At 68.9% G+C, this 56390-nt stretch carries 50 protein-coding genes and 4 pseudogenes (2 of these 54 cut by a window edge); 27 read left to right on the forward strand and 27 right to left on the reverse strand.

Annotated features, from left to right (window positions below; genetic code table 11):
- The 7 genes from ACIBBB_RS17200 to ACIBBB_RS17230 form a co-directional block, all read left to right on the forward strand.
- A protein-coding gene (locus ACIBBB_RS17200) for a sugar ABC transporter substrate-binding protein (RefSeq protein WP_398982644.1) crosses the window boundary here: on the forward strand, positions 1–544 show its 3' portion. Its footprint begins 701 nt before the window's first position; the window shows 544 of its 1245 coding nt (coding positions 702–1245); its start codon lies beyond the left edge, outside the window; the stop codon is at positions 542–544.
- Between the two features lie 5 nt (positions 545–549).
- A complete protein-coding gene (locus ACIBBB_RS17205; RefSeq protein WP_398982646.1) occupies positions 550–1530 on the forward strand; it encodes a carbohydrate ABC transporter permease in 981 nt (326 codons plus the stop codon).
- Positions 1527–2468 (forward strand): carbohydrate ABC transporter permease, encoded by a 942-nt coding sequence (locus tag ACIBBB_RS17210; RefSeq protein ID WP_398982648.1) that lies wholly within the window; start codon positions 1527–1529, stop codon positions 2466–2468. The genes ACIBBB_RS17205 and ACIBBB_RS17210 overlap by 4 nt, the downstream gene beginning before the upstream one ends.
- Positions 2469–2558: 90 nt before the next feature.
- Positions 2559–4406: a glycoside hydrolase gene (locus ACIBBB_RS17215; protein ID WP_398982650.1), complete on the forward strand. Its 1848-nt coding sequence runs from the start codon at positions 2559–2561 to the stop codon at positions 4404–4406.
- 174 nt (positions 4407–4580) lie between these two features.
- Entirely contained in the window at positions 4581–6074 is a 1494-nt protein-coding gene (locus tag ACIBBB_RS17220) for a glucoamylase family protein (protein ID WP_398982652.1), read from the forward strand.
- A gap of 202 nt (positions 6075–6276) precedes the next feature.
- Positions 6277–8343, forward strand: coding sequence for a TPM domain-containing protein (locus tag ACIBBB_RS17225; protein WP_398982654.1), 2067 nt, complete (start codon positions 6277–6279; stop codon positions 8341–8343).
- A gap of 11 nt (positions 8344–8354) precedes the next feature.
- On the forward strand, positions 8355–8585 hold the full coding sequence (locus tag ACIBBB_RS17230; RefSeq protein ID WP_398982656.1) for a hypothetical protein: 231 nt from the start codon (positions 8355–8357) through the stop codon (positions 8583–8585).
- Between the two features lie 95 nt (positions 8586–8680).
- On the opposite strand, the gene ACIBBB_RS17235 is transcribed toward ACIBBB_RS17230, so the two are convergent.
- The 5 genes from ACIBBB_RS17235 to ACIBBB_RS17255 all read right to left on the reverse strand — a co-directional run bounded on the left by ACIBBB_RS17235 (position 8681) and on the right by ACIBBB_RS17255 (position 13585).
- Positions 8681–11239, reverse strand: a complete 2559-nt coding sequence (locus ACIBBB_RS17235) for a SpoIIE family protein phosphatase (protein WP_398982658.1) — start codon at positions 11237–11239, stop codon at positions 8681–8683.
- 146 nt (positions 11240–11385) lie between these two features.
- Positions 11386–11811 carry an ATP-binding protein gene (locus tag ACIBBB_RS17240; RefSeq protein ID WP_398982660.1) on the reverse strand — a complete coding sequence of 142 codons (426 nt, stop codon included), beginning with the start codon at positions 11809–11811 and terminating at the stop codon, positions 11386–11388.
- A gap of 89 nt (positions 11812–11900) precedes the next feature.
- A complete protein-coding gene (locus ACIBBB_RS17245) occupies positions 11901–12320 on the reverse strand; it encodes an NUDIX domain-containing protein (protein WP_398982662.1) in 420 nt (139 codons plus the stop codon).
- Positions 12321–12386: 66 nt separating this feature from the next.
- Complete coding sequence (locus tag ACIBBB_RS17250) at positions 12387–12566, reverse strand: SPOR domain-containing protein (RefSeq protein ID WP_398982664.1); 180 nt, start codon at positions 12564–12566, stop codon at positions 12387–12389.
- A gap of 266 nt (positions 12567–12832) precedes the next feature.
- Entirely contained in the window at positions 12833–13585 is a 753-nt protein-coding gene (locus ACIBBB_RS17255; protein WP_398982666.1) for a GntR family transcriptional regulator, read from the reverse strand.
- A gap of 156 nt (positions 13586–13741) precedes the next feature.
- Here ACIBBB_RS17255 and ACIBBB_RS17260 point away from each other — a divergent pair, with 156 nt between their 5' ends.
- Complete coding sequence (locus ACIBBB_RS17260) at positions 13742–14854, forward strand: threonine synthase (RefSeq protein WP_398982668.1); 1113 nt, start codon at positions 13742–13744, stop codon at positions 14852–14854.
- A 10-nt stretch (positions 14855–14864) separates the two neighbouring features.
- Here the strand turns inward: ACIBBB_RS17260 and ACIBBB_RS17265 are convergent, their stop codons facing one another.
- Positions 14865–15347, reverse strand: coding sequence for a cupin domain-containing protein (locus ACIBBB_RS17265; RefSeq protein WP_398982670.1), 483 nt, complete (start codon positions 15345–15347; stop codon positions 14865–14867).
- A gap of 265 nt (positions 15348–15612) precedes the next feature.
- Here ACIBBB_RS17265 and ACIBBB_RS17270 point away from each other — a divergent pair.
- Positions 15613–16311, forward strand: a pseudogene (locus ACIBBB_RS17270) (LysR family transcriptional regulator); the annotation flags it as partial.
- 398 nt (positions 16312–16709) lie between these two features.
- Here ACIBBB_RS17270 and ACIBBB_RS17275 read toward each other — a convergent pair.
- Positions 16710–16805 (reverse strand): annotated as a pseudogene (locus tag ACIBBB_RS17275) (site-specific integrase); the annotation flags it as partial.
- 327 nt (positions 16806–17132) lie between these two features.
- Here ACIBBB_RS17275 and ACIBBB_RS17280 point away from each other — a divergent pair.
- A complete protein-coding gene (locus ACIBBB_RS17280; protein WP_398982672.1) occupies positions 17133–18143 on the forward strand; it encodes a sporulation protein in 1011 nt (336 codons plus the stop codon).
- A gap of 81 nt (positions 18144–18224) precedes the next feature.
- On the opposite strand, the gene ACIBBB_RS17285 is transcribed toward ACIBBB_RS17280, so the two are convergent.
- A complete protein-coding gene (locus ACIBBB_RS17285; RefSeq protein WP_398982674.1) occupies positions 18225–18383 on the reverse strand; it encodes a hypothetical protein in 159 nt (52 codons plus the stop codon).
- Between the two features lie 561 nt (positions 18384–18944).
- Between ACIBBB_RS17285 and tatA the strand changes: the two genes are divergently transcribed.
- Positions 18945–19211: a Sec-independent protein translocase subunit TatA gene (gene tatA, locus ACIBBB_RS17290; protein ID WP_398982676.1), complete on the forward strand. Its 267-nt coding sequence runs from the start codon at positions 18945–18947 to the stop codon at positions 19209–19211.
- Positions 19212–19306: 95 nt separating this feature from the next.
- On the opposite strand, the gene ACIBBB_RS17295 is transcribed toward tatA, so the two are convergent.
- The 5 genes from ACIBBB_RS17295 to ACIBBB_RS17315 all read right to left on the reverse strand — a co-directional run bounded on the left by ACIBBB_RS17295 (position 19307) and on the right by ACIBBB_RS17315 (position 24415).
- Entirely contained in the window at positions 19307–20221 is a 915-nt protein-coding gene (locus ACIBBB_RS17295; protein ID WP_398982678.1) for an ion transporter, read from the reverse strand.
- Between the two features lie 47 nt (positions 20222–20268).
- Positions 20269–21291 carry a hemolysin family protein gene (locus tag ACIBBB_RS17300; RefSeq protein WP_398982680.1) on the reverse strand — a complete coding sequence of 341 codons (1023 nt, stop codon included), beginning with the start codon at positions 21289–21291 and terminating at the stop codon, positions 20269–20271.
- On the reverse strand, positions 21288–22628 hold the full coding sequence (locus ACIBBB_RS17305; RefSeq protein WP_398982682.1) for a hemolysin family protein: 1341 nt from the start codon (positions 22626–22628) through the stop codon (positions 21288–21290). The genes ACIBBB_RS17300 and ACIBBB_RS17305 overlap by 4 nt, the downstream gene beginning before the upstream one ends.
- Positions 22629–23047: 419 nt before the next feature.
- Positions 23048–23977: a M56 family metallopeptidase gene (locus ACIBBB_RS17310; protein WP_398982684.1), complete on the reverse strand. Its 930-nt coding sequence runs from the start codon at positions 23975–23977 to the stop codon at positions 23048–23050.
- Between the two features lie 3 nt (positions 23978–23980).
- A complete protein-coding gene (locus ACIBBB_RS17315; protein WP_398982686.1) occupies positions 23981–24415 on the reverse strand; it encodes a BlaI/MecI/CopY family transcriptional regulator in 435 nt (144 codons plus the stop codon).
- Between the two features lie 196 nt (positions 24416–24611).
- Here ACIBBB_RS17315 and ACIBBB_RS17320 point away from each other — a divergent pair.
- Both ACIBBB_RS17320 and ACIBBB_RS17325 read left to right on the forward strand, forming a co-directional pair.
- Positions 24612–25163: pseudogene (locus tag ACIBBB_RS17320) on the forward strand (TerD family protein).
- A gap of 54 nt (positions 25164–25217) precedes the next feature.
- A complete protein-coding gene (locus ACIBBB_RS17325; protein WP_398982688.1) occupies positions 25218–25799 on the forward strand; it encodes a TerD family protein in 582 nt (193 codons plus the stop codon).
- A 508-nt stretch (positions 25800–26307) separates the two neighbouring features.
- Here the strand turns inward: ACIBBB_RS17325 and ACIBBB_RS17330 are convergent.
- The 4 genes from ACIBBB_RS17330 to ACIBBB_RS17345 form a co-directional block, all read right to left on the reverse strand.
- On the reverse strand, positions 26308–26892 hold the full coding sequence (locus tag ACIBBB_RS17330; RefSeq protein ID WP_398982690.1) for a TerD family protein: 585 nt from the start codon (positions 26890–26892) through the stop codon (positions 26308–26310).
- Positions 26893–27056: 164 nt separating this feature from the next.
- Positions 27057–27587 carry a hypothetical protein gene (locus ACIBBB_RS17335; protein WP_398982692.1) on the reverse strand — a complete coding sequence of 177 codons (531 nt, stop codon included), beginning with the start codon at positions 27585–27587 and terminating at the stop codon, positions 27057–27059.
- 472 nt (positions 27588–28059) lie between these two features.
- Positions 28060–28368, reverse strand: a complete 309-nt coding sequence (locus ACIBBB_RS17340) for a hypothetical protein (protein ID WP_398982694.1) — start codon at positions 28366–28368, stop codon at positions 28060–28062.
- A gap of 62 nt (positions 28369–28430) precedes the next feature.
- Positions 28431–29771, reverse strand: coding sequence for an AIPR family protein (locus ACIBBB_RS17345; protein WP_398982696.1), 1341 nt, complete (start codon positions 29769–29771; stop codon positions 28431–28433).
- A gap of 283 nt (positions 29772–30054) precedes the next feature.
- Here ACIBBB_RS17345 and ACIBBB_RS17350 point away from each other — a divergent pair.
- A pseudogene (locus ACIBBB_RS17350) lies at positions 30055–30165 on the forward strand (IS630 family transposase); the annotation flags it as partial.
- Between the two features lie 318 nt (positions 30166–30483).
- On the opposite strand, the gene ychF reads toward ACIBBB_RS17350, so the two are convergent.
- The gene (gene ychF, locus ACIBBB_RS17355; RefSeq protein ID WP_398982698.1) at positions 30484–31572 is read right to left on the reverse strand and encodes a redox-regulated ATPase YchF; all 1089 of its coding nucleotides are present in this window, start codon (positions 31570–31572) and stop codon (positions 30484–30486) included.
- 238 nt (positions 31573–31810) lie between these two features.
- On the opposite strand from ychF, the gene ACIBBB_RS17360 reads away from it, so the two are divergent.
- A complete protein-coding gene (locus ACIBBB_RS17360) occupies positions 31811–32422 on the forward strand; it encodes a DUF6542 domain-containing protein (RefSeq protein WP_398982700.1) in 612 nt (203 codons plus the stop codon).
- A 12-nt stretch (positions 32423–32434) separates the two neighbouring features.
- Here ACIBBB_RS17360 and ppgK read toward each other — a convergent pair whose 3' ends face one another.
- Positions 32435–33172 (reverse strand): polyphosphate--glucose phosphotransferase, encoded by a 738-nt coding sequence (gene ppgK, locus ACIBBB_RS17365; RefSeq protein ID WP_398982702.1) that lies wholly within the window; start codon positions 33170–33172, stop codon positions 32435–32437.
- Between the two features lie 34 nt (positions 33173–33206).
- Positions 33207–34235 carry a 4-hydroxy-3-methylbut-2-enyl diphosphate reductase gene (locus tag ACIBBB_RS17370; protein WP_398982704.1) on the reverse strand — a complete coding sequence of 343 codons (1029 nt, stop codon included), beginning with the start codon at positions 34233–34235 and terminating at the stop codon, positions 33207–33209.
- Between the two features lie 85 nt (positions 34236–34320).
- Here ACIBBB_RS17370 and ACIBBB_RS17375 point away from each other — a divergent pair, with 85 nt between their 5' ends.
- The 3 genes from ACIBBB_RS17375 (at position 34321) to ACIBBB_RS17385 (ending at position 37597) form a co-directional block, all read left to right on the forward strand.
- Complete coding sequence (locus tag ACIBBB_RS17375; RefSeq protein WP_398982706.1) at positions 34321–35898, forward strand: APC family permease; 1578 nt, start codon at positions 34321–34323, stop codon at positions 35896–35898.
- Positions 35899–36025: 127 nt separating this feature from the next.
- Positions 36026–37234: an exodeoxyribonuclease VII large subunit gene (gene xseA / locus ACIBBB_RS17380; RefSeq protein ID WP_398982708.1), complete on the forward strand. Its 1209-nt coding sequence runs from the start codon at positions 36026–36028 to the stop codon at positions 37232–37234.
- 96 nt (positions 37235–37330) lie between these two features.
- The gene (locus ACIBBB_RS17385; RefSeq protein WP_398982710.1) at positions 37331–37597 is read left to right on the forward strand and encodes an exodeoxyribonuclease VII small subunit; all 267 of its coding nucleotides are present in this window, start codon (positions 37331–37333) and stop codon (positions 37595–37597) included.
- Between the two features lie 68 nt (positions 37598–37665).
- On the opposite strand, the gene ACIBBB_RS17390 is transcribed toward ACIBBB_RS17385, so the two are convergent.
- On the reverse strand, positions 37666–38202 hold the full coding sequence (locus tag ACIBBB_RS17390; RefSeq protein ID WP_398982712.1) for a DUF4245 domain-containing protein: 537 nt from the start codon (positions 38200–38202) through the stop codon (positions 37666–37668).
- A 122-nt stretch (positions 38203–38324) separates the two neighbouring features.
- On the opposite strand from ACIBBB_RS17390, the gene glpX reads away from it, so the two are divergent.
- Positions 38325–39356, forward strand: a complete 1032-nt coding sequence (gene glpX / locus ACIBBB_RS17395) for a class II fructose-bisphosphatase (protein ID WP_398982714.1) — start codon at positions 38325–38327, stop codon at positions 39354–39356.
- A gap of 95 nt (positions 39357–39451) precedes the next feature.
- Here the strand turns inward: glpX and ACIBBB_RS17400 are convergent, their stop codons facing one another.
- Both ACIBBB_RS17400 and ACIBBB_RS17405 read right to left on the reverse strand, forming a co-directional pair.
- Positions 39452–39826, reverse strand: coding sequence for a WhiB family transcriptional regulator (locus tag ACIBBB_RS17400; protein ID WP_384314828.1), 375 nt, complete (start codon positions 39824–39826; stop codon positions 39452–39454).
- A 228-nt stretch (positions 39827–40054) separates the two neighbouring features.
- The gene (locus tag ACIBBB_RS17405; protein ID WP_398982716.1) at positions 40055–40723 is read right to left on the reverse strand and encodes a DUF1707 domain-containing protein; all 669 of its coding nucleotides are present in this window, start codon (positions 40721–40723) and stop codon (positions 40055–40057) included.
- A gap of 218 nt (positions 40724–40941) precedes the next feature.
- On the opposite strand from ACIBBB_RS17405, the gene ACIBBB_RS17410 reads away from it, so the two are divergent.
- Positions 40942–42624 carry a fumarate hydratase gene (locus ACIBBB_RS17410; RefSeq protein ID WP_398982718.1) on the forward strand — a complete coding sequence of 561 codons (1683 nt, stop codon included), beginning with the start codon at positions 40942–40944 and terminating at the stop codon, positions 42622–42624.
- Between the two features lie 94 nt (positions 42625–42718).
- Here ACIBBB_RS17410 and ACIBBB_RS17415 read toward each other — a convergent pair whose 3' ends face one another.
- Entirely contained in the window at positions 42719–44269 is a 1551-nt protein-coding gene (locus tag ACIBBB_RS17415) for a ricin-type beta-trefoil lectin domain protein (RefSeq protein ID WP_398982720.1), read from the reverse strand.
- A 106-nt stretch (positions 44270–44375) separates the two neighbouring features.
- On the opposite strand from ACIBBB_RS17415, the gene ACIBBB_RS17420 reads away from it, so the two are divergent.
- From ACIBBB_RS17420 to ACIBBB_RS17435, 4 genes are all read left to right on the forward strand, one after another.
- Positions 44376–45815 (forward strand): class II fumarate hydratase, encoded by a 1440-nt coding sequence (locus tag ACIBBB_RS17420; protein WP_398982722.1) that lies wholly within the window; start codon positions 44376–44378, stop codon positions 45813–45815.
- Positions 45816–45950: 135 nt separating this feature from the next.
- Positions 45951–46625: a DUF402 domain-containing protein gene (locus tag ACIBBB_RS17425; RefSeq protein ID WP_398982724.1), complete on the forward strand. Its 675-nt coding sequence runs from the start codon at positions 45951–45953 to the stop codon at positions 46623–46625.
- 506 nt (positions 46626–47131) lie between these two features.
- The gene (locus tag ACIBBB_RS17430; RefSeq protein ID WP_398982726.1) at positions 47132–49063 is read left to right on the forward strand and encodes a SpoIIE family protein phosphatase; all 1932 of its coding nucleotides are present in this window, start codon (positions 47132–47134) and stop codon (positions 49061–49063) included.
- Between the two features lie 191 nt (positions 49064–49254).
- Complete coding sequence (locus tag ACIBBB_RS17435; protein ID WP_398982728.1) at positions 49255–50736, forward strand: catalase; 1482 nt, start codon at positions 49255–49257, stop codon at positions 50734–50736.
- A 91-nt stretch (positions 50737–50827) separates the two neighbouring features.
- On the opposite strand, the gene ACIBBB_RS17440 is transcribed toward ACIBBB_RS17435, so the two are convergent.
- Complete coding sequence (locus ACIBBB_RS17440) at positions 50828–53098, reverse strand: transglycosylase domain-containing protein (protein ID WP_398982730.1); 2271 nt, start codon at positions 53096–53098, stop codon at positions 50828–50830.
- Between the two features lie 257 nt (positions 53099–53355).
- Between ACIBBB_RS17440 and ACIBBB_RS17445 the strand changes: the two genes are divergently transcribed.
- Genes ACIBBB_RS17445 through ACIBBB_RS17455 form a run of 3 tightly spaced genes read left to right on the forward strand, consistent with a single transcriptional unit; the run spans position 53356 to position 55112 of the window.
- Positions 53356–54291, forward strand: a complete 936-nt coding sequence (locus ACIBBB_RS17445) for an SPFH domain-containing protein (RefSeq protein WP_189110153.1) — start codon at positions 53356–53358, stop codon at positions 54289–54291.
- Positions 54288–54557, forward strand: coding sequence for a hypothetical protein (locus tag ACIBBB_RS17450; RefSeq protein WP_398982733.1), 270 nt, complete (start codon positions 54288–54290; stop codon positions 54555–54557). The genes ACIBBB_RS17445 and ACIBBB_RS17450 overlap by 4 nt, the downstream gene beginning before the upstream one ends.
- 9 nt (positions 54558–54566) lie before the next feature.
- The gene (locus ACIBBB_RS17455) at positions 54567–55112 is read left to right on the forward strand and encodes a carboxymuconolactone decarboxylase family protein (protein WP_398982735.1); all 546 of its coding nucleotides are present in this window, start codon (positions 54567–54569) and stop codon (positions 55110–55112) included.
- A 196-nt stretch (positions 55113–55308) separates the two neighbouring features.
- Here the strand turns inward: ACIBBB_RS17455 and ACIBBB_RS17460 are convergent, their stop codons facing one another.
- Both ACIBBB_RS17460 and ACIBBB_RS17465 read right to left on the reverse strand, forming a co-directional pair.
- Positions 55309–56145 carry a hypothetical protein gene (locus tag ACIBBB_RS17460; protein WP_398982737.1) on the reverse strand — a complete coding sequence of 279 codons (837 nt, stop codon included), beginning with the start codon at positions 56143–56145 and terminating at the stop codon, positions 55309–55311.
- Positions 56142–56390: the 3' end of an AI-2E family transporter gene (locus ACIBBB_RS17465; protein WP_398982739.1), read on the reverse strand. It continues 1167 nt past the right edge of the window; the window shows 249 of its 1416 coding nt (coding positions 1168–1416); the start codon falls outside the window, past its right edge; it ends in the stop codon at positions 56142–56144. The genes ACIBBB_RS17460 and ACIBBB_RS17465 overlap by 4 nt, the downstream gene beginning before the upstream one ends.

Genomic DNA, 56390 nt, shown 5'->3' on the forward strand with positions numbered 1-56390 from the left:
CACGTACTTCGAGAAGGGTCTCTCCAAGAAGAGCTTCCAGCCCGGCTACGAGGTCCTCACCGACTTCAACAGCGGCGACGTCCCGATGTTCTACTCCGGCCCCTGGACCATGGCGGGCATCAACGACAACTACCCGGACCTCAAGGGCAAGTGGGCCATCGCGAAGGTCCCGGCCGACCAGCGCTCCGTCTCCATGGCCGGCGGCTCCAGTCTCGTCGTGTCCAAGGACAGCGACCACAAGGAAGCCGCCAAGGAGTTCCTGAGCTACCTCACCGGCACCGAGGGCCAGAAGGACTGGTTCAAGCGCTCGGGTGATCTGCCGGCCAACACCAGCGCCTGGAACTCCGGCGAACTCGCCAACGACGCCAACTTCAAGATCTTCCGTGAGCAGATGGAGACCGCCAAGTCCTGGCCGGTCCTGCCCCAGTGGACAGAGGTCTCCTCGAAGGCCGACGAAGCCATCTCCCAGGTGACCCAGGGCAAGGCCTCCGCCGAGGACGCCGCTGAGAAAGCCCAGTCCGACATCGAAGGGCTTGTGGAGTAGTCGTCATGAGCACCACGACCGAACCTGTGGCGGACGCGGCCCCCGCGAAGACCGGGCCGGGGGCACACTCCCCACCCGGCGGCCGCGACCGCCGCAAGCGGCGGCCCGTCGCCGTGCAGCACTTGGCCGGCTGGCTGTTCTCCACCCCCTTCCTGGTGCTCTTCGCCGTCTTCATGGCTCTGCCGATCCTCGCGACGCTCGTCATGAGCTTCACGGACTTCGGCCTGCGCAATGTCACCGATCCCTTCTCGGCGGAGTTCATCGGCCTTGAGAACTACACGCAGTTGTTCGAGGACGAGAAGTTCCTCAAGGCCCTCTTCAACACCGCCTACTTCGTGGTCGTCGGCGTACCGCTGACCGTCGGCTTCGGGCTGGTCGTCGCGGTCCTGCTCAACAACGGCATCGACCGGGCCCGCACCTTCTTCCGGGTCGGCTTCTACGCCCCGGTCGTGACCAGCATCGTCGCGATCGCCGTCGTCTGGCGCTTCGTCCTCGACCCGTCGGACGGACTGATCGCGGGCCTCGCCTTCGAAGTCGGCCTGACCTCCCCGGACTTCCTCGGCTCCGAGGCACTCGCCATGCCCTCGCTGATCGTGATGGCCGTGTGGCGCAACCTCGGCACGGTCATGGTGCTCTTCATCGCCGGCCTCCAGGCCATCCCGCCCGACGTACGGGAGGCGGCGCGGCTGGACGGCGCGAGCACCTGGCAGGAGTTCCGCCGCATCACCGTGCCACTGCTGCGGCCCACGATGCTCTACACCACGGTCATCACCACGATCGGCTATCTCAACGTCTTCGAGGAGCCGTTCGTGATGACGCAGGGCGGCCCCTCGGACAGCACGCTCACCGTGTCGCTGTCCATGTACCGCGAGGGCTTCAACTTCTTCCACATGGGCTACGCGAGCGCCATGGCGTATGTGCTCTTCGTCGTGATCATGGCGATCACGGTGCTCCAGCTCCGTCTGCTGAAGGACAACACGAAATGAGCGCCGCACGCACCACCACTCCCCCGCCGCCGTCCTCCGTGCCCGCCGGCCCGAAGGACCCCGCGGACCCGACCTGGTCCGGCCTCAAGCCCGGTGGCGTCCCGACATCGGCCGGCGGACGGCTGAAGAAGACCGGCGTCTATGTACTGCTCTCGATCGGCCTGCTGGTCATGGCGGCGCCTTTCCTGTGGATGGGCCTGTCGGCGTTCAAGACGGACCGTGACCTGACCGCCAGCCCGCCGGTGTGGATCCCCACCGAGTGGACCTTCGAGCACTTCGGCGAACTGCTCGACCGCCTGGATGTCCCGCTCTACTTCTTCAACTCCCTCACCGTGGCCGTCCTGGTGACCCTGTCCAATCTGGTGTTCTGCTCGATGCTCGGCTACGCACTGGCCAAGCTGCGGTTCGGCGGCCGGAACAGAATCTTCGCGCTGGTGCTCGGCGCCCTGATGGTGCCCGGCAACCTGATGCTGCTGCCGCTCTTCGTCCTGATGAGCAAGCTCCAGCTGATCGACTCCTACGCGGGGCTGGTACTCCCGTTCGCCGCCCAGGCCTTCGGCGTCTTCCTGATGCGCCAGTTCATGCAGTCGATCCCCGACGAACTGCTGGAGGCGGCCCGGATCGACGGCGCCGGCGAGTGGTACATCTTCTGGCGGATCGCGATGCCGCTGGTCAAACCGGCACTGGCGACACTCTCGATCCTTATCTTCCTCGGCTCCTGGAACAACTTCGTCTGGCCACTGATCGCGACTAACGACCCAGGGAAATACACCCTCCCGGTGGCCCTCGCCACCTTCGCCACCGACCCCAACCAGTCGGACGGTTCCAACGGCATGTTGATGGTCGGCTCCCTCCTGATCATCCTGCCGGTGCTGCTGGTCTTCCTCGTCCTGCAACGGCATTTCACCCAGGGCCTCGCCACCACCGGAATGAAGTAGCCGCCGCCACCGACCTTCCCGACGCGTATCGCGGCTCCGACGCCGCCGCTCTACCGCCGCGCACTCATCGACGAAAAGGTTTGTACCGCCATGACCGAGAAGTCCACCGCTCGCGCCGACTGGGAGACCCGTATCGGGAAGCCCAGCGATCAGCGGCTCGCCGGCATCGGGGAACTCCCCGCCCCCGTCGGCCTGTCCGCCGAGGACGGCACCGGCCATGTGCTGCTGACCTGGCAGCCGGTGGAGAGCTCGCTCGGCTATCTCGTGCACCGCGCCGACTCCGTCGAGGGCCCCTACGAACCGCTCGACCACCTCGGCGGCGATGTACTCGCCGTGCCCCATCCCCCTTACGCCGACACCCTCGTCGAGCCCGGTCGCATCTATCACTACAAGGTCGCCACCTGGTCCGACAGCGGAGCCGGCGCCCTCTCCCAGGCGGCCTTCGGCCGCGCCAAGCCCGCCGACTCCGGCCCCGCCCCGGTCACCGTCACGGTGGACGCGGCGGCGCCGGCCACTCCTCTCCCCGGCGTCTGGAACCGGATGATGGGCGCCGAGCACTTCTCCCTGCTGGCCTGGGACAAGCCCGGTGCGGGCGGCTCGGACGTCGCGAAGGAGTACGCCCGGGCCCTGGAGATCGTCCGCGACGAGATCGGCGTCCGCTCCGTGCGAGCGCACGGCACCTTCCTCCCGGAGACACTCACCGTCCAGCCGGACGGCTCCTTCGACTTCTCCGGCCTGGACGAGGTCTACGACCGGTTCCTGGCGACCGGTCTCCAGCCCGTCGTCGAACTCTCCTTCATGCCGAAGGAACTGGCCGCCGACCCCCACTACAGGGTGTTCGACTACCGGGCCCTGGTGTCCAAGCCCGCCGTGTGGGAGCACTGGGGCGACCTCTGCCGCGAGTTGACCGTCCACCTCCAGGACCGGTACGGCAAAGACACCGTCGCGGGCTGGGAGTTCGAGGTCTGGAACGAGGCCAATCTGGAGGTCTTCTGGAACGGCACCCAGGACGACTACCACCGGCTCTACGAAGTCGCCGTCCGCGCCGTGAAGGGTGTCGACGAGCGGATCAAGGTCGGCGGCCCGTCGTCCGCCGCGGCCGGCTGGGTCGGCGCCCTCCTTGAGTACTGCCAGGAGCGCGACGTCCCCGTCGACTTCATCTCCACCCACACCTACGGCAATGCCCCACTCGACTTCCGTCCGATGACCCGCGCGTTCGCGGCGGCGACCGGACGGCCCGAGCCGGAGATCCTGTGGACCGAATGGGGCGTCACCCCCACCCACTTCCACCGGGTCAGCGACTCCGTCTTCGCCGCTCCGTTCGTCCTGCGCGGCATGAAGAGCGCGCTGTCGTCGACCGACGCGCTCGCCTACTGGGTCGCCTCCGACCAGTTCGAGGAACTGGGCTGGCCGCCCCGCCTCTTCCACGGCGGATTCGGTCTGCTCACGGTCGGGAATCTGCGCAAGCCGCGCTTCTGGGCGCTCTATCTCCTCTCCCAGCTGGCGGGCGGGCGGATCCCCGCCGTGGTCACGGGCGACGGCGCCGAGGCGCTGGTGGAGTCCCTGGCCACTCGCGCCGACGACAGCTCCACCGTCGACGTCCTGCTCTGGAACGGCACGCTCGACCAGTCCAAGATCGACGGCTCCGCGCCCCTGGACCGCACGGCGACCGTGCGGGTCACCGGACTTGAGCCGGGCGCGGGATACACCGCCTTCTCCCGCCGGGTCGACGAGCAGCACGCCAACATCCAGGCCGTCTGGAACGACCTCGGCGGCGGCGACTGGCCGGACGAGCCCCAGTGGGCGAAGCTGCGGTCCGCCGACGAGCTGCCGGTGGAACCCCTCGGATCCTTGGTCGCCGACGACGCGGGCACGGCGACGCTGACCGTCCCGCTGCCCAACCCCGGCATCCGCTTCCTGCGCCTCACCCGCACCTGATCGCCCCCACAGTCCCGGGGACCGGCGGCGCCTGACAGCCGTCGGTCCCCGTGCCAACACCGCCGCCATGGCCGGACCTCCGCCCATTCCTCCGGCCATGGCGGCGGCCAAAAACCTGGCCCAGGCACCGACCCTGGCCACAACTCCACATCTGCCAAGGGGAGCTGGACTCTCATGGACCGTCGTACATTTCTCGCCGCCGCGGGGACAGGGGCCACCGCCCTGTCCCTCGGTGCCGTCACCACACCCGCCATATCCGCGCCGGCCGCGGCCGCGTCGCGTGCTCGTGTTGTTCATGCCTCTGATACACCGCTGCTGCGTCGCTGGTTCCGCGACACGTATCACTCGATCGAGGTGATGACGACCGACATCGGTCTCGCCGCCGACAAGATCGACCTCGAAGCGCCGGGCGGGCCCGCCCCCTCGCAGAACACCTCACCCACCAACATCGGCTGCGGGCTGTGGTCCACCGTCGCGGCCGCCGGACTCGGCGTCATCGACCAGGACACCCTGCGCCGCCGGCTCGACCTCACCGTCACCGCCGTCGAGAAGCTCGAACGTCACCACGGCTTCTGGCTCAACTGGTACGACGCCCACGACGGCTCGGTGCTCACCAATTGGCCCGGCACCGGCGACCCGGTCCGTCCTTTCCTCTCGTCGGTCGACAACGCGTGGCTGGTGACGGGTCTCCTCATCGCCGCAGACGCGGACAGCCGGCTGCGCCCCCGCATCGCGAGGCTCCTCGCCACCGCGGACTGGTCGTACTTCTACACGCCCTACGACGCCGCGGACCCCGTGGCCAACCCCGGCCAGCTCCGGGGCGGTTTCTGGACCGACACCGGCGAGCCGACGGCCCACCATTACGGAGCGCTCAACACCGAGCCGCGCATGGCCAGTTATCTGGGGATCGCCGACGGCAGCATTCCCTCGGACCACTACTGGCACATGTTCCGCACGATGCTCCCCGAGCACGGTCAGGAGCAGTCGCCCGGCGGGGCGTACGACACCGTGGACGGCATCCGTCTCTGGCAGGGGCACTACACCTACCGGGGCCGCAAGCTGGTCCCGACCTGGGGCGGCTCGATGTTCGAAGCCCTGATGGTGCCGCTGTTCGTGCCCGAGCCGGAGTGGTCCCCCCGCTCGTGGGGCACCACCCACCGCCGCTTCGTCCGCTCGCAGATCGAGCATGGACTGGAGGAGGCGGAGTACGGCTACTGGGGATTCTCCCCCGCTGAGGTGCCCGAAGGCGGTTACCAGGAGTACGGCGTGGACGCGATCGGCATGAACATCGACGGATACGCCTCGAACACCGACCGCACCCATGTCACGCACGGTGAGCCCCTGCCGCCCGCTTCCGCCTACACCAACGGGGTCGTGACCCCGCACGCCTCGTTCCTCGCCCTCCCCTACGCACGGTCGGAGGCCCTCGCCAACCTCAAGGCGATCGCGTCGGACTTCGGCGCGTACGAGGACGGGTTCGGTTTCCGGGACTCGGTCAACGTGGGGACCGGACACGTGAGCGGCTCCGCTCTGGCCCTGGATCAAGGCATGATCGCCGCCGCTCTCGCCCAGGAACTGCGCCCCGGTCTGCTGCAGCGCCCCTTCCGCACCGGCGGTTTCACCTCACGTATCCGCCCGATGCTGGCCAAGGAGCGCTTCAGCATCTGAGTCCCGCCCCGGACTGCGAGAGGCCGACCGGCGCCACCGCACGTGTGGCGCCGGTCGAAACGGCACCGAGCCCGGCGCTTCGGGCGCCCGCACCGGGCGCACAGTCCGGTCGCGGACCACCGAGGCCGGACATAGCCTCCCAAATGTGACACGGATAGTAAGCCGTAACCGGACTCGAACAGCCGGCCGGAGCCTCCTGGCCATGCTGCTGACGGCTGGGTGGCTGCTGATGCCCGCCGTCTCGCCGAACGCGCGCGCCGAGGATCCCGTCACCCTTCCGCATCAGGGGCAGATCACCGACAAGGTCGATGCACTCGAAGGCCGGCAGCGGGCGGTGACCGCATCGCTCGACCGGCTGTACAGCGACGCCCGTATCCATCTCTTCGTCGTCTACGTGCGTGACTTCTCCGGCAGGACCGGGCAGAGCTGGGCCGCCGCGACCGCCGAGCGAAACAGTCTGGGCCGCGACGACATCCTGCTCGCCGTCGCCACTCATGACCGTCAGTACGCGTGCTCCGCCGCGGCCGGCTCCCCTCTTACGAAAGGCAGGCTCGCGGAGGTGGCGAGGACGGCCGTCGAACCCGCTCTCCGGGAGAACGACTGGGCGGGAGCGGCGATCGGGGCGGCCGACGGCTACCGCGCGGCTGCGACCGGCGCGCCCATCCCCACGCCCGCCGTCTCGCCCGGCCCGGCGGACCCGGACGAAGAGGCCGCCTCCAACCGGTCGGGCAGCGCCCTTGTCCTCCCTGTCGTCCTGGTGGGCGGCGCGGCGGCTCTCGCCGCGTACGCCTACATCAAGCGCAAGCGCCGTGCCTCGACCCGTACGACGCCGAAGGGCGGCCAGGAAGGCTGGGGAGGGGCGGGTCAGTCGCCGCGGACGCCGCTGCCGGAGCTCGACCGAAGGGCGGGACAGGCACTCGTCGAGACGGACGACGCCGTGCGCACCAGCGAGGAGGAACTCGGCTTCGCCACGGCACAGTTCGGGGAGAACGCGACGCGACCGTTCCAGGACGCCGTGACGTACGCGAAGGGGGAGCTGGCGTCCGCCTTCCGGCTGCGCCAGCAGCTGGACGACGCGTTCCCTGACGACGACGACGCCCGGCGCCGCATGCTGGACGAGATCGTCGCCCGGTGTACGGACGCCAACAGCCGACTGGACGCCGAGTCCGCGGACTTCGACCGGCTGCGTGCCATGGACCGCAACGCCCCGGAGACGCTGACCGCCGCCGAGGCCGCCTTCCGGAGCCTGAGCGGCAGGACCGTCACGGCCGCCGCCACCCTCGCCGCGATGCGGCAGCGGTACGCGGAGTCGGCGTCGGCCCCCGTCGAGGGCGCTGTCGAACAGGCGGACGACCGGCTGGTGTTCGCGACGACGAACCTGGACAACGCGCGCCGCTCGATCGAGGCGGGCGACAACGGAACCGCGGCGGTTCATGTACGTGCGGCGGAGAGCGGCGTCGGGCAGGCGGCGATCCTGGTCGAGGCGGTGGAGCGGCGCGTACGCGAACTCGCCGGGGCGGGCGGCGAACTCCCGGCCTCGCTGACCGATCTGGAGACCGATCTGGCAGACGCTCGCGACCTGCTCGAAGGCATGGCGGAAGGGACACCCACGGCAGATCTTGAGGGGCGGATCGCGCGCGCCGAGGCGGTGATCGCCGACGTGCGGCAGGAACAGGCCGCCGGGCCGCACGACCCGATCGACGCCCTGCGCAGGGTCGAGGAGGCGGACGCGGTGCTGGACGAGGCTCTCGCGGGCGCGCGCGAGCGCGAGGTGGGTGGACGCCGGGCACTGGCGCTGCTCGACCGGGCGTCGCTCGGTGCCCGCTCGGCGGCCGTCGCTGCGGCCGGCTACATCTCGACGCATCGCGGTGCGGTGGGCAGCGAGGCCCGTACCCGGCTGGCGGAGGCACAGCGGCGGCTCGACCAGGCCGGGAAGCTGACGGAGCTGGGCGACACGCAGGGCGCGCTGGCCGAGGCCCAGCACGCGGACGGTCTCGCCAGGCAGGCGCAGAACCTCGCCGAGCGGGATGTGCGGTCGTTCGGGAACCGGTCCCGCCCGGGCGGTGTAACAGGGGCAGGAAACGGGCTCGGCGGTGCCGTGCTCGGCGGAATCATCCTCGGCGGCCTGTTCGGCGGCGGAGGTGGACCTGGTGGGGGTGGCGGCTTTGGCGGGGATTTCGGCGGCGGTGGGAGCGGCCGTAATGCTGGTCCTGGCAGTTTCGGGGGCGCCGGCACTCGCGGCCGGATGGGCGGCAGCGGCCGTTTCTGAGGCGATTTCCCTTGTCCATCAGGCAAGGAAGGTGCAGCTCAACGACCAAGCAGACCATTCCCGGCCGTGTCGCCCAGCCGTCGAAGGCCAATGTCAACGACGTGCTGGACCAGGCGGAGGCCAGGGGGACGAGCAATCAGGAGTTGGCCGACCCGTCGCTGGACGCCCCGTTCGAGCAGTTGGAGAGCCTCGGGGACACGGCGGAGACCGAGGCGCGACCATCCGCGCCGAAAAGCGCCTGACCGCGCTCCCACCGGCACCGCACCTGCCGGCGGGCGTGGTGCGGCCGGTCCGGCCGACGCCTTCTCGTAGGTCGGCCGGTGTGGGTGGCGCGGGGTCAGAACATGCTGAGGAGCTGTTCGACGGTGGGCTCCGTCGTCGAGTCCCCGTCGGGCAGGGCGAGTTCGAACCAGACCGTCTTGCCCCGTGGGGTGCGGCGCGACCCCCAGGCGGCGCTGAGCAGGCCAACCAGCTGGAGCCCGCGACCACCCTCGTCGGTGTCGCGCGCCCGTCGCCTGCGCGGCTGCACGAGACCCGCGTCCCACACCTCGCAGACCAGGGTGCGGTCACGGAGCAGCCGCAGCCTGATCTCACCCTCGCCGTAGCGCATCGCGTTGGTGACCAGCTCGCTGACGAGCAGTTCGACGGTGTCCACGAGTGGTTCGAGGCCCCAGGAGTGGAGCTGGGCGCGGGCGACCTCGCGGGCGCGGCCGACGGAGCGTGGCTCGCGCGGCAGTTGCCAGTCGCCGACGGCTTCGGCGGGCAGGCCCTGTATGCGGGCCATCAGCAGCGCGATGTCGTCCTCACCGTGCCGGGTGTCGAGCGTGTTGAGTACGTGGTCGCAGACGTCTTCCAGAGGCCGTACGGGACTGGTGAGCGCCCTCCGGAAAGCCGTGAGCCCTTCATCGATCGGATGGTCGCGGGACTCGACGAGACCGTCCGTGTAGAGCGCGAGCAGCGCGTCTTCGGGAAGGTCGACCTCGACCTGCTCGAAGGGTTCTCCACCGACGCCGAGGGGCATCCCGGGCGGTACGTCGAGGAGCAGCGCCTCCTCACCGGGTTCGACCAGTACCGGAGGGGGATGGCCGGCGTTGGCGAAGGTACAGCGGCGGGTGACCGGGTCGTAGACGGCGTAGACGCAAGTCGCGAGATACACCTCGGAGAGGTCGGCGTCCCGCGACTTGTGGGCGACGCGGGAGGCCTGCTGGGCGCCGCTCGGTGTGCCGAGGCCACGGGCGATCTCGTCCAGCGCGGAGAGGACCTCGGCGGGCTCCAGGTCGAGCAGTGCCAGGGTGCGCACGGCCGTGCGGAGTTCGCCCATGGCGACGGCGGCGCGCAGCCCCCGTCCCATCACGTCGCCGACGACCAACGCCGTCCGGTGTCCCGGCAGTTCTATGACGTCGAACCAGTCTCCGCCTACCTCGGTGGCGGTGTTGCCCGGCAGATAGCGGCAGGCTATGTCCAGCCCGGCGGCCTCGGGGTCGCCGGGCGGGAGCAGACTGCGCTGCAGTATCAGCGCGCGTTCGTGCTCCCTCCGGTAGAGGCGGGCGTTGTCGATGCAGACGGCGGCGCGGGCCGCGAGTTCCACGGCGAGGGCACGGTCCCGTTCCCCGAAGGGCTCGCTGCCCTTGGTCCTGGAGAACTGGGCGAGTCCCACCACGGTGTCGTGCGCGACCATCGGCACGGCGAAGGTGGACTGGATGAGGCTGCCGGGCCCGCCGGGCACCGTCTGGACCCGCCCGGTGCGCAGGGCATTCGCGCAGGGCGAGTTGAAGGGGTATCGGTGGACGGCCCCGGCCGACGGAGGCTCGACAGCGCCGTCGCCCGTCAGGTCGGCTCCGAGCAGGGGCGCGTCGGCTACGGCGCTGGCGACGGCGACTCGCCGCAGGGCCGCGCTGCCACCGCCGGAATCGGAGCCGGAGGAGCCACCGCGTCCGGGCGGGGCCTCCTCACCGGTGAGCAGCCCCTGGTAGAGGTCGACGGAAGCAAGGTCGCAGAAGCCGGGAACGGAGACGTCGAGGAGTTCCTTGGCGGTGGTCTCCAAATCGAGGGAGTTGCCTATCCGGGCGCTCGCCTCGTTGAGGATCGCGAGATTGCGGCGGGCGCTCGCGGCCTCGCGCGCGGCGATCTGACGACGTGTGACGTCGCTGCCGAGACCGGCGACGCCGATCGTGCGGCCGGCCCCACTGAGCACGCGGTAGAGGTTGACCGACCAGTGCCGGCGTTCCTTGCCGCCCGGGGTGACACCGACGATCTGGATGTCGGTGGCGGATTCGCCGGTCTCCAGGACCCGCTTGAGAGAGGCGGTCAACCGTTCGGCCTCGGGACGGGAGAGATAGTCGTGGACCGTGCGGCCGCGGTGCTCGTCCGCGGAGCCGCCGAAGACAGCGGCGAAGCGCTGGTTGGCCCGCTGGACGGTGAGGTCCGTGCCGAACAGCACGAAGCCGAAGGGAGATTGACCGAAAATAGCCTGCGAAGAGGCGAGATCCGTCTCGATCCGGCGCAGTGCTCGGACGTCCACCACGATGCAGAGCGCGGCCCGTTCGCCGTTCTCCGTCTCACTGGGCATCACATAGACCTCGGCGAGGCCGTGCATGCCCCGTTCGCCGGGGACCCGGAACGGGACGAGCCCGGTCCACTCCTTGCCGTCAAGGATCTCAGCGATCTTGCTGTGCCCTCGCGTACGCAGGTCGGAGGGTACGAACACCTCAACCGGGTCCTTGCCCCTGACCTCGTCCGGAGTGATTCCGAACAGCTCAGCGGCTCGCAGACTCCACTGGTCGACCAGCCCGTCGGGCCCGATCGAGAAGGAAGCGACCCTGATGTAGTCATAGATCGAGCCGGGCGGACTGCTCTGCCACACGACGTCGTCCGCCGTTCCAGATATCTCGCTCACGCGACCGTCCCCTCCAGCTCACGCACCGGACCGGCCATCCCCGCAGTATTCAGCACTACGGCCCTGACAGGCACGGCGTTCACGATCACAGCACAGTCTCGTTCTTTTTGAGCCGAGACCCTCGTGATCGTTGTCCCTCAACACTCCTAACCAGGGAGGGGCAGCTCGAACCACACCGTCTTACCCGTCTTCCCCCGGCGTGTACCCCAGCGCCGCGCCGAGCAAGCGACGAGCTGAAGCCCCCGGCCCCCTTCGTCGTCGGGGCCGGCAGAGCGTGCGGTCGGCGGATCGGGGAGCGGATCGGACACCTCCACCAGCAGCGCGGCACCGGTGACGTCCGCGGGGCCCAAGGGGACAACAGCCAGCCTGACACCGATCGGCCCCGCTGTGTACTGAAGGGAATTGGTGGCCAGCTCACTGACCAGCAGGACGGCCGTATCACGAACGGAGTGGTCCAGCAGCCAGGCGCCGAGGGCACCGCGTACCGCGTGGCGTGCGGTACGTACGGCATCCGGCTCGGCTGGGAAGGTCCACTCGGCGTAGGTGCTCTCCGCCTCGATCAAGCCGACCACTTCCCCAGACTGACAGCAGACCCATGCCCCTTATGGGAGGGTTTATCAGCACATACCCGGAAACAGAGACGATCTATCTTGACGGAGGGTCATGTCAGCTCGCCCGACGCCCTGAGGTCGTCGAAGAGAAGCTGGTCCACGGGAGCCACCCGACCCCGGTCGCCGTAGGAGAGCCAGCGGATCTCCTCGATCTCGTTCGCCGCGGCCGGCGTGCCCCGGTAGTCGCCGGAGTAGCAGCTCATCCGGACGAGGACACCGTCGGGCTGACCGTGGGCCTGGGCCTCATAGGTACCCAGATGGGTCGCCGTGGCCGGAAGAACGGCCACGGCCAGTTCCTCCTCGACCTCGCGCACCAGGGTCTCCAGATCGGTCTCCGCGCCTTCGCGCTTCCCCCCGGGGATATAGAAGACATCCTTCCCGCGGGAACGCGCACAGAGGATCCTGCCCTGCTCCACCCGGACCCACGCGACCGTGTCGATCAAGACCGTTGCAGCTCCGCCGTCACTCATGCGCCGGATCGTAACGCGCTCATCGGTGCGTACTCGACGAGGGGGCGGGGTCCGGAGCCCGCGAGGTCAGCGGCTGGTCTGCTGCAGGCGCTCGACCCAGTAGAGCTGCTTGTGACCCTTGATGCCGAGGCTGTCGGCGGTCTTCTGCGCCTCGTCCTTCGTAGCGTACCTGCCCACGCGGTACCGGTTTCCGTTGTCGTCCTGACGTATGACCAGCCAGGGCAGCACAGCACCGCCGTCGCTCATCGCCCCCCTCCCGCCAACGGTCCGTACCACTCGGACGATCTGCTGGAAACCCCAATCCGCATATGCCCGAGCCTACGCCTGACCTTCACTCAGCGGATGCGCGTTTACACAAAGAGGTACACATCTGGCCAAGAAGATTCGTCGCCCCAAGGGGGCAGCCGCATAGGCGCCCGTCATCTCCCCGCGTACGACTCCCTGTTGAGGCGGCACTTCACCGTCCCGGACCGAGGGGGCGGCGCTTCGCTCTGCCGGTTGTCACCGGAGCTTCATCTGACCGGAAGGTGATAGGCGACGCGGTAACGGTCCGCCGGGACGACCACGTCCGCCGTTTCGACCGCGCGACCGGACGCGTAGTACGTCCGCTCCAGGACCATCACCACATGGCCGGGTACACCGCCGAGCAACAGGAACTCCTCCGCCAGCCCCGGGCGCGCGCCGATCTCCTCCACCACGTTGTCCACCACGACCCCGATGGCCGCCATCCGCTCCACGACCCCGCACCCCCCGAGCGGCCCCTCCTCGGGAAGCATCACCGGCGTGCGTCCCGTGACCTCCAGGGGCTCCCACGAGGTGGAGAGCATCATCGGCTCCCCCGCGTCCCTGAAGACGTAGCGCGTACGCATCGCGGGGTCGCCCGGTTGTATGCCGAGTCGCGTCGCGATCTCCGGGGCAACCTCGTCGCGTTCGCTGCTCGACTCCCACGTACCGCGCATCCCGTCCACGGCCTGCTCCTGCCGGAAGGGGTTGGCGCCGGACGGCGGCCGGTAGCCGGAGCGGGCGATACGACGCGGGACGGGCCTCTCGCGGACGTAGGTGCCCGACCCGGAACGGCCCTCGACCAGCCCTTCCGCCATCAGCACCTTGCGTGCTTCGAGGGCGACCGTGTCCGAGACCCCGTACTCCTCGCGGATCCGGGCCTGGGACGGCAGTCGGGTGTGCGGCGGCAGAGCACCATCGACGATCTTCCGCCGAAGATCACTGGCGACGCGCAGATAGGCCGGCTGCTCACCGAAAGCCACAGGGCCACTCCCAACAAGTTGACAGACAGCAACACCCTGGCAACCGTTGGTTGTTGACCGCAAGCATAGGCCACGCTTTCACATGCAGTGACAAGGAGCGGTGTACGCAGGGGCTTTGCCGCGTACGGCTCCCCCGGAGCCTGTCATGCTGGTCGCATGACGACGTATCTCTGCCCGGTCGACGGCGCCCACGCCGCCGTCGACTCGGCCCCCTGGTGCTGCCCCGAGTGCGGCGGCCCTTGGGACCTGGAGTTCACCGCATCGCCCGTGCCCCTCAAGTCCCTTGGGCAGCACGTGAATTCGCTGTGGCGGTACGAGGAGGCGCTGCCGCTCCCGACAAAAGCCGTGTCTCTCGGCGAGGGCCGTACGCCGCTGGTGCCGATGACGCCCACCGTCTCCGCGAAGCTCGACTTCCTGATGCCGACCCTCTCCTTCAAGGACCGGGGCGCCGTGATGCTGGCCGAACTGGCCCTGCGGCTGGGACCGGAGCGCGTCCACCGTGTCGTCGCCGACAGCAGCGGCAACGCGGGGACGGCCGTCGCCGCGTACTGCGCCCGGGCCGGGCTGAGTTGCACCGTGTACGTCCCGGAGTCCACGTCGCCAAAGAAGACCGAGCAGATCCGCGCCCACGGCGCACGCCTCGAACGCGTGAAGGGCGACCGTGAGGCCACCGCGCGAGCCGCCCGCGCCGCGGCCGACGAGGCGGGCACGTTCTACGCGAGCCATGTGTACAACCCGTTCTTCCTGCACGGCACGAAGACATACGTCTACGAGCTCTGGGAGGACCTCGGCGGCAGCCTCCCCGAGGCGATCGCCGTCCCCGTAGGCAACGGCACACTGCTGCTCGGCGCCTCGCTGGCGACCGCCGAGCTCCACGCGCACGGACTCATCGCGGAGCGCCCCCAGTTGATCGCGGTCCAGGCCGAGGCCGTCTCACCGCTGGCCGCAGCCTTCCACGCGGGAGAAGACGACCTCAGTTCCGAATTCCTCGGCACGCTCAAGACCCCGGCTCCCACCCTCGCCGAAGGCATCGCCATTCCGCGGCCACCGCGCGCCCGCCAGATCCTCCGAGCGGTACGCGAATCGGGCGGGACGTTCCTCACCGTGACCGAAGACCAGATTCGCGTGGCGCAGTTGGAGCTGGCGTCGCACGGTCTCTTCGTGGAGTCGACCGGTGTCGCCTGCTGGGCGGCCGTCGGCGAGTGGACCGACCGAACGGTGACCGTCCCCCTGTGCGGTGCGGGCGCCAAGACGGGACTCGCCGTCTGACGACGCCCGGTCAGTCCACCCAGTACGTGTCGTGCTTGATGAAGAACGCCGTGCGCTCCTCGTCCGTCATCCGCCCGACCGTGGAGACCTTCTCGAAGTACTCCTCGCGCGGAGCGCCGGGCGCGAACAGGATGAGCGTGGAGGCGGGCTCGTCCGAGTCGTTCCGGAAGCCGTGGAGTCCGCCCGGCGGCACATACAGGAAATCGCCCTTCTCCGCGTCGATCCAGCGCTCACCGTCGTACAGCCGGACCGTCCCCTCCAGGATGTAGAACGACTCCGAGATCGTCTTGTGGAAATGAGTGCTCGGGCCGCCGCCCCTCGGCACCATGTCCATCCGGTAGAGCCCGAACTCACCGCCGGTCGACACGCTGGACGCCACGAAGTTCGTCTCGGTGCCCGACGGGGACCGCACGTCGGCGGGGGTACTCGCGGGCCGGAACACCGCGTTGACCTCGCCCTTGTCCCCGTGGTGGCGGGGTTCCGGGTACGACATGTTCTGCACTCCCTCGGCGCGACGCACGACGCGTGGCCGACCGGTCACGCCACCGCCATCATGCCCATCGCGGATTTCTCTGTCCCGGGAACCCCACCGAAGCCACGGTTGTTCACACAGAGTGACCATGCGACGGAATCCCTTCCCGCCCCTCCCTCAAGCGCCGGGGGTGAACTCCACGCCGATCTGCCTCGCGATCGCGAAGTAGTCCTCCAGGTGCCAGGTCCGCACGACGCACCCGCACTTCGGCCGCGCCGCCGCCGAGCTGCATGTCGCGCAGCCGTCCCTGAGCCGGCAGATCAGCCGGCTCGAGGCCCAAGTGGGAGCGCGGCTTCTCTGCCGTACGAGGCAAGGCACGCGGCTCACGGAAGCCGGAGAGGCATTCCTCCCCCACGCACGCGACCTGCTGCGCCTGTCCGATCAGGCCGCGGCCACCGCCCGCCGCCGCACGGCCCACCCGCATCACCGTCGGCTGCACCACCGGCCTGATCGTCACCCCGGCGGTCCAGCACCTGCGGCGCAAGCACCCGGACGCCGACGTACGCACGCTGCACCTGGAGTGGAACGAGCCGCGCGAGGCCCTCCTCGACCGCCGCGTCGACGCGGCGATCACCCGGCTGCCGCTGCGAAGCGAGGACCTGCACGAGACGGTCCTCCACGACGAGCCCAAGATGCTGCTCGTCCCGGTCGGACACCGGCTGGCGGGCAAGGAGTCGGTCACCCTCGACGGCATCAAGGGCGAGCCGATGCCGCGCTTCCCGGATCGGGAGGACGACGCGTACTGGCGCATCGACCCACGGCCCGGAGGCCGCCGGCGCCAGACGGACCCGCGGTCGAGTCGATCGAGGACAAGCTCGAACACATCGCGGCCGGGCAGGCGGTGGCGATCACCCCGGCCACCGCGCACGCGGCCGGCATCCGCCCCGACCTCACCACGATCCCGCTGCGGGGCGTCGAGCCGGCCACGTGGCCGCGGTCCGCACGTCGGCACGGAGTGCCTGACCGCTTGAAGCCACATGCCACATGGCATGGGTTCGAGTCACACGTGAAGCGGGATGTTTGTCCCAGCGCTCCCACCTGCAAAAACGCTGACTCCGAGGGGGCTCTCCCAGCACCATCCCAGCACGGGAGCTCTATCCCAGCACCTTGCGGCTCAGAGGCCACGCCGGCCACGCCACAAGCAGCCGCCTCCACGCAGATCTCCGATCCCTGCAATGCCTGAGGCCGGTCCGCCGCGATGAGGGGCATCGGCCGCATGGCGTTCTGTAGGGCCGTACGGCAGCGGCCCCAGGCGCTCGGCAGTAGATGCCCGTAGATGTCGATCGTGGTCTTGACCGACCGGTGGCCCAACCAGCGTGAGACCTCGTGAATCGGGACGCCGTGGGCCAAGGCGGTCGAGGCGAAGAAGTGCCGCAGGCTGCCAGGCGTGTATGTCGCCTCGCCGTCCGCATCGACCAGGCCAGCCGACTGGCACGCCTGTTTGAAGCCCCCGGGACACCGATGATGACGCCGAAGATGATCGCGACGATGATGCCCGAGATCTACATGTCTCTTATCCTGTCGCGTTCAAGCCCGATGTGAGCTTCTTGTTCCCGCCACGCGACTGTTCAGACAAGAGCCGTGGTTTTTCGGACTTTCCCCGTCGGCCCGGCGGGATGTGCCCTCGGTGCGGTACGCCACCTCTATTGTTCTACAGACTTGTAGAGGTACACAGGCCCTGGTCGCAGCGGACATGGCGGCTTGTGATGCCGCTAACCGCGCGTATGTGAAGGAGTGAACGCCACCATGGTGTTCAAACAGCTACTCGGCTCTCTCGGCGTCGGCGGACCCACCGTGGACACGGTCCTGGATCCCGGCGTGGCAGTGCCGGGCGGGGTCTTGCGGGGCCAGGTGCAACTCAAGGGCGGCGATTCCGACTTCGACATCGAGCAGATCACTCTGGAACTCATCGCCAGGGTCGAGGCCGAGACCGAGGACGCGGAGCACGAAGGCACCGTCGTTTTCGAGCGGTTCACGGTGGGCAGTGCCTTCCGGCTCGCTGAGGGGGCACGGTTTAGCGTCCCCTTCTCCGTGACGCTGCCTTGGGAGACACCGGTCACCGAGCTGTACGGCCAGCCGCTGGGGATCGTGCTCGGGATGCGTACCGAACTGGCGGTGGCCGGAGCGAAGGACAAGGGCGATCTGGATCCGCTCGCGGTGGGGCCACTGCCGGTACAGGAGGCGATTCTGGAGGCTCTGGGGCAGCTCGGTTTCGACTTCAGGTCCGCGGATCTGGAGTACGGCCGGATCGGCGGCACCGGCCAACAGCTGCCGTTCTACCAGGAGATCGAGCTCGCACCGTCCCCCCGTTACGCGCACGCCATGAGTGAGATCGAGGTGACTTTTCTCGCCCATCCCGGCGGAGTGGAAGTGGTGTTGGAGGCCGACAAGCGTGCTGGTCTCTTCTCTTCGGGCCACGACGCGCTCACCTCTTACAGCGTCAGCCACACCGAAGTCACTCAGCATGACTGGAACACCGAAGTCGACGGGTGGGTACGCCAACTCGTCGAGCACCGCTCCTCTCAGGGTCACGGCGATCCGCACGGCGACTACGCGCACGGGGATGAGCGCGGCCATGGTGCGCACCATCACCAGGACGGCGGACACCGCTCCGGCCCCGGGATGGGCACCGTCGTAGCCGCCGGGGCCGCGGGGCTCGCGGTGGGGGTCGTCGGTGGCATGGTCGCCGCCGAAGTCGTGGACGAAGTGGGTGACTTCTTCGAGGGGGAGGGCGAGGAAGAGGGCGACGAGGGCTGAGAACAGCCCTCAGGTCCCATGCCGCCCACCCAGCGACGCGGCACCCGCTCGTCGTACCGGGTAACCCGGCGACGAAGCGGATCAGGACGGCGAAACGCTCGTGCTCGCCCTCCAGCCCGCGTTGCATTCGCCGAGTGCCAGGCGCGCGCCGCCGGCCGGCTTCGCCGTCCACCGGAAGAACAGTCCGGACCGCCTGCGCTCCACGGCGTGTTTGGTGTGCAGGCGGATCGGGATGGTCATCACCGTGGTGTACGCGAGACCGGTACGAGCTGCTCAGGCACTCAGGCCGCCGCCGGGTCCGGTTCGACGGCCCCGGCGGAGCCGGGACAGCGTTTCTCCCTCAAACTCACTGGTCCTCTTCCGCGCGTCGAGGGGTGTTCCGGGACGGCGTCCGGTTCCTCGTCGTCCACTTGCCCGCTCCCTCGGTCGCCTCGCCGCATGCGGCAAGTACGGGGCCCCGGACCCTCACCCGACCGGAAAGACCCCCTGCCACTCATCTCTACAGTCCTGTAGATTTCTTTCGCGTCGCCGACTGTCCGGGCCGCGTGGCCAGGCGCTTAGCCGCTGGAGGGAGAGTCATGGGGTGACAATGCCGAGGGCAGCAGATCGGCAGGGATAACTCCGATCCGCGCCGCCGCGCGGACGGAACAGGGAACTTGCCGCTCCCCACGCCACCACGGGCATCTCTCAGCCATATGTCAGGAGCCTCCTGCGGTTATGGCCCCGGGCCGACCGACTGGGCCCCAGACGCCGGCCCTCTCCAAAACTCTGTCACCCACTACAGGGAGTACACGGATACTTATGTTCGGCATCAGTGAGATCGCCATCATCCTCATCGTCGTCATATTGATCTTCGGCGCCAAGAAACTCCCTGACCTGGCGCGTTCCGCCGGGAAGTCGGCGCGCATCCTCAAGAGCGAAGCCAAGGCGATGAAGTCCGACCAGGCTCAGCCGCCGGCGGCGGGCCATGTGTCTTTCGAGGAGGGCTCACCTCCCCGCGTCATTCCCGGCGAGGTGTCCAACCCGCGCCCCACGCCTTCTCCGGGCAGTGACGTGCCACGCCCGTAGTCCGTCTTCTACAACCCCCGGGCCGCCCCCGGGTGTCGACGCCTCCTCTTCGGCGATTCCGGCGACTGACGACTCGACGCGGGGCCGGTGGGTGGTTACGAGCGGGCTGAGAACCTTTCACCCCTCGGCCCTGTCGTATCCGGTCTGTCCTCCTCGGGGCGGGCGTGGGCGAGTCCGGCCTCGATGGTGTCCAGGGCTCGTCTCGCGGCGGCAAGCTGTTCCCGGAGGTCACGCCGCGCGTCAGGGGTAGTTCCTCGGTGCCGTGGTCCCGCGTCCGTCGCGGCTTCCATCTCCCTTGCTTCCTGTAGGGAGTTGATGACGACGCCGATGAGCAGGTTCACGAGGACAAACGAGCCGAGCAGGACGAAGGAGGCGAAGTAGAGGAAGGTCCAGCGGGAGATTTCCAGACCCGTCCGTACCGCGTCGCCGAGGCCGTCGAGGGTGATGAGGAGGAACAGGGTGAGGGCCGCGCGGCCGAGCGAGCCGTAGTGTTCAGGGTCCGCGGCGGCGAAGAAGACCCAGCCGATCATCGCGTAGACGTACAGGAGCAGCGCGCCGACGAGTATGAAACTCACCGTGCCCGGCAGGCTCTTGCCGACAGCGACGATGACGATGCGCAGCTGGGGGAGGAACCGGGCCGCGCGCACGACGCGGGCCAGGCGCAGGAGCCGCAGTACGGTGGCGTTCTCGCGTGCGAAGGGCATGAAGGCCAGGCTGACCACCGCGAGGTCGAAGAAGTTCCACGGATCGCGGAAGAAGTCCTTGGGGCGGTCGGCGGAGGCCGCGGCGCGCAGCAGGATCTCGGCTGTGAAGGCCGCGAGGAAGACGTGTTCGGCCGCCTTCAATGTGTCGTACCACTGCTCCACGGCGCCGGTGTAGGTCTCGACTCCCAGCAGAACGGCGTTGCCGAGGATGAGGCAGAAGACCGCGGCGGTGAACGCGGCTGACTCGGTGATACAGCGTGTACGGACCGCCACGGCGCGGCGTAAGTGGGTGGTCCGTTCGGCCATCGCGATGTCGCTTTCTTACCTCGGGGTTCGTGCGGGTGGCCAGGCGCTCAGTTGTCGCTCTTCGCGGGGCCGACGAGTTCTTCCAGCAGATCTTCCATGGTGACGAAACCGAGGACGGTGCCCTTGTCGCCGGCCACGGCCGCCAGGTGGGTTCCGGCGGACCGCATCGCGGTCATCGCGTCGTCGAGTGGTGTGTCGATCTCGACGCGGACCACCGGACGGACGGCGACGGGAGCCAAAGGCCGGTCACGTTCTACCACCCCAAGGGCGTCCTTGACGTGCAAATATCCCTTCACTTCGCCGCCCGGCCCGGTGACCGGCAGACGGGAGAATCCCGAGGTGGCCGCGGCTCGTTCCAGTTGACGCGGCGTGATGTCGTGCTCAACCGTGACTGTCTTTCCGAGCGGCACCATCACTTCACCAACGGGCCGGGTTCCCAGCTCAAGGGCGTCGCGCAGCCGTTCCCCGTCGGCCGGGTCGATCAGGCCGGCGTCGCTGGAGCCCTTGACCATCCGGACGAGTTCCTCGTCCGTGAAGACCGAGGCGACCTCGTCCTTCGGATCGACCTTCATCAATCGCAGCAGCACGTTGGCGAAGGCGTTGATACCGAAGATCACCGGCCGCAGGGCGCGGGTCAGGGCGACGAGTGACGGGGCGAGGATCAGCGCGGTCCGCGCCGGAGCGGCGAGCGCGATGTTCTTCGGGATCATTTCGCCGATCAGCATGTGCAGGTAGGTGGCCAGGGTCAGCGCGATCACGAAGGCGATGGGGTGGACCAGGCCGTCGGGCACACCGATGGACCCGAACGGCGGTTCAAGGAGGTGTGCGATGGCCGGCTCCGCCACCGCGCCGAGCACGAGGGAGGAGATGGTGATGCCGAGCTGGGCGGTGGCCATGGCCGCCGACAGATGCTCCAGCCCCCACAGGGTGTTCCTGGCTCGTGTGTTGCCCTTGAGCGCGGCAGGCTCGATCTGGCTGCGCCGTACGGAGATCAGGGCGAACTCGGCCCCGACGAAGAAGGCGTTGGTGAAAAGCGTGAAAGCACCGATGGCCAGCTGGAGGGCTGTCATGAGGGCTCCGTGTCGTTCGGTGCGGCCGGGGACGGCTCGGGGGCCGTGACGCGGACGCGGTCGGCACGGTGATGCTCGATACGGAGCACGGCCAGGTGCCATCCCTGGACGTCGAGACGGTCCTGGAGGGCGGGGATGCGTCCCAGCCTGTCGGCGATCAGACCGGCGAGGGTCTCGTAGGAACCCTCGGGGGCCTCGAACCCTATGCGTTCGAGCTCGTCCAGGCGGATGCCGCCGTCCGCCTCCCAGACTGCACGTCCGTCCGAGGCGGGCTCACGCTCCACCAGATCGGGGTACTCATGGAGGTCGTGTTCGTCGCGGACTTCGCCGATGACCTCCTCCACGATGTCCTCCACCGTTGCGATGCCCGCGGTACCGCCGTATTCGTCGACGACGACGGCCATCGTGCGGCTCTGCCTCAGCCGTCGCAGCAGCCGGTCCACGGGCAGCGAGTCGGGTACCCGCAGCGGCTCGGTCGTCAGCGCGGTGACCGGGGTGTCGCCCCGCACCGCTTCGTCGAGGGCCAGCACGTCACGGATGTGGACGGTGCCGACGATCTCGTCGAGGCTGTCGCGGTGGACGGGGAAACAGGAGAAGCCGGTCGCGAGAGCCAGGTTCACCGCGTCGGCAGCGGTGGCGTGGACCGCCAGAACCCGCATGTCGACGCGTGGCGTCATGACGTTCTCGGCGGTCAACTCGGCCAGGTGAAGTGTGCGGACGAACAGTTCGGCGGAGTCCTTCTCGATGGCGCCCTCGCGGGCCGAGTGCCGTACGAGGGCGACGAGTTCCTCCGGGGTACGAGCCGAGGCCAGCTCCTCGGCAGGCTCCAGGCCGAAACGGCGTACGGCACGGTTCGCGGTGTTGTTCAGATGCCGGATCAGCGGGGCGAAGCAGGCCGTGAAGCCCCGCTGCGGGGCCGCCACCACCTTCGCCACGGCCAGCGGACTGGCGATCGCCCAGTTCTTCGGCACGAGCTCGCCGACCACCATGAGCACCACGGTTGACACAGCGACGCCGAGCACGGTGGCGGCGGTCGAGACGCCGCCGGAGGGCAGGCCGGTGGCCTCCAGCGGGCCGCGCAGCAGCACGGACAGGGAAGGCTCCGCCAGCATGCCGATCACCAATGAGGTTACGGTGATGCCCAGTTGGGCGCCGGACAGCTGGAAGGTCAGCCGTTTCGCGGCCTTCAGGGCGCTGTCGGCGCCCCGCTCCCCTGCCTGGGCGGCGCGCTCCAACTCGCCGCGTTCAACGGTCGTCAGGGCGAACTCGGCCGCGACGAAGACTGCGCAGGCAAGGGTGAGTGCGAGGGCGAGAAGCAGCAGGACCACCGCGCTCATCGCGGCACCTCCGTCTTGGGGCTCGGCGTGACGGCGATGACGCCGACTACGCCGGGAGGTTCAACCATTATGGACTCACATCTTTCTGTCGATTCGGTCGACCGGAAGACGGACGGAAAGGGATCGCGCACAGTCGGATCCTGCTCAGCGGAGACTGCCGAAGTGGCCGCCGACGGTCGGGTCACTTCGACAAAGGGTGGCTTCGGTGGTTGTCGATACCGTTGTTCCGGGCTGCCGGGAGGCGAGCGCCGTGGCTGCCGCTCCAGTCCGTTCCCCGCCCATGCAGATCCTTCCGCGTCCGACCCCCGGCCCGTCCGCCCGACCCCCGGACTGAACCGCATCACGCGAAACTTTACATAACTGTAGAGGTCTGCTCGTCGTCGGCCTCATGCGCCCAGGGCCTGATCGATACGTCAGCGTTACAGGGGTGTCGCCGCTTTGAGTACGAGGAAGAGCGCGATCGCCGCGTTGAGCGCGGACAGCGCGGACAGCGCCGTACCCGCCGCGGCGACGTACGCCGCGACACCGGCCATGGTGAGCGCCGGCGGCCAGCGCCGGTCCGGGGGTACGGGACCCAGCAATGCGGCCACCCTGCGCGGGACCGGTCCTGCGGCGAACGCGGGAAGGGGCGGCGCGGAGGCGCGCCGGGAAACGAGCGCCGCCTTGCCCACGGCTCGGGCGGTCGTCCGCCGGTCGCCCGTGACCCGGGCGGCCTCCTCGTCCGCCCAGCGTTCGGTGCTGTAAGTGACGGCGGACATCAGCGGACGCAGCAACGGGTTGGCGCAGCCAGCCAGTCGTACCGCGAGCAGCAGGCGGTGGTGGCGGCCCGCGAGGTGCGCGCGCTCGTGCGCGAGCAGGGCCTCCCGCTCCGCCGGGTCGAGGCACGCCAGCATGCCGGTGGACACCACGATGCGGCCCGGGGCGCCGGGCAGGGCATATGCGTACGGGGACGCGTCACGCAGGACCGCGACCTCGGACCGCGCCGGCGAGGAGGCGAGTGTGCGATGCGCGAGGGCATGGAAACGGCAATGGCGCCGGACGACACAGACGCAAGCCGTCACGACCACTACCAGCGCGAGGATGGCCGCCTTGCCGAATAACTGGTCGTGCGGCACGGCCTCCCGCACCTGCGGGTCCGACCAGCCGTCGGGCAGCGGGTTGCCGGGTAGCTGCGCGGTGCCCACCACCATCAACAGCCCGAGGCACAGCGTGCTGCACGACGCGAGGATCACCGCGACGGTCGTCAGCAGGCGGGCGGCACGTCGAGGGTGCAGATGCCGCTCGGCCAGGCGTGCGATGGGTAGCGCGGTCAGCGGCAGCACCAGGGGCAGGAAGACGAAGACGCCCATGGATCATTCGTCCGGTTCATCCGTCGGTGCGGCGGGTGATCCGGGCCCGGCCTCGTTCAGCAAAGACCTCAGAAGGTCCTCATCGTCGGCGGACAACGCCGACACGAAGCTGGACAGGACGGCGTCGCGGTTGTCCTGCCGGTCGAGCAGCCGCCGCATGCTCAGCGCTGTGAGGTCGGCTTCGTCCACCGCGACGGACTGCCACAGGACGGGCCGCCCGGGGCCGGTGCGCGTGACCGCCTCCTTCTCGTGCAGACGGGTCAGGATGGTGATGACCGTGCTGTACGAAAGGTCCTCTCCCAGTCGCCGCTGAACCCAGCTGACGGAGACCGGCGAAGTGGCATCTCCCAGCGCCGACAGCACCAGAGCTTCGAGTTCCCCCTGCGCTCGCCTCCGAGCGCGCGGCGCCTGCCCGTGATTGTCCCGCTCTCCGGTCACAACGTGACCTCCCTTCCCAAGCCAGCTGACCGACCAGGACCTTGGGCATCGAGCCGACGGTCCGGAAGACGTTCACTCTCCCCGATCGCCGCGGATCCCGCAGTATCTTAGCTCTACAGTGTTGTAGATTTCAGGGACGGTACAGAGCGCGCGGACGGTGCGCCGTCCGAACATCAGGAGTGGAGAGCTGGACCCAGTGGGTGTAAGCCTCGGCAAGGGCGGACATGTTTCGCTGAGCAAGGAGGCCCCCGGTCTGACCTCTGTCCTTGTCGGCTTTGGATGGGACATCCGGACGACCGCTGGGACCGACCACGACCTGGACGCGAGCGCGCTGCTCTGCGACCAGGCCGGCAAAGTTCTCTCCGACGAGCATTTGCCCGGACGGCTCCGTCGAGCACACCGGGGACAACCTCGCCGGCGAGGGCGAGGGAGACGACGAGACCGTGAAGGTCGACCTCGCCGCCGTACCCGCGGGCGTCACGCGGATCGTCTTCCCGTGTCGATCCATGACGCCGACGCCCGAGGCCAGAGCTTCGGCCAGGTGCGCAACGCTTACATTCGCATAGTCAACCAGGCCAGCGGAGCCGAGATCGCGCGCTACGACCTCAGCGAAGACGCGTCCACCGAGACCGCGATGGTCTTCGGCGAGCTGTACCGGCATGGCGCCGAGTGAAAGTTCCGTGCGGTCGGGCTGGGCTACGCCTCCGGCTTGAGCGGCATCGTCAAGGACTTCGGCGTCAACCTCTGAACCCGCACATCATCCACCGGCCACCACCGTCCCCTGCCGAAAGCTGAGCGAATCATGACAGTCAATCTTTCCAAGGGCCAGCAGATCAGTCTCACCAAGTCCGGCGGCGGCGAACTCACCGTCGTACGGATGGGACTCGGCTGGAAATCCGCACCCCGCAAGGGCTTCTTCGCCCGTATGACCGCCCGCGAGATCGACCTGGACGCCTCGGCCGTCCTCTTCGCCGGGAAGGACCCCCAGGACGTCGTCTTCTTCCAGCACCTGACCAGCGACGACGGATCGGTGCGGCACACCGGAGACAACCGGGTGGGCGGCGCCGGCCAGGGCGGGGACGACGAGTCGATCGTCGTCGACCTGCAACGCGTCCCCGTACACGTCGACCAGATCGTCTTCACCGTCAACTCGTTCACCGGCCAGACGTTCGAAGAGGTCGACAACGCCTTCTGCCGCCTGGTCGACGAGACCACCGGGCAGGAACTGGCGCGCTACACCCTGACCGGAGGCGGGCGCCACACCGCGCAGATCATGGCCAAGGTGCAACGCTCCGGCACCGGTTGGCAGATGACGGCCATCGGCGCCCCCGCCGACGGCCGCACCTTCCAGGACCTGATGCCCGCCGTCGCATCGCACCTCTGACGAACTGCTCGCAATCCCGCCCACCGAGACCCGAGCCGTCATCCGGATCGGCGTCATCATCCGGCGCCGACGAGCCGATGGACCGGGCACATAGCCGCCAGGCGAAGGACCACGCGGCGATCAGTTACCTGGAGGGCGACCTTCGCTGAGCTGTCCGGCCGGTGTAGCAGCGAGACGGAGTCTGGCGACGGTTGACGTGGCCTCGCGTGGATCGGGACGGCGCCTACGTTGAGGCAGCCAGCGATGCCGCGATGGCTGTCAACCGGCGGCGGTTGAACGCCCGCGACTACTGGGCCGACCAAGCAACGCTACGAGGCTCGCTTGATGAGTTGGAGACCCCAGCGGCCCGACCTGGAGCCGCACTCACGCTACGACGCGACGCGGCGAATTGGAGGCCGGCCGGAGATCCAGTCCGGCCGACCCGACGACGCACCATAGCCACAGACGGCGCGCCATCGGCAGCGGCTACCCGGATGGATGATCGGCCAGACCGCCTTAAGAACTCGAATTACTTACTGACGGCGAAACGCATCAGGGCCTGCTCGTCCCCCTGCTTGATTTTTCCTGTCTCGTTGATCACCTGCAGCTTCCAGCCCGCACCCTCCCGAACCGCCTTGGCCACGACGCAACCGTTGTCGTTACTGAGCAGGCTCGGCCAGATGTCGGCGACCTGCTGAATGCTTCCGCCCGTCGCGTCGTACACCTTGAAGCTGATGTTCCGTGCGTTCTGGAAGGAGCTGCGCTTCTTGTAAGCGGCGGCGATGAAGACAATCGACGTGATGTTGGTCGGGACGCCGGAAAACTCTACGGTCACCGTTTCGTCGTCACCGTCCCCACGCCCCGTCTGATTGTCCCCGCTGTGTACCAGCGAACCGTTCCCCAGCGGGTCCAGAGAATCCAGCCCAGCCAGACGCACCGGATCCGAGCCCTGCACCGCGATCGCGATCAGGTCAAGATCGGTACCGGCCTTCTGGCGGAGCTTGCCCAGGATTCCCCCGCTGCTCCCCACGGTCGGATCCCAGGAAACCCCTATGGACAGATGGGTCACCCCGTTCAGATCGGCGGGACCGTCTTCCTTCGTCAGCGTGATCATGGCCAATCCCTCTTGTGGCTGGAATGCGACCAGCCCAAGTGTGCCTGGCGCCCTCGACACCCAGTCAACCCGGGTGGCGTGCCTCTTGGGCGATGGGGCAGACGGCGCGTAGTCATTCGCGCGGACGCTTTTCGCGCTCACGGTGCTACCAAAATCGGGCCGAGTCAGCAGGTGGCAGCCTGGGGAACATCAGTTCCGTATTGCGCCAGCGAGCACACCGTTCTGAACGAGACCTTCCGGGTGTCGTCCTGCCGCACGGACTCACCCGGGTCGCTGGGTCCTACCCTTCGTCCATCGATGAAGAGGGTGTAGTTGATTGCCGCGTGGAGGTCGGAGGCAGGCCACCCGTCGCCCTGGCCCCTATCCTCCGCCAGGTCGTCCATCCGCACGAGGCGGAAGGGCCAGCCGACCGCAGTGCCGTGGGGCGCTGACGAACCGCAGAAGCCGGACCGGGCGGTCAGATCCGAACGATCAGCGCGTAGCGTTCGTCGGTCGCCGGCGCGCGCCAGGGCCGTGGCAGCTGACTCTGCCTCACGGATGGCGGACCTGCCGATGACGATCACCCCTTGGCGCACGAGCTCATCCACATATGGGTTGGGACGCAGCGCGGTGCCATAGGCCCAGTCCATGACGTCCAATCGCCACCGCGAGTCCTGGTAGGAGATCGTCCGCAGGTCGCTGATCGATGCAGCCACGTATGCCGGCGACGGCCCCGACCGCCACAAACGAGCCGACACTCGCGCAGCAGCCGCGACCCGCAGCGGATCGGCCCACAAACCACGCTCCTGAGTCCCGCCAGGCAAACGGGCGGACCTCAGGCCGCACAAGAGGGCCGGATCCTCGCCACGCCGGCGCATCATGATGGGCGTCACCAACAGGACCATCACGGCTGTGAGGGAGACAAGCTGTCGGTCATCCACTGTCGGGCTGCCATCGAACCACCTGTTGATCGTCTCCTGCAGAAGGAGAACAGAATCGTGACGGGCAGGGGCCCGTGCATGGCGAGGGGGAACTCGCAGTGCTCGTCGTATCCGTACCGGGCTCGATGTGATGGACGGCTACTGGGGCGGATGGCTTCCGGATGGTGAGATCGCGCTGGACTGACTCACGCAGACGGGTCATTCGAGAAGCGTCCAGCAGTGCCGGGTGCGGACTGCCCGAATCGGGTCACTGCCCGTCAACTCCCTTATTGCTTTCTTCGTTTCCGGAACGAACTTTCTGGACCAGGTCACGGCACTTTGTAATATTTTTGAAGAGACTGGTCAGATAATTTGTCGAATATGAATCATTGATACTCCTGGTGAGCGACGTCAGGCTCTGCTCGGTCAGTCCGGGAACATGTTTCAGTTCCGATGACCAATCGTACTCCGGATCCTCGATGCGCTGCAGATCGAGTTCCCGGAAAACCAGATGAAGAACCAGTCGATTCCCCTGGAGGCAGATGGACCGCGGGCGCCCATCGAGCTGAGTCTTCAAGCGCGTCAATGTGGCGTCAACTTCCCGCATGACTTCAACGCAGCGCCATACCCGATATGGCCCTACCGTCGGATTGAGAGCGTACGGTACGGGGGCTTTTCTGTGGACTCCCAAAGACTTCCCATCCGGCTCTTCACCATGACCGCAAAACTGGGCTCCCTGTTGGCACACGCCAGAGCAACTGTGGCGTCGACCACCGTGCAGCCATGTTCGGGACTCGGCACCGGTTCCCCGCGCTTGATCGAATATGTCTTTTTGAGCGAGAGAACCAGTTCCGTGCACAGGCGGCCTTGCTCCGGGTCCAGCGAGACAAAATCCCGGGTCTCCACAGTGTTCTGTGTGTTCGTCGCCCTGGTCACTGCTGTCGCAAAACCCTCTGGACAGCCTTCAAGGCTGATAAAGCGCACCCACACCATGGCTTCATCCAAGCCGGCTTCGCCCTTATGCGCTGCTTGATGAATGCTGGCCACCGTCTGGGCGCCGTTGACGATACTCACACCTGTGAGCGAGAAATCACCGAAAGTGCGACTGGCGGCACCCCGTGCAGTCTTCTTTACGCTCTCACACAGTGCTGTCACACCATTATTGAAGTACCAGAAATGCTGTGGATCCTTGAGGATCGTGTGCGTGACTGCCTCATTGACGCTGGTGTTGCCCAGGGCTTTCCTGATGTTCTGGGAGAAAAGGCGATCCCCGAAATGCTCATACCAGTTCGCAACACTTGAAGCGGTCACCACGCCGTAGTATGCCTCATACGGCTCGCTTACCGTACCCCAGTTCTCAAGCTGCACGTTGAAGTCGATTCGTGAACCTCCCAATCCTTCGGATATGAAGGAATGGAAGTCGCTCAGCCCCAGGGTCTCCATGGATACAACTTGCTGTGACTCGTTCATTTCATCGAGGAGATCGCTGAACACCGCGGAGGAGGGTGCGGCCAATTCGGTTCGGCCGGTGGTCGCCACTACGAGGATGAAGGTCACGTCGACGTCGTCAAGTGCCTGTGTGATCTTCTCCTCTTGGGCACGTAGCCGCGTGTTGAACCGGTCGAACTTCGTGTCCAGGAGATCCCTGAACCCGGCCGTGAAATTCCGGGAATCGGCCAACCCGAGGCTGCCGTCTCCGGAACCGTCCCACTTTGACTGGACCAGGATCACCCTTCGCTGCAGAGGATCGATTGCGATGGCATCGATTCCGTTGTCGCCTGTTCCGTCGACCACCGTGGCCGCTGCCTCGGCGGCGGACAGTTCGGTGAACCTCTGTACGGCGAGAGCCGCTAAGGCTCGACTCAAGAAGGACTTTTCGCGGACTGAGTTGCTGGCTTTTGCGTAGTCACTCATGTCGATGTGTTCCGCGAAGCCCGTGTGCAGCGCCTCCCTGACGTGCCTGACCCACAGCCGTTTCATGCAGCCCCCTGCTCATCAGCACTGACAGACGTGCTCAAGTTGCGGATGCCACCGTAGCCATCGCATAGGGTGACGAGGAAGAGGCGGAACGTGATCCGACTGTATGTGCCTGTAAGTCTGGCCTGTGGTCGCCGCTCTGCCCTGGCTGCGCCTGGCGCGACACTTGGGTGAGGCTCTCGGTGACCAGCGCGGTGGGAAAAGATCGTTCGCTTCGCGGGAAAAGATCTTGTACGGGCGGATATCGCCGCTGATCAGAACATTTCGCCGGTTGCCCGAAAGGGGCACTTACGCGTTGGGGGCCAACCCGATCGAGGCCCACTTCGGGCCGGTGCGGCAGTTCACCATCGCCAACTCCAACCGCCACAACATACAGCGACGGTCTCCGGAGTCCTGAACTCCAGCCTGCCCAGCACCTCCACCACAGCGACCTGGTCGGCCGCCCGCAGCTCGCTGGTCAGCGAACCCCGTTCGTGGTGCGCTGCGCTCGAAGTGCGCCTCGCGATCGCAATACTCGTCCCTAACCCCTTCAACGAACCAGAAGTTCTTCCGGCAAGCCGGGCCTTCGGCTCCGCATGATCAAGCGCTCGGCACCAACGCCCATAGCGATGGTCCCCCCGACACCAGATGAGGCCGGGACGAATCCCGCCCCAGCCTCACCACAGTCACTTGTATTTTTCGCTTTAACTCCACCATTTCATCGACGTGGTGGAGTTCAGGAACTGAAGCGGAACTCCACCACGTCGCCGTCCTGCATCACGTAGTCCTTGCCCTCCATGCGGGCCCTGCCCTTGGCGCGGGACTCCGTGACCGAGCCTGCCTCCACCAGGTCGGCGAAGGAGATGATCTCCGCCTTGATGAAGCCCTTCTGGAAGTCGGTGTGGATCACGCCCGCCGCTTCGGGGGCCGTCGCGCCCTTCTTGATCGTCCAGGCGCGGGTCTCCTTCGGGCCCGCCGTCAGGTACGTCTGGAGGCCCAGGGTCGCGAAGCCGACGCGGCCGAGGGTGGCGAGGCCCGGTTCGTCCTGGCCCATGGACTGGAGCAGTTCCAGGGCTTCGTCGTCGTCCAGTTCGATCAGTTCGGACTCGATCTTGGCGTTCAGGAAGATCGCCTCGGCCGGGGCGACGAGTGCGCGCTGTTCGTTCTTGAAGTCCTCGTCGACCAGTTCGTCCTCGTCGACGTTGAAGACGTACAGGAAGGGCTTCGTGGTGAGCAGGTGCATCTCGTGGAGGAGTCTGCCCTTCTCCGTGTCCGCCGAGATGCCCGCGGCGAAGAGCGTCGTGCCGGCTTCGAGGATCTTCTGGGCCTCCTCGACCGCCGCCAGGACGGCGACCTTCTCCTTCTGGAGGCGGGACTCCTTCGTCAGCCTCGGCACGGCCTTCTCGACCGACTGGAGGTCGGCGAGGATCAGCTCGGTGTTGATCGTCTCGATGTCGTCCTTCGGCGAGACCTTGCCGTCGACGTGCACGACGTTCTCGTCCTTGAAGGCCCTGATGACCTGACAGATCGCGTCGGACTCGCGGATGTTCGCGAGGAACTTGTTGCCCAGGCCCTCGCCCTCCGACGCGCCGCGCACGATGCCCGCGATGTCGACGAAGTCGACCGTCGCGGGGAGGATCTTCTGCGAGTCGAAGATCTTGGCGAGGACGGCCAGGCGCGGGTCGGGGACGCCGACGACGCCGACGTTGGGCTCGATCGTGGCGAACGGGTAGTTGGCCGCCAGCACGTCGTTCTTGGTCAGGGCGTTGAACAGGGTCGACTTGCCGACATTCGGCAGACCGACGATTCCGATCGTGAGCGACACGTTGGCGACTTCCTGGAGTGAGGACTGGCAGAGCCTGTACGGCCGGGGAGACCGCCCGGATGGGGGCCGATCCCCCAGTTTACGGGCGGGCCGCCCCGGCGACGGACGGCAGCCCGTACGGCAGATGGCGGCATCCGGCGGTGCGACACGCCCAGCGTCCGTCGAACGCAACGCCAAGGTCGCCCAAAGGGCGTGTCCATCGCCTGAATCCGACACCCATGCGACCTAGGTTGTTCCGGTGGAGCAGCACAGGACACGTCCCCCCCAGCGCCGGCCGAGGCCGCCGCAGAGCCCTCTCCGTCCGCGAGGCGCCGGTGCCGAGGCCGGCGCCGTCTACCGGGTTCCCGCGCCGACCACGCGCCGGGTGCCGCCTGTCGTGCTCACCTTGCGCAGACTCCCGAATCCCCGGCTCACCGGGCTCGGCGCGGGACTCTTCGCCGCCGCCACGATGTTCGCGATCGGATGCCTGGACGAGCTGCTGTTCGACGGTGAGCCCCTGGTGTACGGGGTGCTGTTCCTGCCGGTCAGTGCCTTGACCGCGCTCTGGGTACGGACCGCCGATCTCGTGACCGCCCCGATCAGCGTGCCGATCGCCTTCGCCTTCGGCACCCTCCCGATCTCCGGCGGGACGAGCGGTTTCGGCGGGCAGACGATGGCCGTCGTCACCGCGCTCGCCGTGCAGGCGGGCTGGCTGTACGGCGGCACGCTCGTCGCCGGGCTCATCGCCTCCGTACGGAAGGTGCGTCAGATGGGCCGCCGACAGCGCGCACGCGACCTGGCCACGCGCAGCAGCGACCCGGGGACGAGGACAGGTGTGAAGGCGGGCACCGCCGTCGCCCGCCGAGGCTGATCAGCCGCCCGGCTACTGCTCCGCGGCCGTCATCGCCGCTCCCACGATGCCCGCGTTGTTCTGAAGCTGCGCCGGAACGATCTCCGCCTTGACGCCCTCGATGAGCGGAATGAACCGGTCCGCCTTGCGGCTGACCCCGCCGCCGATGATGAACAGTTCCGGCGAGAACAGCATCTCCAGGTGCGCCAGATACTTCTGCACCCGGTGCGCCCAGTGGTGCCAGCTGAGGTCGTGGTCCTCCTTGGCCTTCGTCGACGCGTGCTTCTCCGCGTCGTGGCCGTTCAGCTCCAGATGACCCAGCTCGGTGTTCGGGACGAGCTTGCCGTCGATGAAGAGCGCGCTGCCGATCCCCGTGCCGAAGGTCAGCAGGAAGACGGTGCCCTGACGGCCCTTGCCCGCGCCGAAGGTCATCTCGGCCACCCCCGCCGCGTCCCCGTCGTTGAGGATCGTGACGGGCAGGCTCAGCCGGTCGCCGAGCAGGCTGCCGGCATCCGTGTCGATCCAGCGCTTGTCGACATTCGCCGCTGTACGGATCACCGAGCCGGTGACCACCCCCGGGAAGGTGACGCCCACAGGGCCGGACCAGTTGAAGTGCTCGACCACCTCGACGACGCGGTCGGCCACCTCGTCGGGCGTGGCCGGCTGGGGGGTGAGCACTTTGTGGCGCGGCTCCGCCAGATCGCCGCGCTCCAGGTCCACGGGCGCGCCTTTGATGCCAGAGCCGCCGATGTCCACTCCGAAGACGTTCATGGACGCAACGTTACGGGGAGATGACCAGGCCTCTCTACTTCTCGGCCAGGTGTGCGGCCTCCGCACGCAGGTCACGGCGGAGTTCCTTCGGGAGCGAGAAGACGATCGACTCCTCGGCCGCCTTGACGATCTCGACGTCCTCGAAGCCGTACTTCGTGAGCCATTCCAGGACACCCTCGACCAGGATCTCGGGGACGGACGCGCCCGAGGTGACCCCGACCGTGCTGACGCCCTCCAGCCATGCCTCGTCGATCTCGTCGGCCGAGTCCACCAGATGCGCGTCGCGCGAGCCCGCGCCGAGGGCGACCTCGACGAGCCGTACGGAGTTGGAGGAGTTCTTCGAGCCGACGACGATGACCAGATCCGCGTCGGCGCCCATCTGCTTGACGGCGATCTGCCGGTTCTGCGTCGCGTAACAGATGTCGTCGCTCGGCGGAGCGATGAGCAGCGGGAACTTCTCCTTGAGCTTGTCGACCGTCTCCATCGTCTCGTCCACGGAGAGCGTTGTCTGCGAGAGCCAGACGACCTTGGACTCGTCGCGCACCTCGACGTTGGCGACGTCGTCGGGTCCGTCGACCAGCGTGATGTGGTCGGGGGCCTCGCCGGAGGTGCCGATGACCTCTTCATGGCCGTCATGGCCGATCAGCAGGATGTCGTAGTCCTCGGCGGCGAAGCGGACGGCTTCCTTGTGGACCTTGGTGACCAGGGGGCAGGTCGCGTCGATGGTCGCGAGCCTGCGCTCGGCCGCCTCGTCGTGGACGACGGGGGCCACGCCGTGCGCGGAGAACATGACGATCGATCCCTCGGGGACCTCCGCCGTCTCCTCGACGAAAATCGCGCCCTTCCTCTCAAGGGTCTGCACGACATACTTGTTGTGGACGATTTCGTGGCGGACATAGATCGGCGCCCCGTACTGCTCCAGAGCTTTCTCCACGGCGATCACGGCGCGGTCGACGCCCGCGCAGTAACCACGGGGCGCGGCGAGCAGGACGCGTTTGCCGGCGCGGCGCGCGGCGTCTCCACTCGGGGCGGCGGCGGGCGACGGGCTGGGCGTAGCAGTCATGCCCACCATCGTAAGGCCGTCCAGAAGAGGCGGAAGATCACCTGTCGGGCCGAGACTGGGCCTACGTGATCGACGGAGGGACGCGATGGCCGACAGCGGTACGGGGGATGCGGACGGTACGGACGTTCCGGGCGGTTCGGACCCGCGTACGGGCGACCGTGTCGGCGGCTTCGACCTGGATCCGGGACCGGACCTGAGTTCGGACGTACCCACGGGCGTGCACGTGGGCGCGCACGGCGGCGGGGGCACGGGCGGGCACAGAGGGACGGGCGGCGGCGCGGGCGAAGGCCCGGGGGAAAGCCCGGGGGAAGGCTCCGGCGAAGACGGCGGGCTGCGGCGGACTCTCGGATTCCGCGATCTCGTCGTCTACGGGCTCCTGTTCATCGCACCCATGGCGCCCGTCGGCATCTACGGCACGCTCGACGCCAAGTCGCACGGGGCCGTGGCGCTGGTCTATGTCTGCGCCACCATCGCGATGGCGTTCACGGCCTTCAGTTACGCGCAGATGATCCGGGTCGCCCCGCAGGCGGGCTCGGTCTTCGCGTACGCGCGCAAGGGGCTGGGCGAGGGGCCCGGGTTCATCGCCGGATGGATGGCGATGCTCGACTATCTGCTGATCCCGGCCGTCGCGTATCTCTTCGCGGGCATCGCGATGGAAGCGCTGGTGCCCTCCGTAGACCGGTGGATCTGGACCGGGATCGCCGTCGTGATCACCACGCTGCTCAATCTCTGGGGTGTACGGGCCGCCGCGCGTGTCGGCTTCTTCGTGCTCGCCATGGAGATCGTGGTGCTGATGGTGTTCGTGGTATCGGCGATCGTGGTGCTCGTACGGGACGGGGCGACGCGCGGCTGGCTGTCCCCTTTCACCGGCGATCTGAGCTTCTCCATGACGGCGGTCCTCGGCGCGGTGTCGGTCGCCGTGCTGTCGTATCTGGGCTTCGACGCGATCGCCTCGTTCGCCGAGGAGGTGACGGGCGGCTCGCGGAAGGTGGCGCGGGCGGTGCTGTTCTGTCTGGTGCTCGCCGGTGTGCTGTTCATCGCGCAGACGTATCTCGTGGCCCTCCTCGAACCGCTCAGTTCGGCGGAGCTGGCCGCCGACCCGGTCAAGCAGGGGTCGGCCTTCTACGACGCCGTGGACGCCTCCGTAGGAACGTGGCTGCACGACCTGGTCGCGGTGAGCAAGGCGATCGGCGCCGCGTTCGCCGCGCTGGCGGGCCAGGCCGCCGCCGGGCGGCTGCTCTTCGCGATGGGACGGGAACGGCGGCTGCCGCGGCTGCTGTCCCGTACGGACGCGGGGACACCGCGCGTGGCGCTCCTGCTCGCGGCGGTGGTGACCCTCGTCGCCGCCGTGTGGGCGGCGAGGGCCGACGACGGGCTCGACCATCTGGTGTCGGTGGTCGACATCGGGGCGCTGACGGCGTTCATCCTGCTGCACGCGTCGGTGGTCGGGTGGTTCGCGGTACGGCGCATGGAGGGCCGGCCGCGGATCATGGCGCATGTGGTGCTGCCGGTGGTCGGCGCGGCCGTGCTGGTCGCGGTGATCGTGGAGGCGGCGGGGACGGCGCAGGTGGTGGGCGCGATCTGGCTGGCGGTCGGACTGGTGGTGCTCGCGGTCCAGTGGCGTTACGGCAGGGTCGCGCCGAAGGATCCGGCGGTTCCGTAGGCTCCGGCCACCCGTCTCGCGTACGCCCCGTACGTCCCGTAGGGACGGGGGCGGGCCGGCCCCCGACCGGTCCCACCCGCTCCCGGCGTGGGCCGCGTTGTCGGAGGCGGCCGATACGCTCGACGACATGGCTCTCAACACGTCCGCGGACACCCCGCTGCCCGTCGGGGAGGTGTCGCGGCTCATCGGCGGCTGGATCGACCGGCTCGGCGCCATCTGGGTCGAGGGGCAGATCACCCAGCTCTCCCGTCGGCCCGGTGCCGGGGTCGTGTTCCTGACGTTGCGTGACCCGTCGTACGACATCTCGGTGAGCGTCACCTGTTACCGCCAGGTCTTCGACGCGATCGCCGACGTCGTGTCCGAGGGCGCGCGGGTCGTGGTGCACGCGAAGCCGGAGTGGTACGCGCCGAGGGGGCAGCTGTCGCTGCGGGCCACGGAGATAAAGCCGGTCGGCATCGGCGAACTGCTCGTCAGACTGGAGCAGTTGAAGAAGTCCCTGGGCGCGGAGGGCCTGTTCGCCGCCGATCGCAAGCGCCCACTGCCCTTTCTGCCCCAGCTGATCGGGCTCGTCTGCGGGCGGGCGTCGGCGGCCGAGCGGGACGTCCTGGAGAACGCGCGTCGGCGCTGGCCCGCCGTCCGCTTCGAGGTGCGCAACACCGCCGTGCAGGGCGTGAACGCGGTGAGTCAGGTCGTCGATGCGGTCAAGGAGCTGGACGATCTGCCCGGGGTCGATGTGATCGTCGTCGCGAGGGGCGGTGGCAGCGTGGAGGATCTGCTGCCGTTCTCGGACGAGCAGTTGGTACGGGCGGTGGCCGCCTGCCGTACGCCCGTCGTGTCGGCGATCGGCCATGAGCCCGACTCACCGCTGCTGGACCTCGTCGCCGACGTACGGGCGTCGACGCCCACGGACGCGGCGAAGAAGGTCGTGCCGGACGTCGGCGAGGAGCTGGACCGGGTGCAGGCGCTGCGCGACCGGGCGCTGCGGACGGTGCAGGGGCTGCTCGACCGGGAGGAGCGCGGGCTCGCGCACGCGCTGGCCCGGCCGGTGATGGAGCGGCCGCACCGGATGGTGGACGAGCGCGGGAGCGAGATCGAGGCGCTGGCCGACCGCAGCCGGCGGGTGCTGCGGCATCTGCTGGACCGCGCGGACTCGGAGCTGTCGCACACCCGGGCGCGCGTGGTCTCGCTGTCGCCGGCGGCGACGCTGGAGCGGGGATACGCGGTGCTCCAGCGGCCGGACGGGGCAGTCGTCCGCTCTCCCTCGGAGGTCTCGGCGGACCAGGAGCTGCGGGCGAGGGTCGCGGAGGGCGAGTTCACGGTGCGGGTCACCGAATGAGCCGCGGGCACGCGGCAGGGCGCGGGGGCGGCCGGTCCTCGCGCAGGCGTTTCTTCACGTAGGTCGTTGTCGTAGACCGCACATAGGGTGGATCACATGGCCAAGAAGGACAGCGGGACAGCAGCGGCCGCCGGGGGCGCGGACGCGCTCGGCTACGAGCAGGCACGGGACGAGCTGATCGACGTCGTACGGCGCCTGGAGACCGGCGGTACGACCCTGGAGGAGTCGCTGGCCCTGTGGGAGCGGGGCGAGGAGCTGGCCAAGGTCTGCCGCCGCTGGCTGGACGGCGCGCGCGCCCGCCTGGACGCCTCGCTGTCGGACCCGGCTCCGGCGGGGGCCCCCGACCGCGAGCCCGACGCCTGATCGCACGCTCGTCGACGGGGGCCGAGGAGCGAGGTGCGCGGGACGCTCAGGCCCGGCTCAGGGCCGGCTCAGGACCCGCTGCCCGGGATGCCCGGCTCCAGCGCCTCCGCCATCTCGACCAGCCGTTCGTACGGCGCCGTGCCCGTCACGACCGTCGTCGCCCCGTCCCCGGTGCGCACCAGGGCGTCGTATTTGGAGCCCTCCCACCGCTGCCACGTCTCGCCGTCCACCCGCGCGGTCTTCCCGGTGTCCTCGGCGTCGTGCGTGACCTTGGCGATGTACTTGGCCGCCGGCTCCGTCGACTGCTCCACAGCCACGTACTCACGGTCGGGATCCTGGAAACCGAGGTGCCAGGAGTTGCCTTCCTGTCGCGCGTACGACACGGACGTCGGCTTCCATGTCTGGGGAAGGCCCTCCGGGGCCATCACCGGATAGGGTGCCGCGCGCTGCGCCGTCGTCAACTCGACCCGGTAGTCGACCGCTTTGAGAGGGTCCGCGTCCTCGTCGTGCGGGTTGGCGATGTAGATGACCCCGGCGACGGCGACGATGACGCCCATCGACAGGAACATGTCCCGTACCGACTGTTTGCCTCGCATACCTGCCACCTCCCCATAGTCGCATCAAGGGTTCACGCTCATACGTGGGCCCCTCTGCTCATTTTGTCGACGTACCGATAGAGTCGCATCACCCTCATTCCGGCCGTCGCCGTACAGAAAGGTGCGTTCCGATGACCGAGCATCAACTCCCGCCTCCGCTGGAGGTCTCTCCGGAGGCCCCCGACCGCAACCTCGCCCTCGAACTCGTACGGGTCACCGAGGCCGCCGCCATGGCGGCCGGCCGCTGGGTGGGCCGAGGCGACAAGATCGGCGCGGACGGCGCGGCCGTGAACGCCATGCGCACCCTCGTCTCGACCGTGTCGATGAACGGCGTCGTCGTCATCGGCGAGGGCGAGAAGGACGAAGCCCCGATGCTGTTCAACGGCGAGCGGGTCGGCGACGGCACCGGTGCCGAGGTCGACATCGCCGTGGACCCGATCGACGGCACCACGCTCAACGCCAAGGGCATGCCCAACGCCATCGCCGTGCTCGCGGCGGCCGACCGCGGCACGATGTTCGACCCGTCGGCCGTCTTCTACATGGACAAGCTGGTGACCGGACCCGAGGCCGCCGACTTCGTCGACATCAACGCACCCGTCTCGGTCAACATCCGCCGTGTCGCCAAGGCCAAGAACTCGGCTCCCGAGGACGTCACGGTGGTCATCCTCGACCGCCCCCGCCACGACGGCATCGTCAAGGAGATCCGCGAGACGGGGGCGCGGATCAAGTTCATCTCGGACGGCGACGTGGCCGGCTCGATCATGGCCGTACGCGACGGCACGGGCGTCGACCTGCTGATGGGCATCGGCGGCACCCCCGAGGGCATCATCTCGGCGTGCGCGATCAAGTGCCTGGGCGGCACCATCCAGGGCAAGCTCTGGCCGAAGGACGCCGCCGAGCGGCAGCGGGCGCTGGACGCCGGACACGATCTGGACCGGGTGCTGTCGACGGACGACCTGGTCGGTGGCGACAACGTGTTCTTCGTCGCGACGGGCATCACGGACGGCGAGTTGCTGCGCGGGGTGCGGTACCGCTCGGAGACCGCGACCACCCAGTCCATGGTCACGCGCTCGAAGTCCGGCACGATCCGGCAGATCGACTCGACGCACCGGCTGTCGAAACTGCGCGCCTACAGCACGATCGACTTCGACCGCGCGAAGTAGCGGTACGCGCGAACTGGCGGCACGCGTGAAACCGGGGCGCCCCTCCATGTACGGCAGGGGTGCCCCGGTCACAACTGATCGGGTGGGACGGGCGGTCAGCCCGCCGCGGCGATCCGGCCCGCGGCCGACGCCGCGTTCCGCAGCTCCACCTCACGGCGCCTGCGGCGCGCCAGGACCACACGGCGCTCGGCGGCGGTCAGACCGCCCCACACCCCGTACGGCTCGGGCTGGAGCAGTGCGTGTTCCCGGCAGTCGACCATCACCGGGCAGCGGGCGCAGACCCGCTTCGCGGCCTCCTCACGCGCCAGCCTCGCGGCCGTCGGCTCCTTGGACGGGGCGAAGAACAATCCGGCTTCGTCCCGGCGGCACACCGCCTCTGTGTGCCAGGGTCCGGCCTGATCCTCCCGAGCGGGACTCCGCTGAGGCGGTACGGCGGCGACCTGCAGGGGCTGATGCGGCATTGGCAGCACGGTCCACTCCTGACGACGGCTTCGCGAGCGAGAGACGATGCAGCAGTCCCTACCCGCTGTGCGCGCGCCTAAGCACTGAGTGGCACTGAGATGCGAGGTGCGGAATCACGTCCGGAACGCCGAACACCCGCGCCCCGCCTGGCTGAAAGCTCCCCCGGCGGCACCTCGACCGGAATCGGAACCGGAACCGGAATCGATCAACGGCCGCGTGGCGCCCGCGTCCGCGGGTCAGTGGCCCAGGTGCTTGCGCAGCCGCCTGTTGAGGTCCGCGATGAACTTCCCGCGCTTCGGCCTGGCTTCGATGCTGGCGAATACCGAGTAGCCGTTGACGACCACGACCGGGGCATCCGGCTGGGTGCCCTCCAACGTGCTGACCTCGAAGTTGCCGAAGATGCCGGTGCCACCGCCGCGCAGGGAGATGTTCTCCGGGACCCGTACCTCGACGGAGCCGAAGATGGCGGTCGCGTTGATCACGGTCGTCCGCTGGCCGAAGATCGCCTCGGTCAGATCGATCTCGATGTTGCCGAAGAGCGCGAAGGCGTTCGTACGGCGACCCACGCGCCAACGGCCTTTGCGGGTCGAGCTGCTGAAGATCGCGACCATGTTCTCGGCGGGCTCGGTGTCGTCGTCCGGGCCGTACGTGTGTGGGGACGCCGCCGGTCGCGCGGTGGTGGGGGTGGCCGGCAAGTCCTTGACCAGCGGCTCCAGTTCACCCATCGTCTTGGCGCGGTAGACGGCGTCGATCCGCTCGGAGTGCTCCTCGGCATCCAGGCGACCGAGCGCGAGGGCTTCCCTGAGGATGTCGGCGATCCGGTCTCGGTCGGCGTCGGAGGCCCGGATGCCGGAGTCGGGCTCCGCCGGCGCGACCGGCTTCTGGGAGTGCTTTTCGAGGTCCACCGCACCAGAGTAGCGAAACGCGATAGATCGCGACTAGGGGCGACGCGGCCGAGCTTCCCCGAGCCGGCCCGGCCACCCGCCCGAACGGACCCCCCGCCCCCGTACCCACACCCCCACCTCCTACTGAGTCTCACCTCACCCCGTCCGCCCGCGCGCCACGACTTACGCTGAGAGGCGCGCTGCCCGACGAAGGTCAGCCGCCGCCTGCCGAGTGAGGAATGGCCGAAATGCCAGAGTTTACGTACTCCGATCTGCTCCCTCTTGGAGAGGACACCACGCCGTACCGCCTGGTGACCGCCGACGGCGTCTCCACCTTCGAGGCCGACGGCCGTACGTTCCTCAAGGTCGCCCCCGAGGCGCTGCGCACCCTGGCCGCCGAGGCGATGCACGACATCTCGCACTATCTGCGCCCGGCCCACCTCGCCCAGCTGCGCAGGATCGTCGACGACCCGGACGCCTCGTCCAACGACAAGTTCGTGGCGCTCGACCTCCTCAAGAACGCCAACATCGCCGCGGCCGGTGTCCTCCCCATGTGCCAGGACACCGGCACCGCGATCGTGATGGGCAAGCGCGGACAGAACGTCCTGACGGAGGGCGGCGACGAGGCCGCCCTGTCGCACGGCGTCTACGACGCGTACACCAAACTCAACCTGCGCTACTCGCAGATGGCGCCGCTGACCATGTGGGAGGAGAAGAACACCGGCTCGAACCTGCCCGCGCAGATCGAGCTGTACGCGACCGACGGCGGCGCCTACAAGTTCCTCTTCATGGCCAAGGGCGGCGGCTCGGCGAACAAGTCGTTCCTCTACCAGGAGACGAAGGCCGTCCTGAACGAGTCCTCCATGATGAAGTTCCTGGAGGAGAAGATCCGTTCCCTCGGTACGGCCGCCTGCCCGCCGTACCACCTCGCGATCGTCGTCGGCGGCACGTCCGCCGAGTTCGCGCTCAAGACCGCGAAGTACGCCTCCGCGCACTACCTGGACGAGCTGCCCGCCGAGGGCTCCCCCGCCGGCCACGGCTTCCGTGACAAGGAGCTGGAGGAGAAGGTCTTCGAGCTGACGCAGAAGATCGGCATCGGCGCCCAGTTCGGCGGCAAATACTTCTGCCACGACGTGCGGGTCGTACGGCTCCCCCGGCACGGCGCCTCACTGCCGGTCGCGATCGCCGTGTCCTGCTCGGCGGACCGCCAGGCGGTCGCGAAGATCACCGCGGAGGGTGTCTTCCTGGAGCAGTTGGAGACCGACCCGGCGCGCTTCCTGCCCGAGACGACCGACGAGCATCTGGACCGGAGCGACGAGAGCGACGTCGTACGGATCGACCTCGGCAGGCCGATGGACGACATCCTGGCCGAGCTGACCAGGCACCCCGTCAAGACCCGGCTCTCGCTGACCGGAACGCTGGTCGTGGCGCGCGACATCGCGCACGCCAAGATCAAGGAGCGGCTGGACGCGGGCGAGGAGATGCCGCGGTACCTGAAGGACCACCCGGTCTACTACGCGGGGCCGGCCAAGACGCCCGAAGGGTACGCGTCCGGGTCGTTCGGTCCGACGACTGCGGGGCGGATGGACAGCTACGTGGAGCAGTTCCAGGCGGCGGGCGGCTCGAAGGTCATGCTCGCCAAGGGCAACCGCTCGAAGCAGGTGACCGACGCCTGCGGCTCGCACGGCGGTTTCTACCTCGGTTCCATCGGCGGCCCGGCGGCGCGGCTCGCGCGGGACTGCATCCGGAAGGTCGAAGTCCTGGAGTACGAGGAGCTGGGCATGGAGGCGGTGTGGAAGATCGAGGTGGAGGACTTCCCCGCGTTCATCGTCGTGGACGACAAGGGCAACGACTTCTTCACCGAGCCCGCCCCGGCGCCGACGTTCACCAGCATCCCGGTGCGGGGGCCGGGCCTCGCGTAGGCGGCGGACCCCGGCCACACCCGGCCACACCCCGGCCATATGACGAAGCCCCCGGCGGATCCGTCCCGCTGGGGGGGGGTTCCTCGCGCCGGGATCAGACGAAGCGCTGGTTCGCCGATCCGTCGCAGTTCTGGAGCCGGAGCGGGTCCCGCGCCGAGGCCAGGGTCAGGCAGAGCGTGTCCGCCGATGCCGGGCGGACGGTGCCCGCCTCGCGTACGAACTTCTGGTTCGCGCCGCCGTGGCAGTCCCAGAGGGTGACCGCGGTGCCCGCGCGGTACGTGCCGGACGGGACGTCGAGGCAGCGGTCGTGGCTCAGCTCGCTGTGCAGCGACCGGGCGCCGGCGCCCGCTCCGGTGTCGTACCACCAGCCCTGGTTACGGCCGTCGCCGCAGCCGTGGCCGGTGACCTTGGAGCCGTTGCGGGTCTTCGACGCGTTGACGTCGACGCAGGTGCCCGTCCCCTCGTTCCTGAGTGGCTGAAAAACGTCGTCCCAGCCGCCCGGCTGGAGCACCGGCTGTCCCGTGCTCGCCGGATCGGCGCAACTCGCCTCGCTCAGGCCCGAGTTGTACAGCTGGGTCAGGCACGACGCGAACGCGACATGCCCGGCGGCGTTCGGGTGGAAGGACTGGCGGACCGAATTCTCGTTCGGCGGGAAGGGGTTGCCGATGTCGATGAACAGACCGCGCGCCCAGTCGTCGTCCGTGCACACCTCATGGCCGTGGAAGAGCCGCGAGTTGTCCAGATACACCGCGCCCGAGCTCGCGGCGGCCTTCCGCATGCCGCTCTGGAAGGCGGGGACGGCGCCGTCACGGGCCCAGGCGGCGTCCGCGTCGTGGCCGGTGCAGCCACCGGGGATCTTGCCCGGGAAGTTCGGGTTGTCGCCGTAGTCGGGGGTGAGGGGGCCGGGGTAGCCCATCACGACGAGCTTGTAGTCACCGTCGGCGTAACCCGCGCCGCGCATGACGCCCCGCAGGTCGGCCACGGTGGACTCCACCTTGGGTACGAGTCCGTCGACCCGGGCCTGCCAGCCCGGCCGGTACTTGTCGGCGCAGGGCCCCTGGAGGGTGAACCAGCGGAGTACGCAGTCGGTGATCACCGGACCGAACTGGAGATCGTCGTTGGCGCCCGCCACGAGGACCACCATCTTGATCCTGGTGTTGCGCGCCTTGATGGCGAGACTGTCGCTCTGGACGAGTTCGTCGGCGAACTGCGCCGTGCCTCCGACCCGGATGTTGACGGTCGAGGCGCCCGAGCAGGAGACGTTGTAGGTGACGTCGGCGGCGATCCCGGTGCGGTGGATCGCCGAGTCGGGCGAACGGTGGCACCAGTTGTCGGGTCCGTTCGTGCCCGGCTCGTAGGTGCCGACGCCCTCGCCGGAGATCTCGCTGTCGCCGAGCGCGATGAGCCCGGTCTTGCGCCGGTCGAGCGGGCGCTCCGCGGAGTCGCCGTAGAGCCGGGTGGCCTCGGCTGCGCGGATCGCTTCGAGGGCGGGCGGCAGCGGGGTGGACGCGCGGACCGCGGCGGGCGCGCCGGCGGGGGCGGACGCCTGAGCCGCCGGGGTAAGCGCGACAAGTCCGCCGACGACGCTCGCGAATGCGGCGAGCGTGGCGACGGTACTTCGGAACGTGGGTCTCGTACGTTGCATGGCCTCCCCGATCTCAGTGGTACCAGAGGTTTTTACTGGCGGGTAAGGGAGTTGGGAACACTCCGAACAAGACAATTGCTCAACTTCTTCAGGAGGTACGACCACGATGACGAGCGACGCGAATACGCAGAACGGCACGCCCACCCCGACCGGCCCCACCGGCGGCGGCTACCGCACGGAGCACGACTCCATGGGCGAGGTCCGGGTCCCGGCGGACGCCAAATGGCGCGCCCAGACCCAGCGGGCCGTGGAGAACTTCCCCATCTCGGGCCGGCGCATCGAGCGGGCCCATATCGAGGCCCTGGCCCGTATCAAGGCCGCCGCCGCCACCGTCAACGCCGAACTCGGCGTGGTGGACCGGGACATCGCCGAGGCGGTACGGAGCGCGGCGGCCGAGGTCGCGGAGGGCCGCTGGGACGAGCACTTCCCGGTGGACGTCTTCCAGACCGGCTCGGGCACCTCGTCCAACATGAACGCCAACGAGGTCATCGCCACCCTCGCCACCGAGCGCCTGGGCCGCGAGGTGCACCCGAACGACCACGTCAACGCCTCACAGAGCTCCAACGACGTGTTCCCCTCCAGCATCCACATCGCCGCGACCGCCGCTGTCACCGCCGATCTGATCCCGGCCCTCGGCCATCTCGCCGCCTCGCTGGAGCGCAAGGCCGAGGAGTTCGCGGACGTCGTGAAGTCGGGCCGTACGCATCTGATGGACGCCACGCCCGTGACACTGGGCCAGGAGTTCGGCGGTTACGCCGCGGCCGTCCGGTACGGGATCGAGCGGCTGGAATCGGCCCTCCCGCGCCTGGCCGAGCTGCCCCTGGGCGGCACGGCGGTGGGCACCGGCATCAACACACCGCCCGGCTTCTCCGCCGCGGTCATCGCCGAGGTGGCCCGTACGACCGGGCTGCCGCTGACCGAGGCCAGGAACCACTTCGAGGCGCAGGGCGCGCGCGACGGGCTCGTGGAGACCTCGGGCCAGCTCCGTACCGTCGCCGTCTCACTCACGAAGATCTCCAACGATCTGCGCTGGATGGCCTCGGGACCGCGCACCGGACTCGCCGAGATCAATCTGCCCGATCTCCAGCCCGGCTCGTCGATCATGCCGGGCAAGGTCAATCCGGTGATCCCGGAGGCCGTCCTGATGGTCGCCGCCCAGGTCACGGGCAACGACGCGACCGTCGCCACGGCCGGGGCGGCGGGGAACTTCGAGCTCAACGTGATGCTGCCGGTGATCGCCAGGAACCTGCTGGAGTCCGTACGGCTGCTCGCAAACGTCTCCCGGCTGCTGGCGGACCGCACCGTCGACGGCATCACGGCGAACGTGGAGCGCGCCCGTGAGTACGCGGAGTCGTCCCCCTCCGTCGTCACCCCGCTGAACAAGTACATCGGCTACGAGGAGGCGGCGAAGGTCGCCAAGAGGTCGCTGGCGGAGCGGCGGACGATCCGCGAGGTGGTGCTGGACGCCGGCTATGTGGAGCGGGGCGATCTCACGCTGGAGCAGCTGGACGAGGCCCTGGACGTCCTCCGGATGACGCATCCGTGAGCCCCGGGCGTCCTCGCGGTTGTCCTCCCGGGCGTCCGGCGTCCGGCGCGCCCCGGAGGTGATCGCGACCGACAAGATCGAGCCGTCCCGGCGCACCTCACAGCGCCCGGAGGGCCCCGGCTCTAAGATCTGCGCATGACAGGTGCGGACGGCATTCGACACTGGGACCGGGGCGAGCGGATTCTCTGGCGCTACCGGGACAACGGCTCCCGGCATGTGCACATCTGCCGGCCGGTGACCGTCGTCCAGGACACCGACGAGCTGCTCGCCGTGTGGATGGCACCGGGCACCGAGTGCGTGAAGCCCGTGCTGGCCGACGGCACGCCCGTGCACCACGAACCGCTCGCCACCCGGTACACGGCGCCGCGCACCACCGCCCGTGCCCACTGGGAGGGCACGGGTGTGCTGAAGCTGGCCAGACCCGACGAGCCGTGGTCCGTCTGGCTGTTCTGGGACGACGGATGGCAGTTCCGCAGCTGGTACGTGAATCTTGAGGAGCCCCGGCTGCGTTGGGCGGGCGGCATCGACTCCGAGGACCACTTCCTCGACATCTCGGTCTACCCGGACCGCAGCTGGCTCTGGCGGGACGAGGACGAGTTCGCCGAGGCCCAGCGGGTCGGGCTGCTGGACGCCGGTCAGGCGCTGCGCGTGCGGGAGGCCGGGAGTGCGGCGGTCGAGATGATCAAGAAGTGGGGCGCACCGTTCTCCGCGGGCTGGGAGAACTGGCGGCCCGACCCCCGGTGGTCGGTGCCCGAGCTGCCGGAGGGCTGGGACCGGGCACCCGAACCGGCAAAGGTCCGGACCAGATGAGGCAGAAGGGTGCTGGTGGTCGCACGTACCTGGTGATCGCCGGGGCGGGTTCGCCGACGTCGTGAGACCCTTGATGCGCCCCCAGGGTTCAAACGTAGGATCGTCCTCCGCAAGGCTGCGCCTGACCAACGCACCGCAGGGGTAGCGGAGCTGACTTAGGGTCATGTCGCTGGACCAACGAGCCGCACGACGCACGCGAGAACGATTCGTACGACGTTCGTACGACGAACGGGCCGCAGACAGCCGCAGGACAGCCGCACATCAGCCGCTGGACATCGACGAGGGGGTGGAGCCGTGCAGGACGTGTGCCGTGGCGGCATCCGCGTTCTCGGGGTCCTTGTCGCGCGTTTCCGCCGCAAGGTACCGATGCCAACCTGCGAAGGCCCCTGCGGTCACAGACCCGGGGCCCCCTGGACAAGGGTGGCATCGCGAGGTCCTGTCCGGCGACAGGATCCAGTCGAATCGGTTGTCTCGCACCACCGGCCCGGACGGACGGAATCCCACGCGTGACGGAGCATCCCACCTCCCATGAAGGCCGGCAGCCCGTGGCTGCCCGGTCCCAGGAACGCACCCGGCCACGGCAGGAGGCGTCCGCCGCCTCCGCCGTGCCGCAGCCGTCGGTGCCGTCGGTACCCGCGGCCGCGCAGGCCACCGTTCCCTCGGCCGCGCCCCCGCAGGACCCGGTGGGCGCCGCGCGGCGTGAGGGCGACCGGCTGCGCTTCGTGGGCGCCGCCACCCGTCGTATCGCGCGCGGCATCGACCTGGACGAGATCGTGCTCGGACTGTGCCGGGCGACCGTCCCGACCTTCTCCGACGCGATCCTCGTCTATCTCCGCGACCCGCTGCCCGTCGGCGACGAGCGCCCGGTCTCACCCTTCGTACTGAGGTTGCGCCGTACGGACCGGCTGCGGCTCACCGACGAGGACACGGACGGCGGGGGCACGGCCGGCAGCGGCATCCAGCTGTCCGAGTCCGAGGCCGGGCGGGCGTCGGGCCTGGACCCGCAGACCGATGTGATGCCCGCCGCGCAGCTCTGCGAGGTCGCGTCCGGCGGCGCGCTCTCCGAGGTGCTGCGCGGCGTACGACCGGTCTTCGGCGACTCCGCCGCCGCCCGCGCGGCGCTGCCCGAACTACTCGGCGACGAGATGACCGTTCCGGGCGGCCGGCGCGCGATCCTCGCGCCGCTGCGCGGCCGACGGCGCGTCATCGGCTCGGCCGTCTTCCTACGGAGGCCCGACCGCCCCGCCTTCGAGCCCAACGACCTGCTGGTGGCCGCGCAGCTCGCGACGCACACCGCGCTGGGCATCGACAAGGCGGTGCTGTACGGCCGCGAGGCGTACATCGCGGACGAGCTCCAGCGCACGATGCTCCCGGAGGGGCTGCCCCAGCCGACGGGCGTCCGGCTCGCCTCCCGCTATCTGCCCGCGGCCGAGACCGCGCGGGTCGGCGGCGACTGGTACGACGCGATCCCGCTGCCGGGCAGCCGCGTCGCCCTCGTCGTCGGCGACGTGATGGGTCACTCCATGACGTCGGCGGCCATCATGGGCCAGCTCCGGACGACCGCGCAGACCCTCGCCGGTCTCGACCTGCCGCCGCAGGAGGTCCTGCACCACCTCGACGAGCAGGCGCAGCGCCTCGGCACCGACCGGATGGCCACCTGCCTGTACGCGGTGTACGACCCGGTCTCGCACCGCATCACCATCGCCAACGCCGGTCATCCGCCGCCCATACTGCTCCACCTCGGCGGCCGGGCCGAGGTGCTGCGGGTGCCGCCAGGTGCCCCGATCGGCGTCGGCGGGGTGGACTTCGAGGCCGTCGAGCTGGACGCGCCGGCCGGTGCCACGCTGCTCCTCTACACGGACGGCCTCGTGGAGTCGCGACTGCGTGACGTGTGGACGGGCATCGAGCAGCTGCGGGAGCGCCTCGCCGCGACGGCCCAGCTCACCGGCCCCGACCACTCGCCTCCTTTGGAGGCGCTCTGCGACGACGTGCTGGACGTGCTCGGCCCCGGTGACCGCGACGACGACATCGCGCTGCTGGCCGCGCGCTTCGACGGGATCGCGCCGAGCGATGTCGCGTACTGGTTCCTGGAGCCGGAGGACGCGGCGCCGGGACGGGCCAGAAGACTCGCCAGACGGGCCCTGTCCCGTTGGGGCCTGGAGGAGCTGAGCGACTCCGTCGAGTTGCTGATCAGCGAGGTCGTGACCAACGCGGTCCGGTACGCGGAGCGGCCCGTCACCCTGCGGCTGCTGCGGACGGACGTGCTGCGCTGCGAGGTCGGCGACGACTCGCCGCAGCTGCCCCGCCAGCGCCGGGCCCGCGACACGGACGAGGGCGGGCGGGGACTGTTCCTCGTCAACCGGCTGGCCAGGCGCTGGGGCGCGACGCGGCTGTCCACCGGCAAGGTCGTCTGGTTCGAGATCTCGACCCGCCCGTAGATCGTTCCTGGAGCGTCCGCGGGCCGCGTCCGCAGGCGCCGTTCGGGGCCGGTCGACGGCCCGGTCCGGGCGGGTCCCCGGGCCCCCGGGCAAAATGTTGCCGACGATGTGTCGGCGGGTTTCACTGGGGCAGGCGGTCGGTTACGACCGCTGTCATCCCGTGGCGCCTCGTTCCGGCCGCGGGAACCCCTATGGACGGGAGGACACTCGTGACCGAGTCGACGCCCAAGGCCCCGTACACGACCAACAACGCCGGTATCCCGGTGGAGAGCGACGAGAACTCCCTCTCCGTCGGACCCGACGGTCCGATCCTGCTGCAGGACCACTACCTCATCGAGAAGATGGCCCAGTTCAACCGGGAACGGGTCCCCGAGAGGGTGGTCCACGCCAAGGGATCGGGCGCGTACGGCGTCTTCGAAGTAACCAACGACGTCAGCCAGTTCACCAAGGCCGACCTCTTCCAGCCGGGCAAACGCACCGAGATGCTGGCCCGCTTCTCCACGGTGGCCGGTGAGTTCGGCTCTCCCGACACCTGGCGCGACCCGCGCGGCTTCGCCCTGAAGTTCTATACGGAGCAGGGCAATTACGATCTGGTGGGCAACAACACGCCGGTCTTCTTCGTACGCGACACGATCAAGTTCCAGGACTTCATCCGTTCGCAGAAGCGCCACCCGGTCACCGGGCTGCGCAGCAACGACATGCAGTGGGACTTCTGGACCCTGTCACCCGAATCCGCGCACCAGGTGACCTGGCTGATGGGCGACCGGGGCATCCCGAAGTCCTTCCGCCACATGAACGGCTACGGCTCGCACACCTATATGTGGGTCAACGCCGCGGGTGAACGCTCCTGGGTCAAATATCACTTCAAGACCGACCAGGGCATCGACTACCTCAGCCAGGCGGACGCCGACGAGATGGCGGGCTCCGACGCGGACCACCACCGCAGGGACCTGCACGAGGCGATCGAGTCGGGGAACGCGCCGACCTGGAGCCTGAAGGTCCAGATCATGCCGTTCGAGGACGCCGCCGACTACCGCTTCAACCCGTTCGACCTGACGAAGGTGTGGCCGCACGGCGACTACCCGCTGATCGACGTCGGCCGGATGACGCTCAACAAGAACCCGGACAACTTCTTCATCCATATCGAGCAGGCCGCCTTCGAGCCGTCCAACATGGTTCCGGGCATCGGCCCCTCACCGGACAAGATGCTGCTCGGCCGGCTCTTCTCGTACCCGGACACCCACCGGTACCGGATCGGCCCGAACTACGCGCAGCTGCCGCCAAACCGGCCGCACTCGCCGGTGAACTCGTACGCGAAGGACGGCCCGATGCGGTACGTCGCGTCGAACGCGGCGATGCCGTACGCCCCGAACTCCTACGGCGGCCCCGCCGCCGACACCGAGCGCTTCGGCGACCCGGCGGGCTGGGCGGCGGCGGGCGACATGGTCCGCGAGGCGTACACGAAGCGGCGCGAGGACGACGACTGGGGCCAGGCGGGCACCCAGGTCCGCACCGTGCTCGACGACGCGCAGCGCGACCGTCTGGTGTCGAACGTCTCCGGTCATCTGCTCCAGGGTGTCACCCGGCCGGTCCTCGACCGGGCGTTCCAGTACTGGCGCAACATCGACAAGACCGTCGGCGACCGGATCGCCGCGAAGGTCAACGGCGGCTGAGAGCGCCCGCACGGCGCCCACGCGCACGGAAACGGCCGCCCGGTCTCCTGGGCGGCCGTTTCGTGCGTGGACGTGGTGCGTGGTGCGCCGCTCAGCCGGTGAGGCCCGGTGGCCGCTGGCCGTCGTCCCCCCCGTTGGTGCCCGCGGAGCCCGTACCACCGTTGTCGTTGCCTCCGTCGGCGCCGCCGGTCTCCTGACCGCCGCCGCCTCCGGAGTCGTCGCCCGGCTCCGACGGCGGCGCGGGAGGCTCGCTGGACGGCGGGGGCTCGGACACCGGCGGGTCGCTCTCGCTGTCGCTAGGATCCGGCTCGTCGGGCGGCGGCGGGGCCGGCTCCTCGCTGGACGGCGGCGGCTCGGAGGACGGCGGCGGGGGCTTCGGCGGCTGGTAGGCGGGCTCGGCGACTTCGAGGTCGAACGAGGCATCGGAGCCGCCGTTCAGCGCGCCCAGCGTGTAGTCGGCCCAGATCTTGGCCGGGAAGCCACCACCGTTGGCGCGGCCTGAGTTGGCCGTGCCGGTGAGGGTGACCTGCCCGCCGCCCTCGGCGGTGGACTCACCGAACAGGGCGACCACCGTGGTCAGTTCGGGCGTGTAGCCGGCGAACCAGGCCGACTTGTTGTCCTCCGACGTACCGGTCTTGCCCGCCGCCTCGTACGCGTCGGTGCTCGCCTCCTGCCCCGAGCCGTTCTTCACGACGCCCGTGAGGGCCGAGGTGACGGTGTCGGCGGACTCGCGGCTGATCGCCTGATCGCCGATCCGCTCGGGCAGGTCGACGTTTCGGTCCTTGTGCTCGGCGGACTTCAGGATCGACGGCGTGACCTTCTCGCCGTGGTTGTCGAGCGTCGCGTACACACCCGCCATGTCCCAGGTCGAGGCCTCCATCGTGCCCAGGGTGATCGCGGGCCGCTCAGGGAAGTTCTTGTCCCGCATGCCCAGGTCGAGCGCGGTCTTCTTCACGTTCTCGGGGCCGACGTCGACGACCATCTGCGCGAAGACCGAGTTGACGGAGTCGTTGGCGGCCCGCTGGACGGTGATGTCGCCGTAGTCGCGGTCGTCCTCGTTCTGCGGCGCGAACGGGGTGTCGCTGCCGACGACCGGCCGCTTGCTCGTACCGTCGTAGACCGTCTTGAGCCCGATCGTCTCGCCGTCCTGCGTCTTGGACTCGTTCTCCAGCGCCGAGGCGAGCACGACGGGCTTGAAGGTCGAGGCGGGCTGGTAGTCGGTGCGCGTGGCGTTGTTGATCCAGTGCTCGGTGGCGCCGACCCCGCCGTAGAGCGCGACCACCGCGCCGGTCCTCGGGTCGACGGACGTGGCGCCCGCCTGCACGGTGGCGTCGACCTTGTTCTTCTCGCGGTCGAGCTTGGACTCCAGCTGTTTGTCGACCGCGCCGACGAGTTCCTTCTGCCGCTTCTTGTCGACGCTGAGCGTGATCGTCCAGCCGCCGGCGTCGATGTCCGCCTTGTCGACACCCTGCCGCTCAAGCTCGCTGTTGGCCGCCTCGACGAGATAGCCGGCCTGTCCCTCCGCACCGGGGGCGGGCTTGGGCTTCTGCGGTACGGGGAACTTCAGCCCGCCGCGCTCGCCGGCGTCCAGCCAGTTCTCCCCGACCATGTTGTCCAGGACATAGTTCCAGCGGCCGGTGACGAGCTTCTTGCCGGTCTCGGTGGCCTGCGTCCAGTCGTACTGGTTGGGGGCCTGGAGCAGCGCCGCCAGATACGCGCCCTGCGCGACGTTCAACTTGGTCGCGTCCACGCCGTAGTACGCCTGGGCCGCCGCCTGGATGCCGTACGCGCCGCGCCCGTAGTAACTGGTGTTCATGTACCCGGCGAGGATCTCGTTCTTGTCCATCCGCTGGTCGACCTTGAGCGAGATCACCAGTTCCTTGAGCTTGCGGGTGACCGTCTGGTCCTGGTTCAGGTAGTAGTTCTTCACGTACTGCTGGGTGATGGTCGAACCACCCTGTTTGCCCTTGCCCGAGAGGGTGTTCATCAGGCCGCGGGCGGTGCCCTTGACGTCGACTCCGGAGTCTTTGTAGAAGGACTTGTTCTCGGCGGCGACGAAGGCCCGCTGGACGTCTTTGGGGACCTTCTCCAGGCCGACTATCTCCCGGTTGATCTCGCCGGTCCGCGCCAGGACCGTGCCGTCGCTGTACTTGTAGACGTTGCTCTGCATCTCGGCCTGAGCGTTGGCCGTCGGCACCGGGACCAGGAAATAGATCACGACGAACGCGCCCATGCCGAGCAGGCACAGCCCGAGGAACGTACCGAGCAGCTTCCTCAACGTGAGGAAGCCACGTATGCCGCCGGCCTTCTTCGCCCGGCGCGCTCCACGCTGCCGGGCCTGTCGCGCTTCCGCTCGGCCCATCGCTCAGTCGCTCCGTTCTCGGGTCTCGCCTCGCCGGGCCTCGTCCACTTGTCGCACTTGCCGGAATCAGCTCAGAAAGCTAACACCGCCCCCTGTGACAAAGAGCCTCGATCCGGTCTTAATCCGACGTGACAATCAGCACCTGTCTCAGAGGAACCGACTCACGAGAGGGGCGAAGGGTTGCGAAGCGCATTAATGTGTAATCACAATGCTAGCTACGCCAAGTGGCGTGACAGCACGAGAAACGGGGACCGGACATGCCTACGACCAGCACTCCAGTGGTGGACGATCTTCCCGAGATGCCCGCACCGCGGGTCCGGGAATTCCAGGCGAGCAGCATCGGCGGCGGCCTCGCGCTGCTGCTCGGGCTCATCGGACTGATCGGCGGGATCGCCCTCGTCGTGATCGGCTCCACCCTCGGCTCGACCGGCGCGAAGGTCGCGCTGATCGTGCTCGGCATCCTGCTCGCGATCGCCGCCTTCTTCGCGATGTGCGGGCTGAACATGGTGGCGCCGGGCGAGGCCCGCGTCGTCCAGCTCTTCGGGCGCTACCGCGGCACGATCCGGGTCGACGGCCTGCGCTGGGTGAACCCGCTCACCTCACGCGCCAAGATCTCGACCCGCGTGCGGAACCACGAGACCGCCGTCCTCAAGGTCAACGACGCCTACGGCAATCCGATCGAGCTGGCGGCGGTCGTCGTCTGGCGCGTCGAGGACACCGCGCAGGCGCTCTTCGAGGTGGACGACTTCCTGGAGTTCGTCTCCACCCAGACCGAGGCCGCCGTCCGGCACATCGCGATCGAGTACCCGTACGACGCCCACGAGGAGGACGGCCTCTCGCTGCGCGGCAACGCCGAGGAGATCACCGAGAAGCTCGCGGTCGAGCTGCACGCCCGGGTCGAGGCGGCCGGTGTGCACATCATCGAGTCCCGCTTCACCCATCTCGCGTACGCTCCGGAGATCGCCTCGGCGATGCTCCAGCGCCAGCAGGCGGGCGCGGTCGTGGCGGCACGCCGGCTGATCGTGGACGGCGCCGTCGGCATGGTCGAGGCGGCCCTCACCCGGCTGACCGAGCAGGACATCGTCGAGCTGGACTCCGAGCGGAAAGCGGCGATGGTCAGCAATCTTCTGGTCGTGCTCTGCGGTGACCGGGCCGCGCAGCCGGTCGTGAACACGGGCACCCTCTACCAGTGACGGAACGGAAGCAGGTTCTCCTGCGCCTGGACCCGGCGGTGTACGACGCCCTGGCACGGTGGGCGTCCGACGAGCTGCGCAGCGCCAACGCGCAGATCGAGTTCCTGCTGCGCCGGGCCCTGGCGGAGGGGGGCCGGCTCCCCGGCAACGCGAAGCCGATCCCGCGCAGGGGCCGACCGCCGAAGGTCCCCGAGCCGCCCGGGACGCCCGCGGAGGCGGGGCCCGACGACGTACCCGGCAGCACCCCGGACGATCACCATTCGTAGGAGAGCACGATGTCACTGGACGCGCTGAAGGCCGTCGTTCCCGACCACGCCAGGGATCTGCGGCGCAATCTCGACGCGGTCCTCGGTCAGGGCGGGCTCTCCCAGCAGCGGCTGTGGGGCACGGTGCTGGTCTGCGCGATCGCCGCACGCTCGGCGCGCGTGCTGCGCGAGCTGGCGCCCGAGGCCAGGGCCCGGCTCTCGGCCGACGCCTACACGACGGCCAGGTCGGCCGCCGCCGTGATGGCGGTGAACAACGTGTTCCACCGCACCCGGCATCTGCTCTCCGATCCCACGTACGGAGAGCTGCGCACGGGCCTGCGGATGACGGCCAGGGGCCATTCGGGCGTCACGAAGGCCGACTTCGAGTTCTGGTCGTTCGCGGTCTCCGCGATCAACGCCTGTGGCCTCTGCCTCGACGCGCACGAGGGCGCGCTGCGACGGCTGGGGGAGGACCGCGAGACGATCCAGGAGGGCATCAAGATCGCGGCGGTGATCCAGGCCCTGGCGACGACGCTCGACGCGGAGGCCGTCCTGGACGGTCTCCCCGACGCCTAGGGCGTGTGGTGAAGTAGCGTCGTCCGCCGGCGGGGCGGGGCTCACCGCGGCTGGTGCGTGCGATCGCAAGGCGGAGGATCGGCGTGGTGGATGGACCGGATGTACTTGAGCGGGTCCGACAACGCGGCGAGGTGCCGTGCCAGGCGTTCCGGGCCGGCGAAGATCCGCCGGACAGGCCCTGAGGGCGTACCCCCCATCACTCCTTCCTGAGCTGCTCCATCAGCGCCAGCATGTCCTCGACCATGGCCGGCTCCAGCCCGCCCAGATGGAGGACCTCCTGCTGGTCGAGGTCGAAGTCCGAGTCCCGCCGGTCCCGGTCGTAGTCGACGACCTGGCCGACGGAGAGCGAGAGCACGGCCTGTCCGTCGAGGACTTCCAGCGCCGGGTTCTCGTCCCCCGCCTGACTCACCAGATAGGCCCGCTCCCCCACGTCGGGGACGAGCTTCAGGGTCTGTGCCCCCGACCCCTGGTCGGCCGGGTGGATCAGGGAGGCGTCGAACTGCGGCCCCGGATCGGTCTTCTTGTGCAGCGTGTACGTGATCTCGGCGTACGCGCGCACGATCGGCCCCTCGCGGTGCTCGCTCCCCGCGACCGACTTCGGTACGAGGTTGACCGTGCAGACGGACTGGTCGAGCGCCTTGTCCTCGCCCACCGCGGCGAACGGGTCCCGCTTCTCGCCGATGGTGGCGGTCAGCGCCGACAGGTCGGCGTCGAGGCAGAGGTTGCGGCTGACGCCGTAGCCCTGGAGGTCCGGTCCGGCCCTGTCGTACGCCCACAGGACGCCCGCCCACACCACGGAGGTCAGGAGCACACCGGCCAGCCCCCAGACCCAGGGACGCTGCCGCAGCGGCACTCCCCGGATCAGGGGACGCTCGTCGGCGCCCATCGTCTCGGGCTCGTGCTCCGGCCCGTCGTCACCGGCCGGACCCGGACCCGGGGCCGCGCGGAATCCGGCAACTCCGGGGCGCCCGGGGCCTCTCGGCGCCGGGACCGGCGCGGTGGCCTCGCCCTCCAGCTCCGGTTCGGAGATCATTCCTGACCGTTCCGGGGCTCGGCGGGGGGCGTGTCGGAGACGGGCGCGTCCGGACGGGGGGCGGGGGCCGCCGGAGCCGGGGGCGGAGTCGGGGGCGGAGTCGGGGGCGGGGTCGGGGTGATCGGGGCGGGCGTCGGGGCGACACCGAGCGCCGTCGCGCCGTGCGGCCCCGGGCCGTCGCGCAGGGAAGACTCCCGGCTGTACGCGCGGAGGTAGCCGACGACGGTGTTCGTGACGGCGACCAG

Source organism: Streptomyces sp. NPDC051217, assembly GCF_044455465.1.
In the GTDB taxonomy this organism is placed as follows: domain Bacteria; phylum Actinomycetota; class Actinomycetes; order Streptomycetales; family Streptomycetaceae; genus Streptomyces.

Excerpts from the sequence above, each read along its gene's own strand:
- ACIBBB_RS17205 (WP_398982646.1), top strand. The coding sequence starts at position 550 with ATGAGCACCACGACCGAACCTGTGGCGGACGCGGCCCCCGCGAAGACC.
- ACIBBB_RS17210 (WP_398982648.1), top strand. The coding sequence starts at position 1,527 with ATGAGCGCCGCACGCACCACCACTCCCCCGCCGCCGTCCTCCGTGCCC.
- ACIBBB_RS17215 (WP_398982650.1), top strand. The coding sequence starts at position 2,559 with ATGACCGAGAAGTCCACCGCTCGCGCCGACTGGGAGACCCGTATCGGG.
- ACIBBB_RS17220 (WP_398982652.1), top strand. The coding sequence starts at position 4,581 with ATGGACCGTCGTACATTTCTCGCCGCCGCGGGGACAGGGGCCACCGCC.
- ACIBBB_RS17225 (WP_398982654.1), top strand. The coding sequence starts at position 6,277 with ATGCTGCTGACGGCTGGGTGGCTGCTGATGCCCGCCGTCTCGCCGAAC.
- ACIBBB_RS17245 (WP_398982662.1), bottom strand. The coding sequence starts at position 12,320 with ATGAGTGACGGCGGAGCTGCAACGGTCTTGATCGACACGGTCGCGTGG.
- ACIBBB_RS17250 (WP_398982664.1), bottom strand. The coding sequence starts at position 12,566 with ATGAGCGACGGCGGTGCTGTGCTGCCCTGGCTGGTCATACGTCAGGAC.
- ACIBBB_RS17260 (WP_398982668.1), top strand. The coding sequence starts at position 13,742 with ATGACGACGTATCTCTGCCCGGTCGACGGCGCCCACGCCGCCGTCGAC.
- ACIBBB_RS17265 (WP_398982670.1), bottom strand. The coding sequence starts at position 15,347 with ATGTCGTACCCGGAACCCCGCCACCACGGGGACAAGGGCGAGGTCAAC.
- ACIBBB_RS17280 (WP_398982672.1), top strand. The coding sequence starts at position 17,133 with ATGGTGTTCAAACAGCTACTCGGCTCTCTCGGCGTCGGCGGACCCACC.
- ACIBBB_RS17285 (WP_398982674.1), bottom strand. The coding sequence starts at position 18,383 with ATGACCATCCCGATCCGCCTGCACACCAAACACGCCGTGGAGCGCAGG.
- tatA (WP_398982676.1), top strand. The coding sequence starts at position 18,945 with ATGTTCGGCATCAGTGAGATCGCCATCATCCTCATCGTCGTCATATTG.
- ACIBBB_RS17295 (WP_398982678.1), bottom strand. The coding sequence starts at position 20,221 with ATGGCCGAACGGACCACCCACTTACGCCGCGCCGTGGCGGTCCGTACA.
- ACIBBB_RS17300 (WP_398982680.1), bottom strand. The coding sequence starts at position 21,291 with ATGACAGCCCTCCAGCTGGCCATCGGTGCTTTCACGCTTTTCACCAAC.
- ACIBBB_RS17305 (WP_398982682.1), bottom strand. The coding sequence starts at position 22,628 with ATGAGCGCGGTGGTCCTGCTGCTTCTCGCCCTCGCACTCACCCTTGCC.
- ACIBBB_RS17310 (WP_398982684.1), bottom strand. The coding sequence starts at position 23,977 with ATGGGCGTCTTCGTCTTCCTGCCCCTGGTGCTGCCGCTGACCGCGCTA.
- ACIBBB_RS17325 (WP_398982688.1), top strand. The coding sequence starts at position 25,218 with ATGACAGTCAATCTTTCCAAGGGCCAGCAGATCAGTCTCACCAAGTCC.
- ACIBBB_RS17330 (WP_398982690.1), bottom strand. The coding sequence starts at position 26,892 with ATGATCACGCTGACGAAGGAAGACGGTCCCGCCGATCTGAACGGGGTG.
- ACIBBB_RS17345 (WP_398982696.1), bottom strand. The coding sequence starts at position 29,771 with ATGAAACGGCTGTGGGTCAGGCACGTCAGGGAGGCGCTGCACACGGGC.
- ppgK (WP_398982702.1), bottom strand. The coding sequence starts at position 33,172 with ATGAACGTCTTCGGAGTGGACATCGGCGGCTCTGGCATCAAAGGCGCG.
- ACIBBB_RS17370 (WP_398982704.1), bottom strand. The coding sequence starts at position 34,235 with ATGACTGCTACGCCCAGCCCGTCGCCCGCCGCCGCCCCGAGTGGAGAC.
- ACIBBB_RS17375 (WP_398982706.1), top strand. The coding sequence starts at position 34,321 with ATGGCCGACAGCGGTACGGGGGATGCGGACGGTACGGACGTTCCGGGC.
- xseA (WP_398982708.1), top strand. The coding sequence starts at position 36,026 with ATGGCTCTCAACACGTCCGCGGACACCCCGCTGCCCGTCGGGGAGGTG.
- ACIBBB_RS17385 (WP_398982710.1), top strand. The coding sequence starts at position 37,331 with ATGGCCAAGAAGGACAGCGGGACAGCAGCGGCCGCCGGGGGCGCGGAC.
- glpX (WP_398982714.1), top strand. The coding sequence starts at position 38,325 with ATGACCGAGCATCAACTCCCGCCTCCGCTGGAGGTCTCTCCGGAGGCC.
- ACIBBB_RS17410 (WP_398982718.1), top strand. The coding sequence starts at position 40,942 with ATGGCCGAAATGCCAGAGTTTACGTACTCCGATCTGCTCCCTCTTGGA.
- ACIBBB_RS17415 (WP_398982720.1), bottom strand. The coding sequence starts at position 44,269 with ATGCAACGTACGAGACCCACGTTCCGAAGTACCGTCGCCACGCTCGCC.
- ACIBBB_RS17420 (WP_398982722.1), top strand. The coding sequence starts at position 44,376 with ATGACGAGCGACGCGAATACGCAGAACGGCACGCCCACCCCGACCGGC.
- ACIBBB_RS17425 (WP_398982724.1), top strand. The coding sequence starts at position 45,951 with ATGACAGGTGCGGACGGCATTCGACACTGGGACCGGGGCGAGCGGATT.
- ACIBBB_RS17435 (WP_398982728.1), top strand. The coding sequence starts at position 49,255 with ATGGACGGGAGGACACTCGTGACCGAGTCGACGCCCAAGGCCCCGTAC.
- ACIBBB_RS17440 (WP_398982730.1), bottom strand. The coding sequence starts at position 53,098 with ATGGGCCGAGCGGAAGCGCGACAGGCCCGGCAGCGTGGAGCGCGCCGG.
- ACIBBB_RS17445 (WP_189110153.1), top strand. The coding sequence starts at position 53,356 with ATGCCTACGACCAGCACTCCAGTGGTGGACGATCTTCCCGAGATGCCC.
- ACIBBB_RS17455 (WP_398982735.1), top strand. The coding sequence starts at position 54,567 with ATGTCACTGGACGCGCTGAAGGCCGTCGTTCCCGACCACGCCAGGGAT.
- ACIBBB_RS17460 (WP_398982737.1), bottom strand. The coding sequence starts at position 56,145 with ATGATCTCCGAACCGGAGCTGGAGGGCGAGGCCACCGCGCCGGTCCCG.